Annotated in this window: 51 protein-coding genes and 1 rRNA gene (1 of these 52 only partly in view); 29 read left to right on the top strand and 23 right to left on the bottom strand. The window is 67.8% G+C overall.

Annotated elements, in window-relative coordinates; all coding sequences use genetic code 11:
• From PSQ40_RS00260 to PSQ40_RS00245, 4 genes are all read right to left on the bottom strand, one after another.
• Positions 1–1,156: the 5' portion of a methyl-accepting chemotaxis protein gene (locus PSQ40_RS00260; RefSeq protein WP_273947804.1), read on the bottom strand. It extends 620 nt beyond the left edge of the window; the window shows 1,156 of its 1,776 coding nt (coding positions 1–1,156); its start codon is at positions 1,154–1,156; the stop codon falls past the left edge of the window.
• Positions 1,157–1,329: 173 nt separating this feature from the next.
• A complete protein-coding gene (gene parC, locus PSQ40_RS00255) occupies positions 1,330–3,672 on the bottom strand; it encodes a DNA topoisomerase IV subunit A (protein WP_273947803.1) in 2,343 nt (780 codons plus the stop codon).
• Positions 3,669–4,535 (bottom strand): lytic transglycosylase domain-containing protein, encoded by an 867-nt coding sequence (locus PSQ40_RS00250; RefSeq protein ID WP_273947802.1) that lies wholly within the window; start codon positions 4,533–4,535, stop codon positions 3,669–3,671. Before PSQ40_RS00250 ends, parC begins: the two co-directional genes overlap by 4 nt.
• Positions 4,513–6,492, bottom strand: a complete 1,980-nt coding sequence (locus tag PSQ40_RS00245; protein WP_273947800.1) for a DNA topoisomerase IV subunit B — start codon at positions 6,490–6,492, stop codon at positions 4,513–4,515. Before PSQ40_RS00245 ends, PSQ40_RS00250 begins: the two co-directional genes overlap by 23 nt.
• 120 nt (positions 6,493–6,612) lie before the next feature.
• Between PSQ40_RS00245 and PSQ40_RS00240 the strand changes: the two genes are divergently transcribed.
• The 7 genes from PSQ40_RS00240 (at position 6,613) to PSQ40_RS00210 (ending at position 12,627) form a co-directional block, all read left to right on the top strand.
• Complete coding sequence (locus PSQ40_RS00240) at positions 6,613–7,830, top strand: MFS transporter (protein WP_273947798.1); 1,218 nt, start codon at positions 6,613–6,615, stop codon at positions 7,828–7,830.
• Between the two features lie 7 nt (positions 7,831–7,837).
• A complete protein-coding gene (locus tag PSQ40_RS00235) occupies positions 7,838–8,035 on the top strand; it encodes a hypothetical protein (protein WP_273948844.1) in 198 nt (65 codons plus the stop codon).
• Between the two features lie 63 nt (positions 8,036–8,098).
• The gene (locus tag PSQ40_RS00230) at positions 8,099–8,914 is read left to right on the top strand and encodes an SDR family oxidoreductase (protein ID WP_273947797.1); all 816 of its coding nucleotides are present in this window, start codon (positions 8,099–8,101) and stop codon (positions 8,912–8,914) included.
• Between the two features lie 64 nt (positions 8,915–8,978).
• Positions 8,979–9,614 (top strand): class I SAM-dependent methyltransferase, encoded by a 636-nt coding sequence (locus PSQ40_RS00225; RefSeq protein WP_409338538.1) that lies wholly within the window; start codon positions 8,979–8,981, stop codon positions 9,612–9,614.
• A gap of 56 nt (positions 9,615–9,670) precedes the next feature.
• Positions 9,671–10,567, top strand: coding sequence for a 4-hydroxy-tetrahydrodipicolinate synthase (gene dapA, locus PSQ40_RS00220; RefSeq protein WP_273947796.1), 897 nt, complete (start codon positions 9,671–9,673; stop codon positions 10,565–10,567).
• A gap of 51 nt (positions 10,568–10,618) precedes the next feature.
• The gene (gene bamC / locus PSQ40_RS00215; RefSeq protein ID WP_273947795.1) at positions 10,619–11,728 is read left to right on the top strand and encodes an outer membrane protein assembly factor BamC; all 1,110 of its coding nucleotides are present in this window, start codon (positions 10,619–10,621) and stop codon (positions 11,726–11,728) included.
• 125 nt (positions 11,729–11,853) lie between these two features.
• Positions 11,854–12,627, top strand: a complete 774-nt coding sequence (locus tag PSQ40_RS00210) for an MBL fold metallo-hydrolase (protein WP_273947794.1) — start codon at positions 11,854–11,856, stop codon at positions 12,625–12,627.
• A gap of 43 nt (positions 12,628–12,670) precedes the next feature.
• On the opposite strand, the gene PSQ40_RS00205 is transcribed toward PSQ40_RS00210, so the two are convergent.
• The 4 genes from PSQ40_RS00205 to PSQ40_RS00190 all read right to left on the bottom strand — a co-directional run bounded on the left by PSQ40_RS00205 (position 12,671) and on the right by PSQ40_RS00190 (position 15,783).
• A complete protein-coding gene (locus tag PSQ40_RS00205) occupies positions 12,671–13,453 on the bottom strand; it encodes an SOS response-associated peptidase (protein ID WP_273947793.1) in 783 nt (260 codons plus the stop codon).
• Between the two features lie 138 nt (positions 13,454–13,591).
• Positions 13,592–13,858 carry a hypothetical protein gene (locus PSQ40_RS00200; RefSeq protein WP_273947792.1) on the bottom strand — a complete coding sequence of 89 codons (267 nt, stop codon included), beginning with the start codon at positions 13,856–13,858 and terminating at the stop codon, positions 13,592–13,594.
• A 259-nt stretch (positions 13,859–14,117) separates the two neighbouring features.
• Positions 14,118–14,639 (bottom strand): hypothetical protein, encoded by a 522-nt coding sequence (locus tag PSQ40_RS00195; protein ID WP_273947791.1) that lies wholly within the window; start codon positions 14,637–14,639, stop codon positions 14,118–14,120.
• Between the two features lie 4 nt (positions 14,640–14,643).
• Complete coding sequence (locus PSQ40_RS00190; protein ID WP_273947790.1) at positions 14,644–15,783, bottom strand: cupin domain-containing protein; 1,140 nt, start codon at positions 15,781–15,783, stop codon at positions 14,644–14,646.
• A 265-nt stretch (positions 15,784–16,048) separates the two neighbouring features.
• Between PSQ40_RS00190 and PSQ40_RS00185 the strand changes: the two genes are divergently transcribed.
• Positions 16,049–16,573 carry an FKBP-type peptidyl-prolyl cis-trans isomerase gene (locus PSQ40_RS00185; protein WP_273947789.1) on the top strand — a complete coding sequence of 175 codons (525 nt, stop codon included), beginning with the start codon at positions 16,049–16,051 and terminating at the stop codon, positions 16,571–16,573.
• Positions 16,574–16,730: 157 nt separating this feature from the next.
• Here the strand turns inward: PSQ40_RS00185 and dut are convergent, their stop codons facing one another.
• From dut to PSQ40_RS00170, 3 genes are all read right to left on the bottom strand, one after another.
• Complete coding sequence (dut, locus tag PSQ40_RS00180; protein WP_273947787.1) at positions 16,731–17,177, bottom strand: dUTP diphosphatase; 447 nt, start codon at positions 17,175–17,177, stop codon at positions 16,731–16,733.
• Positions 17,178–17,198: 21 nt separating this feature from the next.
• Complete coding sequence (gene coaBC / locus PSQ40_RS00175; protein WP_273947785.1) at positions 17,199–18,410, bottom strand: bifunctional phosphopantothenoylcysteine decarboxylase/phosphopantothenate--cysteine ligase CoaBC; 1,212 nt, start codon at positions 18,408–18,410, stop codon at positions 17,199–17,201.
• A 368-nt stretch (positions 18,411–18,778) separates the two neighbouring features.
• Positions 18,779–20,302 (bottom strand): CoA-acylating methylmalonate-semialdehyde dehydrogenase, encoded by a 1,524-nt coding sequence (locus PSQ40_RS00170; RefSeq protein ID WP_273947783.1) that lies wholly within the window; start codon positions 20,300–20,302, stop codon positions 18,779–18,781.
• A 180-nt stretch (positions 20,303–20,482) separates the two neighbouring features.
• Between PSQ40_RS00170 and PSQ40_RS00165 the strand changes: the two genes are divergently transcribed.
• The 8 genes from PSQ40_RS00165 (at position 20,483) to PSQ40_RS00130 (ending at position 27,338) form a co-directional block, all read left to right on the top strand.
• Positions 20,483–21,424: a LysR family transcriptional regulator gene (locus PSQ40_RS00165; protein ID WP_273947782.1), complete on the top strand. Its 942-nt coding sequence runs from the start codon at positions 20,483–20,485 to the stop codon at positions 21,422–21,424.
• An 83-nt stretch (positions 21,425–21,507) separates the two neighbouring features.
• Positions 21,508–23,169 (top strand): CTP synthase, encoded by a 1,662-nt coding sequence (locus PSQ40_RS00160; protein ID WP_273947780.1) that lies wholly within the window; start codon positions 21,508–21,510, stop codon positions 23,167–23,169.
• Positions 23,170–23,189: 20 nt separating this feature from the next.
• Positions 23,190–24,044, top strand: a complete 855-nt coding sequence (kdsA, locus tag PSQ40_RS00155) for a 3-deoxy-8-phosphooctulonate synthase (RefSeq protein WP_273947779.1) — start codon at positions 23,190–23,192, stop codon at positions 24,042–24,044.
• On the top strand, positions 24,041–24,331 hold the full coding sequence (locus PSQ40_RS00150; protein WP_273947777.1) for a DUF1330 domain-containing protein: 291 nt from the start codon (positions 24,041–24,043) through the stop codon (positions 24,329–24,331). Before kdsA ends, PSQ40_RS00150 begins: the two co-directional genes overlap by 4 nt.
• 74 nt (positions 24,332–24,405) lie before the next feature.
• Entirely contained in the window at positions 24,406–25,689 is a 1,284-nt protein-coding gene (eno, locus tag PSQ40_RS00145; RefSeq protein ID WP_273947776.1) for a phosphopyruvate hydratase, read from the top strand.
• A gap of 17 nt (positions 25,690–25,706) precedes the next feature.
• On the top strand, positions 25,707–25,982 hold the full coding sequence (locus PSQ40_RS00140; protein WP_273947774.1) for a septum formation initiator family protein: 276 nt from the start codon (positions 25,707–25,709) through the stop codon (positions 25,980–25,982).
• Between the two features lie 35 nt (positions 25,983–26,017).
• Positions 26,018–26,650 carry a nicotinamide riboside transporter PnuC gene (pnuC, locus tag PSQ40_RS00135; protein WP_273947773.1) on the top strand — a complete coding sequence of 211 codons (633 nt, stop codon included), beginning with the start codon at positions 26,018–26,020 and terminating at the stop codon, positions 26,648–26,650.
• A complete protein-coding gene (locus PSQ40_RS00130; protein ID WP_273947772.1) occupies positions 26,643–27,338 on the top strand; it encodes an ATP-binding protein in 696 nt (231 codons plus the stop codon). The genes pnuC and PSQ40_RS00130 overlap by 8 nt, the downstream gene beginning before the upstream one ends.
• Before the next feature lie 76 nt (positions 27,339–27,414).
• Here PSQ40_RS00130 and hslO read toward each other — a convergent pair whose 3' ends face one another.
• Together hslO and PSQ40_RS00120 are read right to left on the bottom strand one after the other, a co-directional pair.
• A complete protein-coding gene (gene hslO / locus PSQ40_RS00125) occupies positions 27,415–28,404 on the bottom strand; it encodes an Hsp33 family molecular chaperone HslO (RefSeq protein ID WP_273947770.1) in 990 nt (329 codons plus the stop codon).
• 41 nt (positions 28,405–28,445) lie between these two features.
• Positions 28,446–28,970 (bottom strand): gamma carbonic anhydrase family protein, encoded by a 525-nt coding sequence (locus tag PSQ40_RS00120; protein WP_273947768.1) that lies wholly within the window; start codon positions 28,968–28,970, stop codon positions 28,446–28,448.
• 110 nt (positions 28,971–29,080) lie between these two features.
• On the opposite strand from PSQ40_RS00120, the gene PSQ40_RS00115 reads away from it, so the two are divergent.
• The 3 genes from PSQ40_RS00115 to PSQ40_RS00105 all read left to right on the top strand — a co-directional run bounded on the left by PSQ40_RS00115 (position 29,081) and on the right by PSQ40_RS00105 (position 32,615).
• Positions 29,081–29,899 carry a ferritin-like domain-containing protein gene (locus PSQ40_RS00115; RefSeq protein WP_273947767.1) on the top strand — a complete coding sequence of 273 codons (819 nt, stop codon included), beginning with the start codon at positions 29,081–29,083 and terminating at the stop codon, positions 29,897–29,899.
• A gap of 91 nt (positions 29,900–29,990) precedes the next feature.
• Positions 29,991–31,262 (top strand): EAL and HDOD domain-containing protein, encoded by a 1,272-nt coding sequence (locus PSQ40_RS00110; RefSeq protein WP_409338524.1) that lies wholly within the window; start codon positions 29,991–29,993, stop codon positions 31,260–31,262.
• Between the two features lie 63 nt (positions 31,263–31,325).
• The gene (locus PSQ40_RS00105) at positions 31,326–32,615 is read left to right on the top strand and encodes an EAL and HDOD domain-containing protein (protein ID WP_273947765.1); all 1,290 of its coding nucleotides are present in this window, start codon (positions 31,326–31,328) and stop codon (positions 32,613–32,615) included.
• Positions 32,616–32,723: 108 nt separating this feature from the next.
• Here the strand turns inward: PSQ40_RS00105 and PSQ40_RS00100 are convergent, their stop codons facing one another.
• From PSQ40_RS00100 to PSQ40_RS00090, 3 genes are all read right to left on the bottom strand, one after another.
• Positions 32,724–33,713 carry a Bug family tripartite tricarboxylate transporter substrate binding protein gene (locus PSQ40_RS00100; protein ID WP_273947764.1) on the bottom strand — a complete coding sequence of 330 codons (990 nt, stop codon included), beginning with the start codon at positions 33,711–33,713 and terminating at the stop codon, positions 32,724–32,726.
• Positions 33,714–33,756: 43 nt separating this feature from the next.
• Positions 33,757–34,650, bottom strand: coding sequence for a site-specific tyrosine recombinase XerD (gene xerD, locus PSQ40_RS00095; protein ID WP_273948807.1), 894 nt, complete (start codon positions 34,648–34,650; stop codon positions 33,757–33,759).
• A 164-nt stretch (positions 34,651–34,814) separates the two neighbouring features.
• Positions 34,815–35,777 (bottom strand): tripartite tricarboxylate transporter substrate binding protein BugE, encoded by a 963-nt coding sequence (locus PSQ40_RS00090; protein ID WP_273947763.1) that lies wholly within the window; start codon positions 35,775–35,777, stop codon positions 34,815–34,817.
• Between the two features lie 119 nt (positions 35,778–35,896).
• On the opposite strand from PSQ40_RS00090, the gene PSQ40_RS00085 reads away from it, so the two are divergent.
• The gene (locus PSQ40_RS00085; protein WP_273947762.1) at positions 35,897–36,802 is read left to right on the top strand and encodes an AEC family transporter; all 906 of its coding nucleotides are present in this window, start codon (positions 35,897–35,899) and stop codon (positions 36,800–36,802) included.
• Here PSQ40_RS00085 and queG read toward each other — a convergent pair.
• Entirely contained in the window at positions 36,768–37,886 is a 1,119-nt protein-coding gene (gene queG, locus PSQ40_RS00080) for a tRNA epoxyqueuosine(34) reductase QueG (RefSeq protein ID WP_457851490.1), read from the bottom strand. The genes PSQ40_RS00085 and queG overlap by 35 nt on opposite strands.
• On the opposite strand from queG, the gene tsaE reads away from it, so the two are divergent.
• The 3 genes from tsaE to PSQ40_RS00065 all read left to right on the top strand — a co-directional run bounded on the left by tsaE (position 37,866) and on the right by PSQ40_RS00065 (position 40,626).
• Complete coding sequence (gene tsaE / locus PSQ40_RS00075; RefSeq protein WP_409338523.1) at positions 37,866–38,450, top strand: tRNA (adenosine(37)-N6)-threonylcarbamoyltransferase complex ATPase subunit type 1 TsaE; 585 nt, start codon at positions 37,866–37,868, stop codon at positions 38,448–38,450. The genes queG and tsaE overlap by 21 nt on opposite strands.
• On the top strand, positions 38,447–40,033 hold the full coding sequence (locus tag PSQ40_RS00070; protein ID WP_409338522.1) for an N-acetylmuramoyl-L-alanine amidase: 1,587 nt from the start codon (positions 38,447–38,449) through the stop codon (positions 40,031–40,033). The genes tsaE and PSQ40_RS00070 overlap by 4 nt, the downstream gene beginning before the upstream one ends.
• A 257-nt stretch (positions 40,034–40,290) precedes the next feature.
• A complete protein-coding gene (locus PSQ40_RS00065; RefSeq protein WP_409338521.1) occupies positions 40,291–40,626 on the top strand; it encodes a glycine zipper 2TM domain-containing protein in 336 nt (111 codons plus the stop codon).
• 96 nt (positions 40,627–40,722) lie between these two features.
• On the opposite strand, the gene PSQ40_RS00060 is transcribed toward PSQ40_RS00065, so the two are convergent.
• The 3 genes from PSQ40_RS00060 to PSQ40_RS00050 all read right to left on the bottom strand — a co-directional run bounded on the left by PSQ40_RS00060 (position 40,723) and on the right by PSQ40_RS00050 (position 43,433).
• Positions 40,723–41,337 carry an aromatic-ring-hydroxylating dioxygenase subunit beta gene (locus tag PSQ40_RS00060; protein ID WP_273947759.1) on the bottom strand — a complete coding sequence of 205 codons (615 nt, stop codon included), beginning with the start codon at positions 41,335–41,337 and terminating at the stop codon, positions 40,723–40,725.
• Positions 41,334–42,671, bottom strand: a complete 1,338-nt coding sequence (locus tag PSQ40_RS00055) for an aromatic ring-hydroxylating dioxygenase subunit alpha (protein WP_273947758.1) — start codon at positions 42,669–42,671, stop codon at positions 41,334–41,336. The genes PSQ40_RS00060 and PSQ40_RS00055 overlap by 4 nt, the downstream gene beginning before the upstream one ends.
• A gap of 102 nt (positions 42,672–42,773) precedes the next feature.
• A complete protein-coding gene (locus tag PSQ40_RS00050) occupies positions 42,774–43,433 on the bottom strand; it encodes a DedA family protein (RefSeq protein ID WP_273947757.1) in 660 nt (219 codons plus the stop codon).
• Positions 43,434–43,535: 102 nt separating this feature from the next.
• Between PSQ40_RS00050 and mutL the strand changes: the two genes are divergently transcribed.
• Positions 43,536–45,506, top strand: coding sequence for a DNA mismatch repair endonuclease MutL (mutL, locus tag PSQ40_RS00045; RefSeq protein ID WP_273947756.1), 1,971 nt, complete (start codon positions 43,536–43,538; stop codon positions 45,504–45,506).
• 5 nt (positions 45,507–45,511) lie between these two features.
• Here mutL and fdxA read toward each other — a convergent pair whose 3' ends face one another.
• A complete protein-coding gene (gene fdxA, locus PSQ40_RS00040) occupies positions 45,512–45,859 on the bottom strand; it encodes a ferredoxin FdxA (protein ID WP_273947755.1) in 348 nt (115 codons plus the stop codon).
• 218 nt (positions 45,860–46,077) lie between these two features.
• Complete coding sequence (locus PSQ40_RS00035; RefSeq protein WP_273947754.1) at positions 46,078–47,478, bottom strand: serine hydrolase domain-containing protein; 1,401 nt, start codon at positions 47,476–47,478, stop codon at positions 46,078–46,080.
• A gap of 183 nt (positions 47,479–47,661) precedes the next feature.
• Between PSQ40_RS00035 and PSQ40_RS00030 the strand changes: the two genes are divergently transcribed.
• The 5 genes from PSQ40_RS00030 to PSQ40_RS00010 all read left to right on the top strand — a co-directional run bounded on the left by PSQ40_RS00030 (position 47,662) and on the right by PSQ40_RS00010 (position 54,608).
• Positions 47,662–48,903: a multidrug effflux MFS transporter gene (locus tag PSQ40_RS00030; protein ID WP_273947753.1), complete on the top strand. Its 1,242-nt coding sequence runs from the start codon at positions 47,662–47,664 to the stop codon at positions 48,901–48,903.
• A complete protein-coding gene (miaA, locus tag PSQ40_RS00025) occupies positions 48,896–49,861 on the top strand; it encodes a tRNA (adenosine(37)-N6)-dimethylallyltransferase MiaA (protein ID WP_273947752.1) in 966 nt (321 codons plus the stop codon). The genes PSQ40_RS00030 and miaA overlap by 8 nt, the downstream gene beginning before the upstream one ends.
• Positions 49,862–49,893: 32 nt before the next feature.
• The gene (locus PSQ40_RS00020; RefSeq protein ID WP_273947751.1) at positions 49,894–50,619 is read left to right on the top strand and encodes an ABC transporter ATP-binding protein; all 726 of its coding nucleotides are present in this window, start codon (positions 49,894–49,896) and stop codon (positions 50,617–50,619) included.
• Between the two features lie 125 nt (positions 50,620–50,744).
• Positions 50,745–53,291: an FtsX-like permease family protein gene (locus PSQ40_RS00015; protein WP_273947750.1), complete on the top strand. Its 2,547-nt coding sequence runs from the start codon at positions 50,745–50,747 to the stop codon at positions 53,289–53,291.
• Between the two features lie 123 nt (positions 53,292–53,414).
• Positions 53,415–54,608, top strand: coding sequence for a lipocalin-like domain-containing protein (locus PSQ40_RS00010; RefSeq protein ID WP_273947749.1), 1,194 nt, complete (start codon positions 53,415–53,417; stop codon positions 54,606–54,608).
• A 391-nt stretch (positions 54,609–54,999) separates the two neighbouring features.
• Here the strand turns inward: PSQ40_RS00010 and rrf are convergent.
• Positions 55,000–55,112: ribosomal RNA gene (rrf, locus tag PSQ40_RS00005) — 5S ribosomal RNA — on the bottom strand.
• Positions 55,113–55,302: the final 190 nt, after the last annotated feature.

Here is a 55,302-nt window from a genome sequence, read left to right as displayed (position 1 = left end):
CGGCGCGCGCGGCTTCCACCGCGGCATTCAAGGCCAGGATGTTGGTCTGGAAGGCGATGCTGTCGATCACCCCGATGATGTCGGCGATGCGCTTGCTGCTGGTGTTGATGTCCTCCATCGTGGCCACCACCTGCTGCACCACGGCACCACCACGCTCGGCCACCGACGAGGCACTGGCCGCCAGGCTGCTGGCCTGTTGGGCGCTTTGCGCGCTGTGCTGCACGGTGTGGGTCAGCGTCCCCAGGGAGGATGCGCTTTGCTGCAGATTGCTGGAGGTCTGCTCGGTGCGCATGGACAGATCGTTGTTGCCGGCCGCAATCTCCGAACTCGCCAGCGCAATGCTGTCGGTGCTTTGGCGCACCCGCGCCACGGTCTGGCCCAGCGAGTCGCTCATGGCGGCCAGGGACCGCAGCAATTCGCCGAACTCGTCGGTGCGGTCGGTGTCCACGCGGCTGCTGAGGTCGCCCTGGGCAATGCGTGCAGCCAGGCGGTTGGCTTGGCTCAGCGGCTTGACGATGCTGCGAATCAGGCCATAGGCGCCCCACAGGATGCCCAGCACGATCAGGGAGATGCAGATGGCCGCCACGCGGATGGTGAAGGCGCGCTCCTGCGCCAGGCGCTCGCGGCTTTGCACCGCCAGTTGCTCCTGCAATCTCACGAACTCGTTCAGGCTGTCGAGGTAGGTGGCCAGGGCGTTCTTGAAGTCGCCATTGACGATCACCACAGCCTCTGCGGCCTGGCCACCCTGCTTGAGCTTCTGGGCCTTCTCACGCAGGGTGATCATGGCCGTGCGGCGCTCAGCGATCTTGGCCAACTGGGTCTTCTCAGCCTCGCTCACGGCAATCGCCGCCAAGGCCTTCTGCAAGGTGCTGATCTCGGCCGTGGTGGTGGTGATGGCCCCCGACAGGGCCGCCCCGACCGCCGGATCCGAACTCAGCAGCACGGCGTAGGCGCGCACCGAATTGGCCTGTGTCAGGCCGGCCCAACGCGTGGCGTTTTCAATGCGGGTGGCAAATTCGGCCGAGGTGCGATCGCTTTCTTTCTGCACCACCGCCGAGCGGTAGGCCGAGAAACCAATCACCCCCAGCAGGGACACGATGATCAGTGTGACCGCCAGCCAGAGCTTGGTGGCCATCTTCAGTTGTTGGGTGCGCATTCATGACTCCGTCGGAACAAACAGAAAACGCCACATCACCGCCTCCGGGCAAAGGCCAAGCGTCCGCGCGTCATGCACACCGGCCGAGCCTTCCTCCTAACGACAAGCGGGCGTTTTCGGGGGACCGCATGATCATAAATCATATTTACCGGTTTTGAAATGGTAATATCAAATCACTCCACCCGCAGGATGATTTCCGGTTTGAAGCCCAGGTCCGCCGCCTTGCCCTTGCGGGCCCGCAGGCCCCGGGCGTTGTTGAGGGAGCGGATCTCCAGCGTCTCTTCACGCGGCTTGCCGCCACGCCCCGTGCCCATGAGCCGGATGCTGCGCGTGTAGGCGGCGGCCCCCGCGAGGGTGTCCTTGGGCTCCAGGTCGATCAGCAGCAGGCCCCGGCCGCCCTTCTCCATGGTCTTGAGTTCACTGATCTCAAAGGTCAGGATGCGCCCGCCCACCGACGCCACCGCCACATGGGTGGCCGGTGCCAGCGACTGGCTGCCACTGCTGTTGGCTACGTGGGAGGGCTTGCAGACGGTTTCGCCCTCGCCCAGGGTGAGGAAGGACTTGCCGCTCTTGTTGCGCGACACCAGGTTGTCGACACTGGCCAGGAAACCGTAGCCACCCGAGCCCGACAGCAGCAGCGTGGCGTTGGCCGGACCGGCGAAGTAATGCGCAGGCTGGGTGCCCGACTCCAACTCGATCAAGGTCGTGACCGGCTGGCCATCACCGCGGGCGCCGGGCAGCGCCGCGACCGGCACCGAGTAGACCCGGCCGTTGTTGCCCAGCACGATCAGGGTGTCCACGGTGCGGCATTCAAACGTGCCATACAGGCCGTCGCCCGCCTTGAAGGCAAAGCTGCCCGCCTCGTGGCCATGGCCGGTGCGCGCCCGCACCCAGCCCTTTTCGGACACCACCACGGTGACCGGTTCGTCGACCACCTTGACCTCGGCCACGGCCCGCTTCTCGGCCTGGATCAGGGTGCGGCGCGGGTCGGCAAACTGCTTGGCATCGGCTTCGATCTCCTTGACCATCAGGCGCTTGAGCGAACCGGGATTGGCCAGGATGTCTTCGAGCTTGCCTTGTTCTTCACGCAGGGACTGGAGCTCTTGCTCGATCTTGAGCGCCTCCAGCCGCGCCAGTTGGCGCAGGCGGATCTCCAGGATGTCCTCGGCCTGCCGCTCCGACAGGTTGAAGCGCGCGATCAGGGCCGCCTTGGGTTCGTCGCTGTGGCGAATGATCGCGATCACCTCGTCGATGTTGAGCAGCACCAGGTGCCGCCCCTCGAGGATGTGGATGCGGTCCAGCACCTTGTCGAGGCGGTAGCGCGAACGCCGGGTCAGCGTGGCCTGGCGGAAGGCGATCCATTCCTCGAACATCTGGCGCAGCGACTTCTGCACCGGGCGACCATCGAGGCCGATCATGGTCAGGTTGATCGGGGCCGAGGTCTCCAGGCTGGTGTGGGCCAGCAGCGTGGTGATCAACTCGGGCTGGCTGATCTTGCTGGTCTTGGGCTCGAACACCAGGCGCACCGGCGCGTCCTTGCTGGACTCGTCGCGCACCGTGTCGAGCACCGCGAGCACGGTGGCCTTGAGCTGGGTCTGCTCCTGCGACAAGGCCTTCTTGCCCGCCTTGACCTTGGGGTTGGTCAGCTCTTCGATCTCCTCGAGCACCCGCTGCGTGCTGACGCCCGGCGGCAGTTCATTGACCACCAACTGCCACTGGCCGCGCGCCAGATCTTCGATCTTCCAGCGGGCCCGCACTTTGAGCGAACCCCGGCCACTGCGGTAGGCGTCGGCGATGTCGCCCGCCGTGCTGATGATCTGGCCGCCGCCAGGGTAGTCCGGGCCCGGCACCAGGGCCAGCAGGTCGGCCTCGGGCAGTTGCGGGTTCTTGATCAGGGCCACGCAGGCATCGGCCACCTCGCGCAGGTTGTGGCTGGGGATCTCGGTGGCCAGGCCCACGGCAATGCCGCTGGCCCCGTTCAACAGGGTGAAGGGCAGGCGCGCCGGCAGTTGGGTGGGCTCCTGGGTGGAGCCGTCGTAGTTGGGGATGAAGTCGACCGTGCCTTCGTCGATCTCGTCGAGCAGCAAGCTGGTGATGCGCGACAAGCGGGCTTCGGTGTAGCGCATGGCGGCGGCACCGTCGCCATCGCGGCTGCCAAAGTTGCCCTGGCCATCGATCAGCGGGTAGCGCTGGTTGAAGTCCTGCGCCATGCGCACCAGCGCGTCGTAGGCGGCCTGGTCGCCGTGCGGGTGAAAACGACCCAGCACATCGCCCACCACCCGCGCGCTCTTGACCGGCTTGGCCGCGGTGTTGCCCGAGAAGCCCAGGCCCATGCGCGACATCGAGTACAGGATGCGGCGCTGCACCGGCTTCTGGCCGTCACAGACGTCGGGCAAGGCACGGCCCTTGACCACACTGAGGGCGTATTCGAGGTAGGCCCGCTGGGCGTAGTTGGCCAGGCTCAGGCCGTCATCGGACTCACCGGAAGAAAAATCGAGAACAGGTTGGTCGCTCATGGGTAATCAATCGCATTGCGCTCCAGGGCACTGAGCGTGGCTTGGCTCAGGCCCCGGGCATTCAGGGGTTCAATCATGTTGCCGCGGCCGGCGGCGCCGCCGGGCACGGCCGGCAATTCGACACGCACGCGCTGGTCGGTGCGGCGCTGCGCCTGCACGGTGGGCGGTGGTTTGAGCAGGCTGTAGAGCTGCGTCACGGTGCGCACGTAGTTCTGGGTCTCGCGGATGTTCGGAATCTGATGGCCCGCGCGGGTCACGGCCCCCGGGCCCGCGTTGTAGGCCGCCAGCGCCAGGTCGAGGCGACCGTTGAAGAGCCGCATCAGGTGGCGCAGGTAGCGCGTGCCGGTCTGGATGTTGATGCGCACATCGGTGAGCTTTTTCTCGACCGACTGGCGCGTGTCCCCCACCACCCCGAACTGCTCGGCGGTGGGCGGCATGACCTGCATCAGGCCCACCGCGCCGCGCGGAGACACCGCGAACTCATCAAAGCCGGACTCGGTGGCGATCATCGCCTGCAGCAATTCAAAGTCCACGCCATGGCTGTCGGCGGCCTCGCGCATGTAGAGCTTGGCGCGCTTGAACCCGGGCGACACGTCAAAGAAAGCCAGCAACTGGGGCTGCAGCGTGGGCACCTGCACCGGGCGCGGCGTGTCGGCCCGCGGAAAATCGCTGGAATCCGCGGTGCCGCGGTAAAACAGCTCGTAGCGCGCGTCCAGGGGCTCGGACGCAAAATGCGGCGTGCCCCGGGCATCCACATAGCCCCACACCTCGGCCACGGCCCAGGTCGGGGCGCAGGCCAGCAGCCCGGCGCCGAGCCCGGCGCGTGCCCAGGCGCGCAGCTCAGACGTCAATCTCAACCGCATCACCGTGCAGTTCCATCAGCTCACGGCGCGCCGCGGCTTCACCCTTGCCCATGAGCTTGGTGATCAGGCCCTCGGTGAACGCGAAGCCCTGCTCACCCAGCTGCACCGGCAACAGGCGGCGGGTGTCGGGGTTGAGGGTGGTGTCCCAGAGTTGCTCGGCGTTCATTTCGCCCAGGCCCTTGAAGCGGCTGATGGTCCAGCTGCCTTCACGCACGCCTTCCTTGCGCAGTTTGTCGAGGATGGACTGGAGTTCCCCCTCATCGAGCGCGTAGACCTTGGAGGCCGGCTTTTTGCCGCGCGCCGGGGCATCCACCCGGAACAGCGGCGGACGTGCCACATAAACATGGCCAGCCTCGATCAGCTTGGGGAAATGGCGGAAGAACAGGGTCAGCAGCAGCACCTGGATGTGCGAGCCGTCGACGTCCGCGTCCGACAGGATGCAGACCTTGCCGTAGCGCAGGCCAGACAGGTCGGGCGTGTCGTTGGGGCCATGCGGGTCGACCCCGATGGCCACCGCGATGTCGTGGATTTCGGTGTTGGCAAACAGGCGGTCACGCTCCACCTCCCAGGTGTTGAGCACCTTGCCGCGCAAGGGCAGGATGGCCTGGCATTCCTTGTCGCGGCCCATCTTGGCGCTGCCCCCGGCCGAGTCGCCCTCGACCAGGAACACCTCGTTGTGCGCGATGTCGCGGCTTTCGCAGTCGGTCAGCTTGCCGGGCAGCACGGCGACGCCCGAGCCCTTGCGCTTTTCGACCTTCTGGCCCGCACGCTGACGCGTCTGCGCGGCCTTGATGGCCAGCTCGGCGAGCTTCTTGCCGTACTCCACATGCTCGTTGAGCCACAGCTCGAGCGCCGGGCGCACAAAGTTCGACACCAGTCGCACCGCGTCGCGCGAATTCAGGCGCTCCTTGATCTGGCCCTGGAACTGCGGGTCCAGCACCTTGGCACTGAGCACGTAATTGGCGCGGGCGAACACGTCCTCGGGCAGCAGCTTGACCCCCTTGGGCAGCAGCGAATGCAGTTCGATGAAGCCCTTGACGGCGTTGAACAAACCGTCGCGCAGGCCGCTGTCGTGGGTGCCGCCGTTGCTGGTCGGGATCAGGTTGACGTAGCTTTCGCGCACCGGGGCGCCGTCCTCGGTGAAGGCCACCGCCCAGGCCGCGCCTTCGCCCTCGGCAAAGCTGTCGTGGCCCCCGTCGGCAAAGCCCTCGCCTTCAAACAGCGGGATCACCGGGTCAGCCGACAGGGTCTGCACCAGGTAGTCGCGCAGGCCGCCTTTGTAGAGCCAGTTCTGCGTGTCCCTGGTTTTCTCGTTGACCAGCGTGACCGACACGCCGGGCATCAGCACCGCCTTGCTGCGCAGCAGGTGGGTCAACTCACCCATGGGCAGCGCGGCGGATTCAAAGTACTTGGGATCGGGCCAGACGCGCACCGTCGTGCCTTGCTTGCGGTCGCCCTCCGCCGCGCCACCGCTGGCGCGGGTGGTCAGGGGTTCGATCACATCACCGGCGGCAAACACCAGGCGGGCCACCTTGCCCTCGCGGTAGGAGGTGGCTTCGAGGCGCAGCGCCAGCGCGTTGGTGACGCTGACCCCGACGCCGTGCAGGCCGCCCGAGAAGCTGTAGGCACCGCCCTTGCCCTTGTCGAACTTGCCCCCCGCGTGCAGGCGGGTGAACACCAGTTCGATCACCGGCGCGTTTTCTTCCGGGTGCAGGCCAAAAGGGATGCCGCGACCATCGTCCTCGATGCTGACCGAGCCGTCCTGGTGCAGCGTCACCTTGATCTTCTTGCCGTGCCCCGCCAGGGCCTCGTCGGCCGCGTTGTCCAGTACCTCCTGAATGATGTGCAGGGGGTTGTCAGTGCGGGTGTACATGCCCGGTCGTTGCTTGACGGGTTCAAGCCCCTTCAGAACGCGGATTGAGCCTTCGGAGTATTCGGTCGTAGGTTTGACTGCCATGGCGCGGATTGTAGTGTGAGCCCGTTCGGAAACTGGATACTTATACAGGCCTCAACGCCGTGGCGGACGTTGCAACCCGCGTGACCGGCAAAAAATGGGCAAATTGGCTACAGTCTGGTCATGAGCTCACAACCCAAAAATCTGTCCATGGCCCAGGTGCTGATCTGCGGCGCTGCCATCGTGACCTTGTCCATGGGCATCCGGCACGGCTTTGGCCTGTGGTTGCAACCCATCACGCAGGACCAGGGCTGGACCCGCCAGACCTTCGCGCTGGCGCTGGCGATCCAGAACCTGTCCTGGGGCTTCTGCGGCATTTTTGCCGGCATGCTGGCCGACCGCCTGGGCGCTTTCAAGGTGCTGATCGGCGGAGCGCTGCTGTACGGTCTGGGCCTGCTGGGCATGGCGCTCTCGAGCAGCCCGCTGACCTTTGCCTTGACCACCGGCCTGCTGATCGGGGCGGCCCAGGCGGGCACCACCTATGCGGTGATCTACGGCGTGCTGGGGCGGCAGATTGCGCCTGAAAAGCGCTCCTGGGCCATGGGCGTGGCAGCGGCCGCGGGCTCTTTTGGCCAGTTCCTGATGGTGCCGGTGGAAGGCCAGTTGATCAGCAGCCTGGGCTGGAAGGAAGCCCTGCTGGTGCTCAGCGCCATGGTGCTGCTGATCGTGCCACTGGCCTATGGGCTGCGTGAACCGGGCTTCCAGGGCAGCCAGGCCCCCAAGCGCCAGCAGACCGTGGCCCAGGCCCTGGTCGAGGCCTTCAAGTACCCGAGCTTCCAACTCCTGATGGCGGGCTACTTTGTGTGTGGCTTCCAGGTCGTGTTCATTGGCGTGCACATGCCCAGCTACCTCAAGGACCATGGCCTGTCGCCGCAGGTGGCCAGTTACGCCTTGGCGCTGATTGGCCTGTTCAATGTGTTTGGCACCTACATCGCCGGTTCGCTGGGCCAGAAGATGGCCAAGAAGAACATCCTGGCCTTCATCTACTTTGCCCGCGCGGTGGCCATCTCGATCTTCCTGCTGGTGCCCCTGTCGCCCCTCAGTGTGTATGTGTTCTCGGCCGTGATGGGGGCCTTGTGGCTGTCCACGGTGCCGCCCACCAATGCCACCATTGCGCAGATTTTCGGCGTGCAGCATTTGTCGATGCTCGGCGGCTTTGTGTTCTTCAGCCACCAGATCGGCTCCTTCATGGGCGTCTGGCTGGGGGGGGTCCTGTACGACAAGACCGGCAGCTACGACGTGGTCTGGTACCTGTCGATCGCCCTGGGCGTGTTCGCGGGCCTCGTGAACCTGCCGGTGCGCGAAGCCCCGATCCAGCGCGCCCCCCTGCCTGCGGCCTGAGGCCTCCATGCCCCACCCCGACCTGGCCCCCGCCCCGCCGAGACCGAGCGCATCGGCCACACCGGTCGGCGCTGGCCTGCGTCAGTGGGGTCTGCGCGCCGGCCTGACCCTGGTGGCGGTGCTGCTGCTGTTGGCGGTATTTGCCCTCTATGCGCAGCCCGACTTTTTACTGACACTCTCGAACCAGATTTGGGCCTGCTTCTGAGCCGGGTCGGCAAGGCGCCGGCCGGCACCGAAGCCGGCCTGCCCATTTGCGGAAGGGATGCTCATGAAAACGATGGTCGTGACCGGTGCCTCAGACGGCATCGGGGCCGAAATCGCTCGCCAGCTGGCTCGGGAACACGGCAAGGGCCTGGCGCTGGTGTTGGCCGCGCGCAGCGCCGCCAAACTCAATGAAGTGGCACTGCAGTGCGCCAGCCAGGGCTGCGACACGCTGGTGGTGCGCACCGATGTGTCCGATGAAAGCGCCTGCCGTCACCTGATCGAGGCCGCCGTGGCGCGCTTTGGTCGCCTGGACGTGCTGATCAACAACGCTGGCATGTCGGCCCACGCCCTGTTTGAAGAGGTGGCCGAGAACGACCTGCACTGGTACGAGGACCTGATGCGCATCAACTTCTGGGGCAGTGTCTGGTGCACCCACGCCGCGCTGCCCCACCTGCGCGCCACCCGCGGCAGCGTGGTGGCGGTGTCGTCGTTGGCGGGCCTGATTGGCGTGCCCGGTCGCACCGCTTACAGCGCGACCAAGTTCGCCATGACCGGGTTCTTTGAGGCCTTGCGCACCGAGCTCAAGACCTCGGGGGTCAGTGTGACCACCGCCTACCCCGGGGTGGTGGCGACCGACATCCGGCGCCACGGCTACAACGCCCAGGGCCAAGCTGCGGGCCGCAGTGGCCTGCGCGAAGACAAAGCCATGTCGGTCGAACGCTGCGCGGCCCTCATTCTGCAAGGGCTGGCACGCCGTGACCGCGACGTGGTCATGACCGCTCAAGGCAAACTCGGGCGCTGGTTGCGCCTGATTGCCCCCGGACTGGTCGAAACACTGGCCCTCAAGGCGCTGCACGACGATGTGCGTCCCGATCACTGAAACCTGGCGCACGCCCCCACTGGCCCCCTTGCCCCTGTCACCCACCTTGACCACCCCGCCCGCTTTGCATCCAGCCGCCCGGCTCCCCGAGCCGGGGGCGCCACGGACCGCCGACCCCCTCCACCCACCCCACGCCCCGGGCCCAGGCAAGCCATCGGACTGGGTTCAGCGCTGGTCGCACCTGGTTCGCCCCGGTGGGCGGGTGCTCGATGTCGCCTGCGGGACGGGCCGCCACAGCCGCTGGTTTGCCACTCGCCAGCACCCTGTGACCGGGGTGGACCGGTCGGCGGAGGCGCTGGCCGCCCTGCCCCCGGGCGTCGAGGCCGTGTGTGCCGACATCGAGGGCGGTCCCTGGCCCCTGGCGGGCCGCACCTTTGACGCGGTGGTGGTGACCCATTACCTGTGGCGCCCCTTGTTTCCGGTGCTGCTGGCCAGCCTGGCCGAGGGCGGCGTGCTCATTTACGAGACCTTCGCCCAGGGCAACGAAACCGTGGGCAAGCCGTCGCGGCCCGACTTTTTATTGCGCCCGGCGGAGTTGCTGCAGGCCTTCGCGGGCCTGGACCTGGTGGCCTACGAGGCGGGGTTTGAGGCGGCGCCCGATCGCTTTTTGCAGCGTTTGTGCGCTGTGCGGCCGCCCGGACAACCAAACAGCCTGCCCGTGCGTTACCCCTTGACGCCCCTGTCGGCGCCCCCGGGCTGAGTCACGGGAACCGGCAGCCTAGTTAGAATGCTCTTTTACCGTTTGAGACTGCGGACATGACCTCCCCAACCGGCCCTATTACAGGCAGCATCGTCGCCCTGGTGACTCCGATGCACGAAGACGGCAGCGTGGACTACCCCACCCTGCGCAAACTGATCGACTGGCACATTGCCGAAGGCACCGATTGCATCGGTGTCGTGGGCACCACCGGGGAATCGCCGACGGTCAACGTCGAGGAGCACTGCGAGATCATTCGCGTGTCCGTGGAACAGGCCGCCAAGCGCGTGCCCATCATGGCCGGCTGCGGCGCCAACTCGACGGCAGAAGCCATCGAATTGGCCAAGTTCGCCCGCGGTGTGGGTGCCGACTGCCAACTGCAGGTCGTGCCCTACTACAACAAGCCCACCCAGGAAGGCCAGTACCGCCACTTCAAGGCCATCGCCGAGGCCGTGGGTGACCTGCCGACCGTGCTGTACAACGTGCCCGGCCGATCGGTGGCCGACATGGCGCACGACACCGTGCTGCGCCTGGCCCAGGTGCCCGGCATCGTCGGCATCAAGGAAGCCACGGGCAACATCGAACGTGCCCAATGGCTGATCCGCGATGTGCCCAAGGGCTTCGCCATCTACTCGGGTGATGACCCCACCGCGGTCGCCCTGATGCTGTGCGGCGGTCAAGGCAACATCAGCGTGAGCGCCAACATCGCGCCGCGCCTGATGCACGAGCTGTGCATGGCCGCCATCGCGGGCGATGTGAAGCGGGCCATGGAGATTCAGTTCAAGCTGATGCCCGTGCACAAGAACCTGTTCGTCGAAGCCAACCCGATCCCCGTCAAGTGGGCCATGAAGCGCCTGGGTCTGTGCGGCGGTGCGATGCGCCTGCCGATGACCGAGCTGACCCCCGCCAACGAGCCCGTGGTGGAAGCAGCCCTGCGCGCCAGCGGCCTGCTCTGACCTGAACCCTTGCTGATCCGACACCCCATTCCTGCCTTGGAAGGACCCCCTGTGACCCAATTCAAACGACTGGGCCTGTGCAGCCTGTTGAGCCTGTCTGTCGTGCTGTCGGCCTGCTCGTCGCTGGACGGCGACAAGATCAACTACAAGAGCGCCACGCGCGCCCCGACCCTCGAGATCCCGCCGGACCTGACCCAGCTGTCGGGGGACACCCGTTACGCCCTGGGCAGTGGCCCGGTGTCGGCCAACAGCTACCAGGCAGCGACCACCAGCAAAAACCAGGCAGCCGGCGGCCAAACCGCCGCCAGCACGCTGGGTGATGTGCGCGTGGAACGCTCGGGCAACCAGCGTTGGCTGGTGGTCAAGCGCCCGGCCGACCAACTCTGGACCCCGGTGACCGACTTCTGGACCGAGAACGGCTTTGCCCTGACGCTCGATGACGCCAAGCTGGGCATCATGGAAACCGACTGGGCCGAGAACCGCGCCAAGCTGCCGCAAGACTGGATCCGCAACACCCTGGGCAAGGTGATCGACTCGCTGTACGACACCGGCGAACGCGACCGCTTCCGCACCCGCCTCGAACGCGGCGCCGACGGCAGCACCGAGATCTACATCAGCCACCGCGGCATGGTGGAAACCTACACCACCAACAACAAGGAAACCGCTCAAACGGCCTGGCAACCGCGCCCGAGCGACCCCGAGCTCGAAGCCGAATTCCTGCGTCGCCTGATGCTCAAGCTGGGCGGCGTGAGCCAGGAGCAAGCCCGTCAGCAAACCGCGGCGGCCCCCGTCGCAGTGCAAGCACGCGCCATCGAAGTCAACAACCTGCCGGCCGTGCAACTGGAAGACGGCTTTGACCGCGCCTGGCGCCGCGTCGGCCTGACGCTGGACCGCACGGGCTTCACCGTCGAAGACCGTGACCGCGCCAAGGGCCTGTACTTCGTGCGCTACGTGGCGCCGAACCCGGACAAGAAGGAACCCAGCCTGTTCAGCAAGATGTTCAGCAGCTCGGACAAGAACGCCGCGCCGCTGAAGTACCAGATCGCCGTTCGCAGCGCTGGCAACCAGACCACCGTGTCGGTGCTGGACGCCAACGGGGCACCAGACACCTCGGCCAATGCCCAGCGCATTGTCAAGGTGCTGGTGGAGGACCTGAAATAAAGCCCGCTGCGGACGCCGCAGAAGCGCCACTGGCGCCTCTGCCGGCGGCCGGGTGCGACGGCTCCCCGGGCAGGCCCATCGGTGGCCTGCTTTTTTTTGCCCCGACTCCGCCCTGAACCCACCCGATGCGCTTCAAGAACCTGGCCAGCGGCAGCACCGGCAACGCCACGGTCGTCGAGGCCGGCCAAGGGGCCGGTTGCCGGCGCCTGCTGGTGGACTGCGGGCTGGGACTGCGGCAGCTGACGCAGCGCCTGGCCCACGCCGGGCTGCAGGCCAGCGACCTGCACGGCCTGTTCATCACCCACGAACACTCGGACCACATCGGCTGTGCGCTGGGCTTTTCAGCCCGCCACAGCCTGCCGGTCTGGATGAGCGAAGGCACCTGGCTGGCGCTGGGGGAACCTGACCTGGGTGACCGCCTGCGCCTGGCGCGCGATCAGGTGCCGATCGATTTCGGGCCCATGGCCCTGCACCCCTTCACCGTCCCGCACGATGCGCGTGAACCCCTGCAGCTGCGCTGCGAGGACGGCGTGGTGCGGCTCGGTCTGCTGACCGACCTGGGCCATGTGAGCCCGCATGTGCTCCAGCAGCTCGCGGGTTGCCATGCGCTGCTGATGGAGGCCAACCACGATGCAGACCTGCTCAGCCAGTCGCGCTACCCGCCCTTCCTCAAGCGCCGCATCAGTGGCCCTTGGGGCCACCTCGAAAACAACAGCACCGCACAGGCCCTGCGCCAGCTGCAGCACCCGGGTCTGCGCCAGGTGGTGGCGGCGCACCTGAGCGAACAGAACAACCAGCCCGCGCTGGTGCAACAACGGCTGGGCGAGGCGCTGGGCTGGCCGCCCGAGCAGGTGGGCATCGCCAGCCCGGTCACCGGGACCGACTGGATCAGCGTCTGAACGCCGCACCGGGTCGCCCCGCGCCCCGCCCACCCGGCACCGCTCACTTGCCCTTTTGCACCGGATTGGCCAGCAACCAGTTGGCGGGGTACGCGCGCATGAACTCACGCGCCTTGTCAGGCGGGGCGGTCAACCAAGCCTCATACGCGCCCTCATTGAGGATGGCAGGCATGCGCTTTTCAGTGCCCGGGTGTTGGTAGCGGTGCATCAAGGCATGGCTGTTGGCATTGACGGTGAGCAGGGTGAAGCTGGTGATGGGCTCGCCGCCCGGCCCGTTCCATTGCGCCCACAGGCCGGCCACCCCCATGGGCTTGCCGTCGACGCGGGCGATGCGCGTGGACACCGCCTGACCACTGCGCAGGTCGTCCTCGAAAAAAGCCATCATCGGCACAATGCAGCGCTGCGCGTTGAGCCAAGCCTCGCGGAAGTTGTTCGAGGTGCTGACCGTCTCGGACCGCGCATTGACGAGCTTGGGCGAACGCAAACGCGCATCCGATGCCGACTTGACCCAGGACGGCACCAGACCAAACTGCCCCAAGCGCAGCACCCGCCCACCCGACGGGGGCTGCGCTTCGCCCGCCGCCCCGGCCAGTGAGGGCGCGGCGGCGGACGTGACCACGGGGTCGCCTGCCGCCGGGGTGACTGGATCCCCCGCCCGAGGCGCTGAGGGGTCAGCCGCCGCGGCGACCGCAGGCAGCTCACGGCAGATGAAGGCCCCCACCATTCGGGGGCGCAGGGTGCGTGGCAAGCCCTGCTCGGGGGCCGGCACACCGAAGGCCAGCGGAAAAAGATCGGCAGCGTGAACGCTCTCAAATTGGACTGTCATGCCCGGCATGCTAGCGCAGCGGGCCGCCCGCCCCGGCCCTGCACCACCCAGGGCCCCCGAAAGACCTGAGCGGGGCTGATGCAGCGCCCCAAAACAAAAAGCCACCCGAAGGTGGCTTCTCATGCGATCGCGAAGAAATTACTTCTTGGCAGCAGCGTCTTCAGCAGCCTTCTTGGCGGCGTCAGCAGCAGCGTCAGCGGCCGGAGCAGCAGCCGGAGCCGGAGCGGTGGTGGCGGTGCCAGCGTCAGCGGCGGGGGCAGCAGCGGGAGCGGCCGGCGCTTCAGCGGCGGGAGCCGGAGCAGCAGCGGGAGCCGGTGCGGGAGCAGCAGCGGGTTCTTCCTTCTTGCCGCAGGCGGCGAGGGCGGCAGCGGCAATCAGGGTTGCCAAAACGAGCGATTTCTTCATGTCAAGTTTCCTTGTTGGATAGAGAGAATTCCGGTTGCCGAACGGTCCAAGCCGAACTGCCCGGCTGAGCGAGCGCTGTACGAATGCCGCGCAAATTTCACTCAACTGCAAATTATAGGAGGTATTCGTCAATCCCAACAAACACTGACAGGCGGACAAAACCCGATGATGTGTGTCAAATTTGTAAAGAATTGAAGAACTTTTAAGTGCACTTTTGCATGATTAGAGTCAAAAGCTGACCGCTTGGTCTGGAATGACGTCAAAGCCCGAGCACAGAAGCAGGGAATGCCGGCGAACCGCGACGCCACCAGGTGTCCAAGGTTTCACGCAGCTGCACCCGGCGTTCGGGCTGCACCGAACACACCCCCGTGCTGCGCTGCAAATCCAGGCGCTGCATCATCCAGGCAGGGCTCCACAGCGCGCTGGGCAGGTCGCCCGGGTCGGCCCGGCGGCAGGCCCGGGCCTCGATCAGGTGGTCCCAGGTGCGCCGCCATTGGACAAATCGCGCGTGGCGGCGTTGCACCTCGTCGTAATGGCAGGCCAGCAGCCACAGGCGACGCCCTCCCCGCGACCAGGCCTGCAGCGACTCGGCCACCACGCGCTCCCCGAGCGGCCAGTCTTCAAACGTCGCATCGCACCAGACCATCTCCTGCCAGCCCAGGCGGGCGGCTTCGGCCAATGCCCATCGCAGGCGGTCGGCAAAGGCCTCGCGGCCTTCAAAGCGCCCTTGCAGCGCCTCGGGCGGCCAGTCGGCGCCAGTGGGGGGCAGGACCGGGGTCATGGCGTCACACCTGAGGCGGGATGGGGTGCAGCCAACCGGCCTGGCACCATTCCAACAGCAATTCACGCGCGCCCGCACTGAGGCGGGCCACGTCCTTGCCACCCAACACGCGCAGGCTGGCCAGTTGGCGCATCAGCGTGGCGTCGCGGCCAGCGGCCCGGAAGCCCTCGCCGTTGATGAACACATGGCGCTCGTCGTGCAACATGCGGGTGCGGCGGTCCAGGCGCACGCCCTGGGTCAGGACCGGTGCTGCGCCGTCCTCCTGGCTGTCAAACCAGACCTGGGCCTTGGGCTCGGTCAGGTACTCACCAATCACGCGGGCCAGTGCATCGGGGTCGTTCAGGACCCGTTGCAGGGCGTCGGCCGCGAACAGGTGCAGGTCCTCAGGGATGGCGGCGGGGTCGGCCACCGCGGGCTGGGTCGGGTCGCGGTAGAGGCCGTCACCGGCCAGGTCCTCGGCGTCCTCGGCCAGGCGCTGCAGCACCTCGCGCGCCAGTTCGTCGCGCTTGGGCGAGCGAAAGCCAATCGAGTAGGTCATGCACTCGTCTTCAGCGATGCCATCGTGGGCGTAGCGCGGCGGCAGGTACAGCATGTCGCCGGGCTCGAGCACAAACTCTTCTTCGGGCTCGAAATGCGCCAGCACCTTGAGCGGTGTGTCGTCGCGCAGGCTCAGGTCCTTTTGGCGACCGATGCGCCAGCGGCGGCGGCCATGGGCCTGCAGCAGGAACACGTCGTAGCTGTCAAAGTGCGGGCCCACGCCGCCCCCGGGGGTGGCGTAGCTGATCATCAGATCGTCCAGGCGCGCGTCAGGCACAAAGCGGAAGCCTTGCATCAGGTGGTGCACGGCTTCGTCGTGCAGGTCCACCCCTTGCACCAGCAGGGTCCAGTCGGGCTGGCTCAGCGGCGGCAGGCTGCGGCGTGGCAGCGGCCCCGAGCGCACAGCCCAGCCCGGCTGGGTGTTGCGCACCAGGCGCGACTCCACCGCCTCGCTGGCGGCCAGCTCAAACAACTCGCCGCGCTCGAGCAGGGGCTGGAAGCCCGGCACCGCCTGGCGCACCAGCAACGGCTTTTTCTGCCAATGGCGTTTCATGAATTGCTGGGGCGTCAGGCCGCCCAGCAAGGTGAGGGGTTGGTGAATGTCCATGGCAGAAAGGGGCCCGGGTGAGCGGGCGACTGATCGAATGGTGCCGATTTTCCTACGGAACGGCCGCCGCCCCCTGTGACGCGGCGCAAGAAAACCCGGCGCCAGGGCCCAGCCCACCCCAGCGCCAGGCCACGGGCTCGCATACACTCGGGCCCTCAAGACCTGCCGCCTGCCCGGTGCCCCACCGCGGCAGCGGGCCCCGCGCCCGGATGGGCCCCCGGCCCCTACCCAACCAATCATCACCGCATCTACGAAGGCGGACGCCATGGAAATCACTGAACAATGCGTGGTCGCACTGACCTGGACCCTGACCGATACCCTGGGCGAAGAGCTCGATGTGCTGGACGAGCCGGTCGACTTTCTGGTCGGCGGCGATGACCTGCTGAAGAAAATCGAAGAAGTGCTGCAAGGCCACGAGGCCGGCGCCAAGGTCAAGCTGCAGATCGAACCCGAAGAAGGCTTCGGCGAGTACAACGAACAACTGATCTTCCTGGAACCGCGTGGCCTGTTCCCGGCCGAACTCGAGGAAGGCATGACCTTCGAAGGCAGCGCCCTGCCCGCCGGCTGCCACCCGGACGCCCCGCGCGATGCGCTCTACACGGTGACCGAGATCTACCCCGAGCACGTGGTGCTGGATGGCAACCACCCGCTGTCGGGCATCGCGATTCGCCTGCACCTGCAGGTGCACGCGGTGCGCGAAGCGACCGAAGAAGAGATCGGTCGCGGCACGGCCGGCACCGGCTTCTTCCGCATCCAGCCCATGGCCCCGGGCAACGACCAGCTGCACTGAAGCCCCCGCGGTCGACACCGCCCACGCCGCATGAAAAAGCCCGCTGACGTCACCGTCGGCGGGCTTTTGTGTTGGTGGGTCTGCACCGCGGGCCCGCTGGGTCCGGGCTGGGTCCGGGCTGGGGCCCCTCAGCGCGCCAAAGCGCGTCCGCCCTGCTTCAGGCCTGGCCCGTGGAGCCGTAACCGCCCTCGCCCCGTTGCGTCGGGGCAAATTCGCTCACCACGTTGAAGCTCGCCTGCACCACTGGCACGATGACCAGTTGGGCAATGCGCTCGAGTGGCTCGATGGTGTAGGGCACGGGGCTGCGGTTCCAGGCGCTGACCATCAGCTGGCCCTGGTAGTCGCTGTCGATCAGGCCGACCAGGTTGCCCAGCACGATCCCGTGCTTGTGGCCCAGGCCCGAGCGCGGCAGGATCATGGCGGCGTAGCCGGGGTCCTGGAGGTACATGGCGATGCCGGTCGGCACCAGCTGCCAGGCGTTGGGCGCCAGCGTCAGCGGCTCGCTCAGGCAGGCGCGCAGGTCGAGGCCGGCGCTGCCCGGGGTGGCATAGGCGGGCAGTTGGTCCGCCAGGCGCGGGTCGAGGATCTTGACGTCGATGTTCATGCGTGAAAAAACAAGAAAAGGTCAGCCCGCCATGCGGCGAGCGATGTCGGCCACCAGTTGGCGGGCCAGGTTGAGCTTGGAAGCACGGGGCAACTCGTGCACCCCGGCCTCGTCCACCAGCAGCAGCTGATTGTCGTCTTGCCCGAACGCGGCCGGGCCGATGTTGCCCACCAGCAGCGGCACGCCCTTGCGCGCGCGTTTGGCCTGGGCGTGGGCCACCAGGTCATGGCTTTCGGCGGCAAAGCCGACACAGAACAGGTCGCCGCGCTGCGCGCGTTCGCTCTGGGCCACGGCGTGCAGGATGTCGGGGTTCTCGACAAAGCTCAGCTGCGGGGTCTGGCCCGAGCCGTCTTTCTTGATCTTCTGGTCGCTGGCCGAGGCGGGGCGCCAGTCGGCCACGGCCGCGGTGGCGATGAACACATCGGCGCTCTGGGCCGCGGGCTCACAAGCCGCCAGCATGTCGCGCGCCGACACCACATTGAGGCGGCGCACGCCACGTGGCGTGGGCAGGTGCACCGGACCGGCCACCAGGGTGACGTCGGCCCCCGCCTCGCGGGCGGCGCGGGCGATCGCAAAGCCCATCTTGCCCGAGGAGTGGTTGGTGATGCCGCGCACCGGGTCGATGGCCTCGAACGTGGGGCCCGCGGTCACCAGCACACGGCGGCCGCGCAGGGATTTGGGCTGGAAGAAGGCAATCACCTCCTCACAGATCTCCAGCGCCTCCAGCATGCGCCCGTCGCCGGTCTCACCACAGGCCTGGTCGCCCCGGGCCACGCCCAGCAACACGGCGCCGTCGGCCTGCAACTGCGTCAGGTTGCGCTGGGTGGCCGGGTGGGCCCACATCTCGCGGTTCATGGCCGGCGCCACCAGCAGCGGCACGCGCTCGATCGGTCGTGCCAGGCACAGCAGGCTCAACAGCTCATCGGCCCGCCCCTGCACCAGGCGGGCGATGAAGTCCGCGCTGCAGGGCGCCAGCACGATGGCGTCGGCCTCGCGGCTGAGATTGATGTGCGGCATGTTGTTGCCCTCACGGGCGTCCCACTGCGAGCTGTAAACCGGTCGGCCCGACAGCGCCTGCATGGTGACGGGGGTGATGAACTGGGCGGCGGCCTCGGTCATCACCACCTGCACCGTGGCGCCCTGGCGGATCAGCTCACGGCACAGTTCGGCCGACTTGAAGCAGGCCACACCGCCGGTGAGGCCCAAAACAATGTGTTTTCCCTGGAGGTCCATGGTGACGAAAGCCCTGCTGGAGCAGGCCCGGTTGGCAAAGAATGCGGCAATGTAGCAGACCCCCGGGCCTGCTCGGCGCCCGCGCACCGTGGGGTCGTCACCTGCGGGAAAGCCGCCCGCAGCAAAAAAACGCCCGACCGGCCCGCCCACCCCGCGGCAGCGCGGGGGGCAGACCTGCCGTGCGGTCCGCGGCCCCCGAAGGGGCCTGGGGTGGCCAGGCGGTGCTGGCTTGGCGGTGCTGAGCCGTGGCCGCCCCCGGGACACGCCGTTGCGTCGCCTTGTCGCACGGCTGTACCGCTGGCGGCTTGGCGCCTCGTCTGAAGCGCCCATCGCCAGCGGGCGGGGTCGGGTTCGCGGTTCTTGGTTTTTTATTTGGCCGTGGGCATCACAAACTCGGCGCCCTTGCCGATGCTCTCGGGCCAGCGCTGCATGACGCTCTTTTGCTTGGTGTAGAAGCGCACGCCCTCTTCGCCGTAGGCGTGCATGTCGCCGAACAGGCTCTTCTTCCAGCCACCAAAACCGTGCCAGGCCATGGGCACCGGGATCGGCACGTTGATGCCGACCATGCCGACCTGGATGCGGCGGCTGAACTCGCGCGCCACATTGCCGTCGCGGGTGAAGCAGGAGACGCCGTTGCCGAACTCGTGGTCATTGATCAGTTGTACCGCGGTGGCAAAGTCAGGCACGCGCACGCAGGACAGCACGGGGCCAAAGATCTCTTCCTTGTAGATCTTCATTTCAGGCGTGACGTGGTCGAACAGCGTGCCACCCAGCCAGAAGCCCTGGTCACAACCGGGGCCGGCGGTCTTGCCGTCAAAGCCGCGGCCGTCGAGCAGCAGCTGGGCGCCCTCTTGCACACCGGCCTCGATGTAGCCGCTGATGCGGGCGTGGGCGGCACCGGTGACGATCGGGCCCATCTCGGCGGCCAGGTTCATGCCGTCGAGCACCTTGAGGCTCTTGGCACGCTCCAGCAGCTTGGGCACCACCTTGTCGGCCACATCGCCGACCAGCACGGCCACGCTGATGGCCATGCAACGCTCGCCGGCCGAGCCGTAGCCCGCGCCGATCAGGGCGTCGACCACCTGGTCGATGTCGGCGTCGGGCATCACCACCATGTGGTTCTTGGCGCCGCCCAGGGCCTGCACGCGCTTGCCGTGGCGGGCCCCGGTCTCATAGATGTAGTTGGCGATCGGGGTCGAGCCGACGAAGGACACGGCCTTGACGTCGGGGTGCACCAACAGCGCGTCGACCGCTTCCTTGTCGCCCTGCACGACGTTGAACACACCGTCCGGCAGGCCGGCCTGCTTCAACAGGTCGGCCATGAACAGGCTGGCGCTGGGGTCGGTGGGGCTGGGCTTGAGCACAAAGGTGTTGCCCGCCGCGATGGCCACCGGGAACATCCACATCGGCACCATGACCGGGAAGTTGAACGGCGTGATGCCGGCCACCACGCCCAGCGGCTGGCGCATCGTCCAGTTGTCGATGCCGGTGGAGACCTGTTCGGTGTAGTCGCCCTTGAGCAGCTGCGGGATGCCGCAGGCGAACTCGATGATGTCGATGCCGCGCGACACCTCGCCCTGCGCATCGGTGAACACCTTGCCATGCTCCAGCGTGATCATGCGCGCCAGCGTGTCCTTGTGCTGGTTGACCAGCTCCAGGAACTTGAACATCACCCGGCCACGGCGGATCGGCGGGGTGTCGGCCCAGGCCGGGAACGCCGCTTGCGCCGCGGCCACCGCCGCATCGACATCGGCCACGCTGCCCAGCCACACCTGGCGGCTCACCTCGCCCGTGGCGGGGTTGTAAACCGGCTGGCGACGGGTGCTGACACCGGCGGTGACGGCGCCCTGGATGTAGTGGCCGACGTCGGCGCTGGAAGGGGTTTGGCTCATGCTGCCTCTGCAAGAAAAGGATGAAGAAAAATGACCGCCCCCCGGGGGCCCTTCGCCAGGCCGTGAAGGGCCGGCCAAGCAAGACACCGAAGCGGGTGAGGCCCAAGTCTAGGCAGGGCCTCCCGGCCTGCCTAGGCTGCCACGCTGAACTTATTGTTCAATTTGATGAACAATCAAGCCATGGACACCCCCCTTAACCACACCCTCTGGGGCCACCTGCACTGGCTGGTGGTGCTGGCCCAGCAAGGCAGCTACACCGCAGCGGCCCGGCGCCTGGGCGTCAGCAAGGCCGCGGTCAGCCAGCGCATCTCCGAACTGGAGCGCCTGGCCGGCGTGCCCCTGGTGCAACGCACCACGCGCAGCGTGCGCCTGACCGAGGCCGGTCAGCGCCTGGTGGACGACACGCGCGCTCCCTTCGATGCCATTGCCCACAGTTTTGCCAGCGTGCGCGACCTGGCCGGTACGCCCCGCGGCCGGCTGCGCGTGACCGCCCCGGTGGCCTTGTCACGGCAACAGTTGGTGCCGCGACTGGCGGACTTTCTGCGCCAATACCCCGAGGTGCGGCTGGAGCTGGAGCTGTCAGACCGCTTCGCCTCGCTGGCCATGGAGGGGCTGGACCTGGCCATCCGCCACAGCGATCAGGTGCCCGACACCCATGTGGCCTGGCGCTTGTGCGACACCCGCTCGGTGCTGGTGGCCAGCCCGGGCTACCTGGCTCAGCGCGGTCAGCCCGACAGCCCCCAGGCGCTGGCGCAACACGACTGCCTGCACTACCCGCGCAGCGGCGACACGCCCACCTGGACCTTTGAGCGCGGCACGGAGCGGCTGACCATCCCGGTGCGCGGCCCGCTGGCCGCCAACAACAGCGAAGCGCTGCGCGACGCGGCCCTGGCCGATCTGGGCATTGCGCTGCTGCCGGACTTCAGCGCCCAGGCCAGCCTGCGCAGCGGCCAGCTGCAACAGGTGCTGCCCGAGTGGGCCAACGTCGGTCCTTTTGCGCGCCAGCTGTATGCGATTCGCCCGTACTCGGCCCATGTGCCGCTGGCCGTGACCGCACTGGTGCAGCACCTGCGACAATCGCTGGCTGGCGGTTTTGATTTGCACCCGCTGCAACCGCCCTGAATTTCGACGCCGCCGCTGCCTGGGCAGCGGCACCTTTATAATCTCCGTTTACCACCTCCCGGGACCCCTGCTCCCGACCCGACATGACCAAATTCGTCTTCGTCACCGGCGGTGTGGTGTCTTCCCTGGGCAAGGGAATCGCCTCAGCCTCCCTTGCCGCGATTCTCGAATCGCGGGGCCTCAAAGTCACCCTCATCAAGCTGGACCCGTACATCAACGTTGATCCGGGCACGATGTCGCCGTTCCAGCACGGCGAGGTTTTCGTGACCGATGACGGCGCTGAAACCGACCTCGACCTCGGCCACTACGAGCGTTTCATTGAAACGCGCATGAACAAGGCCAACAACTTCACCACCGGCCGGATCTACCAATCCGTGCTCGAAAAAGAGCGCCGTGGTGACTACCTGGGCAAGACCGTGCAGGTCATCCCCCACATCACCAACGAGATCCAGGAATACGTCAAGCGCGGTGCCGCGTTTGGCACCCCTGACGCGGTGGATGTGGCGATCGTCGAGATCGGCGGCACTGTGGGTGACATCGAGTCCCTGCCCTTCCTCGAGGCTGCGCGCCAGATGAGCCTGCGCCTGGGCCCCAACAACACCGCCTTTGTCCACCTGACCTACGTGCCCTGGATCGCTGCGGCCGGCGAACTCAAGACCAAGCCGACCCAGCACACGGTGCAAAAGCTGCGTGAGATCGGCATTCAGGCCGACGCCCTGCTGTGCCGGGCTGACCGCCGCATCCCCGATGACGAGCGCGCCAAGATCTCGCTGTTCACCAACGTGCCCGAGTGGGGCGTGATCTCCATGTGGGACGTGAACACCATCTACAAGGTGCCCCGCATGCTGCACGAGCAAGGCCTGGACGGCCTGATCTGCGACAAGCTGCGCCTGAACACCCCGCCGACCAGCCTCAAGCGCTGGGACGACCTGGTGTTCGAGACCGAAAACCCCAAGGGCCAGGTCACCATCGCCATGGTCGGCAAGTACGTCGACCTGTCGGACAGCTACAAGTCGCTCAACGAAGCGCTGCGCCACGCCGGCATGAAGAACCACGTCGCGGTCAAGATCGAGTACATCGACTCCGAGACCATCGAACCCGAGAACGTCAAGCGCCTGGGCCAGTACGACGCCATCCTGGTGCCCGGCGGTTTCGGCAAGCGCGGTGTCGAAGGCAAGATCTGCGCGGCCCAGTTCGCCCGGGAAACCAAGGTGCCCTACCTCGGCATCTGCCTGGGCATGCAAGTGGCCACCATCGAGTACGCGCGCCATGTGGCCGGCCTGAAGGACGCCAACAGCACCGAGTTCGAACCCGAAGGTCCGAACCCCGTGATCGCGCTGATCACCGAGTGGAAAGACGCCGACGGCACCATCAAGAAGCGCGACGAGAACTCCGACCTGGGCGGCACCATGCGCCTGGGGGCTCAGAGCTCGGACGTGTCCCCGGGCACGCTGGCGCACCAGATCTACGGCGACGTGGTGACCGAGCGTCACCGCCACCGCTATGAAGCCAACGTCAACTACCTCGACCAGTTGCGCCAGGCCGGCCTGGTGATCTCGGCGCTGACGCAGCGTGAGCAGCTGACGGAAATCGTCGAACTGCCGCAAAGCGTGCACCCCTGGTACATGGGCGTGCAGTTCCACCCCGAGTTCAAGTCGACGCCGTGGGACGGTCACCCGCTGTTCAACGCCTTCATCAAAGCCGCGGTGGAACACCAAGCCGCCGGCCAAACCCACAAGGCCTGAGCGCCACAGGAGACCCAAGCATGAAACTCTGCGGCTTTGACATCGGTCTGGACCACCGCTTCTTTCTGATCGCCGGACCTTGCGTGGTCGAGTCTGAACAGCTGCAGATGGACACGGCGGGTACCCTGAAGGAAATCACCCAGAGCCTGGGCATTCCCTTCATCTTCAAGAGCAGCTACGACAAGGCCAACCGCTCCTCGGGCACCAGCTTCCGGGGCCCGGGCATGGAGCGCGGCCTGGAGATCCTGGCCAAGGTCAAGAAGACCCTCGAAGTGCCCATCCTCACCGATGTGCACAGCGAAGCCGAGATCGCCCAGGTGGCCTCGGTAGTCGACGTGCTGCAGACACCGGCGTTCCTGTGCCGCCAGACCGACTTCATCCGGGCCGTGGCCCAGTCGGGCAAGCCGGTGAACATCAAGAAGGGCCAGTTCCTGGCCCCGCACGACATGAAGAACGTCATCGACAAGGCCCGCGCCGCCGCCCGTGACGCCGGCCTGCCCGAGGACAGCTTCATGGCCTGCGAGCGCGGCGCCAGCTTTGGCTACAACAACCTGGTCAGCGACATGCGCAGCCTGGCCATCCTGCGTGAAACCGGTGCGCCGGTGGTGTTTGACGCCACCCACAGCGTGCAGCTGCCCGGCGGCCAGGGCACCAGCTCGGGGGGCCAGCGCGAGATGGTGCCGGTGCTGTCGCGCGCCGCCGTGGCCGTGGGCGTGGCAGGCCTGTTCATGGAAACCCACCCCAACCCGAGCCAGGCGCTCAGCGACGGCCCCAACGCCGTGCCGCTCAAGCACATGAAAGCCTTGCTCGAAACCCTGGTCGCGCTCGACAGCGTGACCAAGAAGACCGGCTTCCTCGAGGACCATTTCGAATGAGCAGCGCCTACATCATCGCCAACGTCACGGTGACCAACCCCACGCAGTACGAGGAGTACCGCAAGTGGTCCACCGCCGCCATGCAGGCCTACCAGGCTGAGGTGTGCGTGCGCGGCGGCCGGGTCGAGGTACTGGAAGGCGACTGGGCGCCCGAGCGCCTGGTGATCCTGAAATTTGCCGACGTGGCCGCGGCGCGGGTCTTTTATGATTCGCCCGAGTACGGCCGGGCCCGGGCCGCGCGCGAAGGCGCGGCCATCATGCGCATGGTGGTGGTCGAAGGGGTCTGAACCTCAGGCTCAGACCCTGGCCGCCGGGGCCCACCCGCCCATCTGTTTTTTGTGTTTGTATTGAAAGAAGAAACATGAGTGCAATCGTAGACATCGTAGGCCGTGAAGTGCTGGACAGCCGCGGCAACCCCACCGTCGAGTGCGACGTGCTGCTCGAATCAGGCGTCATGGGCCGCGCCGCTGTGCCCTCGGGTGCCTCCACCGGCAGCCGTGAAGCCATCGAACTGCGCGACGGCGACAAGAGCCGCTACCTGGGCAAGGGCGTGCTGCGCGCCGTGGAGAACATCAACACCGAAATCTCCGAAGCCGTGCTGGGCCTGGACGCGTCCGAGCAAGCCTTCCTGGACAAGACCCTGATCGACCTCGACGGCACCGAAAACAAGAGCCGCCTGGGCGCCAACGCGATGCTGGCCGTGTCGATGGCTGTGGCCCGTGCCGCCGCCGAAGAATCGGGCCTGCCCCTGTACCGCTACTTCGGCGGCATGGGCGGCATGCAACTGCCGGTGCCGATGATGAACGTCATCAACGGTGGCGCGCACGCCAACAACAACCTCGACCTGCAAGAGCTGATGATCATCCCGGTCGGTGCCCCCACCTTCCGTGAAGCCGTCCGCTACGGCGCCGAAGTGTTCCACGCCCTCAAGAAGATCATCCACGACAAGGGCATGAGCACCGCCGTGGGCGACGAAGGCGGCTTTGCCCCCAGCGTGGCCAGCCATGAGGCCGCCATCCAGCTGATCCTCGAAGCCATCGACAAGGCTGGTTTCGTGGCCGGCGAGCAAATCGCCCTGGGCCTGGACTGCGCCGCCAGCGAGTTCTACAAGGACGGCAAGTACCACCTCGAAGGCGAAGGCCTGGTGCTGTCGGCCGAAGAGTGGACCAACATCCTGGCCACCTGGTGCGACAAGTACCCGATCATCAGCATCGAAGACGGCATGGCCGAAGGCGACTGGGACGGCTGGAAGCACCTGACCGAGCGCCTGGGCAAGCAAGTCCAGATCGTGGGTGACGACCTGTTCGTGACCAACACCAAGATCCTCAAAGAAGGCATCGACAAGGGCATCGCCAACTCGATCCTGATCAAGATCAACCAGATCGGCACCCTGACCGAGACCTTCGAAGCCATCGAGATGGCCAAGACGGCCGGCTACACCGCCGTGATCAGCCACCGTTCGGGCGAGACCGAAGACTCGACCATCGCCGACATCGCCGTGGGCACCAACGCCGGCCAGATCAAGACCGGTTCGATGAGCCGCAGTGACCGCATCGCCAAGTACAACCAACTGCTGCGCATCGAAGAAGACCTGGGTGACGTCGCCCGCTACCCGGGCCGTGCGGCCTTCTACAACCTGCGCTGAGCGCAGCGGGTTTGACCATGGGTGTGCGCCTGCTCCCCGTGCTTTTGCTGGCCCTGCTGGGCCTGCTGCATGCCCAGCTCTGGCTGGGCCGCGGCAGCATTCCCAATGTCGCGGGCCTGCAGCAAAAGATTGACGAGCAGAAAGCCCGCAACGCCGCGGCGCAACGTGTCAACGACCAACTGGCCTCCGAGGTCAACGACCTCAAGGAAGGCCTGGCCATGGTCGAAGAACGCTCCCGCATCGAGCTGGGCATGGTCAAGCCCAACGAGATCTTCGTCCAGATCACCAAGTGAGTCCTGCGGTCCCGGCCGCAGACTCCACCCCTCCCATGGACGCCCTGTTCACCACCGCGTTTGAACTCTGGGGCACCCCGACCAGCTGGACCGAGGTGCTGGCCTTTGCGTTGGCGCTCGCCATGGTCGTCTGCAACATCCGACAAATTCATTGGGGCTGGCCCCTGGCCATCCTCAGCTCCCTGCTCTACCTGCTGGTGTTCTGGCGCAGCCGCCTTTATGGCGACGCGGTGCTGCAGCTGTTCTTTGCCGCCCTGGCAGGCTGGGGCTGGACCCAGTGGCTCAAGGGCCAGGGCCGCCGCAGCGAGCAAGAGGCGCCCTTGCGCGTCACCGCGCTGAGCGCCCGCGGGCGGCGGTGGACGGTGCTGGCCTGCGCCAGCCTGTGGCCGCTGACAGGCTGGTTCCTGCTCACCTTCACCGACACCGATGTGCCCTGGTGGGACGCCTTCCCGACCGCCGCCAGCCTGGTGGGCCAGGTGCTGCTGGGCCGCAAACACCCCGAAAACTGGCTCATCTGGCTGGCCGTCAATGTGGTGAGCATGGGCCTGTTCGCCTACAAGGGCCTGTGGCTGACCACGGTGCTGTACGGCCTGTTCACCGTCCTCAGTGTGGTGGGCTGGCGCGCCTGGCGCCAGGATCAGCAGGCACCCCAAGGCCAACATGCCTGAGCTGCCCCACGTCATCTGCCTGCTCGGCGCCGAGAGCACCGGCAAGACCGCCCTGACCGAATCCCTGGCCCGGGTGCTGCGCGACTGCGGACTGGACTGTGCCGTGGTGCCCGAAACCCTGCGCCAATGGTGCGACCAACACGGCCGCACCCCGCGCCCCGACGAGCAAGCCGGGATCGCCGACACGCAAAGCCAGCGCATCGCGGACGCCGCGCGCCAGCACACGGTGGTGCTGGCCGACACCTCGGCCCTGATGACCGCGGTCTACAGCGACTTTTTGTTCGCTGACCGCAGCCTGTATGCACCCGCCAGCCAGGCCCAGGCGCGCTATGGCCTGACCCTGCTGACCGGGCTCGACCTGCCCTGGGTCGCGGATGGTCTGCAGCGCGATGGCCCACAGGTGCGCGAACCGGTCGACGCCCTGCTGCGCCAGGCCCTGCAAGCCCAGCGCCTGCCCTACAAGGTGGTGTACGGCCAGGGCGCCGAGCGCGGCCACAACGCGCTCAGTGCGCTGGTCGGCCAGCCCTGGCTGCAGGCCTTGCCGCAGGCCGCCGCGCTCCACGAGCGCCTGCGCCAGCAGCGTGACGAAGCCAAGCTCAACAAGCCCTGGCAATGCGAGCATTGCAGCGACGGCGGCTGCGAACACAAGCTGTTCACCGGTCTGCTGGGCGCCCGCAGCGCCGCATGAAAAACGCCCCGCAAGCGGGGCGTCTCAGCCGCCATCAGGTGGCGCTGGCAGCGACCAGCGCCGGGCGGTCAAGCCTTCATTGCACGGTCTTGATGCCATCCACCAGGTGCTCGCCCTGGGTGAAGATGCTGGCGGCATCGACCGCGTCGTAGCGGTACTGCTGACCACAGAACTCGCAAGCCACCTCGATCTGGCCTTGCTCGGCCAACACGCTTTCGGCCTCTTCAGCACCAAAGCCGCGCAGCATCTGGCTGACGCGTTCGCGGCTGCAGCGGCAGGCGAAGCGCGGTGCGGTTTCGCCCTGCAGGGGCTCGAAGCGCGACACCTTCTCCTCCCAGAACAGGCGGCGCAGGATGGTGTCCACATCGAGCGTGAGCAGCTCTTCGCGCTTCAGGCTGGAGGCCAGCAAGGCGATGCGGTTGTAGTGCTCGTTGAGGCCGATTTCGTCTTCGTTGGCGGCCGAGCGCAGGCTGCCCGCGAGGTTGCCCTCCCCTTCAAGCGGCAGGCGCTGGATCAGCAGACCCGCGGCGACCTTGTCGTCGGCGGCCAGCACCAGGCAGGTGTCGAGCTGTTCGCTTTGCAGCATGTAGTGCTCGAGCACCGAGCTGAGCTTCTCCAGCTTCTCACCCTGGTCGCCAAACAGCGGCACCACGCCTTGGTAGGGCTGCTGACCGGGGAACTTGTCCTTGGGGTCGAGCGTGATGGCGCAGCGGCCACCGTTGCCCAGGTTGACCATCTCGCTGAGGCTTGCGCCGTCACGGACTTCACCGGCCAGGGTGGCCGTGGCCCGCAGGCTGAGGTCGGGCTGCACCTCGGTGACCGCCACCTTGACGGGGCCATCGCCAAAAATCTGCAGCACCAACGCGCCGTTGAACTTGATGTTCGACTGCATCAGCACGCCGGCCGCGGCCATCTCGCCCAGCAGCTCACGCACCTGCACCGGGTAGGCCCCGGTCTGGGTGTTGGCGGCACGGCGGGCCAGGATCTCCGTCCAGGCGTCGGTCAGACGCACGATCATGCCGCGCACGGGCAGGCCATCAAAAATAAACTTGTGAAGTTCAGACACGCAAAATTCCTGAAAAACGCAGCCGCTCCAAGCCCCCTGGCTCAGTCGATGCGGCGCAGGCCCGCCTTGAAGCGGCGGGCGTTGTCAATGTAATGCTTCGCGCTTTGGCGAAGCCCCTCGATCTGCTCCGGGCTGAGCTGGCGCACCACCTTGGCCGGGCTGCCCAGGATCATCGAGCCGTCCGGGAACTCTTTGCCCTCGGTGACCAGCGAACCCGCCCCCACCAGGCAGTTCTTGCCAATGCGGGCCCCGTTCAACACCACGGCGCCGATGCCGATCAGCGACTCGTCCCCGATGGTGCAGCCGTGCAGCATGACCTGGTGGCCCACCGTCACATGGCGCCCCACCACCAGGGGCTTGCCGTGGTCGGCGTGCAGCACGCTGGCGTCCTGGATGTTGGACCCCTCGCCGATCGAGATCGACTCGGTGTCGCCACGCACCACCGTGCCAAACCAGACGCTGGCGTCGGCCCCCAGACTCACCTGCCCCATCACCTGGGCGCTGTCGGCCACCCAGGCCGATTCAGCCACTTGCGGCGCCACGCCATCCAACTCATACACAGCCATGCTTGTCTCCAAAAATCCCATGTTAGGGGTGGCGGCCCCTTTATCAAGCCGAGGTCAGGACCGACCCAGGTCAAGGCTTCATCCACCCAGTGCAACCTAGAATTGTAGAGATGGAGCTCCGTCAACGTGCACTGCAGGTCTTGTGCCTCACCGATCCCGCGCAAAAAGCCGCGGCCACCGTCGAACTACACACGCAATTCGAGCAACTGACGCTCGACACCGAGCGCGGCCCGGTGCTGCCGCCCGGCCAGTGCTTGCCTGGTCACCCCGAGCGCCCGCCGCTGGTCAAGCACACCAGCGTCGTGAAACGCTCACCCAGCACCCTCGAGGGCCGGGCCGCCCTGCTGCACTCGATTGCCCACATCGAATTCAACGCCATCAACCTCGCGCTGGACGCGGTCTGGCGCTTTGACGGCCTGCCCCGCGACTACTACGCCGACTGGCTGCGGGTGGCACGCGAGGAGGCCTACCACTTCACCCTGCTGCGCGAGCACCTGCAGCGCATGCCGCACCTGGGCCAGCCCTGGGACTATGGCGACTTCCCGGCCCACCAGGGCCTGTGGTCGATGTGCGAGCGCACGGCCGGCGATGTCCTGGCCCGCATGGCCCTGGTGCCGCGCACGCTGGAGGCCCGCGGCCTGGACGCCACCCCGCTGATCCAGGCCAAGCTGCGCCAGATCGGCAGTCCCGACGCCCTGGAGGCGGTCGCGGTGCTCGACATCATCCTGCGCGACGAAGTGGGCCATGTGGCGATCGGCAACCACTGGTACCGCTGGCTGTGCGAGCGCGCCGGCCTGGACCCGACCGCCCATTACCCGGTGCTGACGCAGCGCTACGAGGCGCCGCGCATGAAGCCACCCTTCAACGAAAACGCGCGTCGCCGTGCAGGATTCACGGAAGTGGAGATGGCGTGGCTCAAAAACGGTTAAGGGATTGAAAAGCCGTTGACAGCGCAGGGAACAATCCGGTGCCGTCCACCGTTCGTCCCTAAAATACGGCCAAAGAAAGAAACGCCACGCCATGAATGTCCCCCCGATCGCCGCGCCAGCCCCTTCCCGCAACGCTGGAGCGGAAAAAGGTGCGCCCATGATCGCGCGTCAGCCCATTGTGGATGCCGGACACCAAGTCGTCGGCTACGAGCTGTTTGACCGCAGCCAGGCCCAAGGCGACCACACCGCCGCCTCCGACGTCTCCCTGGTCTTCAACGCCCTGTCCCACGTCGGTGACGAGGACCTGTTCGGCAAACTGTTCCTGTTCGTCAACTGCACCCACGCCAGCCTGGCGGGGGGCCACCTCGACCTGGTCAACCCCGAGCGGGTGGTGCTGGAGATCCCGGCGGTGGAGCACGCCTCCAGCCAGGACATCGAACACCGCCTGCCCATCCTCGCGCAGCTGCGCCAGCGCGGCTTCCGACTGGCCTTTGGTCAGTTCGTGCTGGAGCCGGCCTATGCCCTGTGGCGCCCGCTCGCCAGCTTCGTCAAGCTCGACCTGAGCCTGCTCGCCAACAGCCAGCTCAAAGAAGTCATCAAGGCCGCGCGCCGCAGCACCGACGCGGCGCTGATCGCCGAGAAGGTGGAGACCGCCGAACAGTACGACCGCGTGTCCAGCCTGGGCGTGCAGCTGTTCCAGGGCTACTGGTTTGCCAAGCCCACGCTGGTCAAGACCCGCCTGGTCAGCCCGTCGCAGGCGCACATCATTCAGCTCATCAACCTGGTGCGCAACCAAGCCAGCACCGATGAGATCGAGGACGTGCTCAAAAAGGACGCCGGCCTGGCCTTCAACCTGCTGCGCCTGATCAACTCGGCCGGCTTTGGCTACGCCCGCGAGGTGACCTCGTTCCGCCAGGCCGTCATGCTGCTGGGCCTGAAGAAACTGTTCCGCTGGGCGGCCCTGCTGTTGACGGCCACCAAGTCCAGTGCCGACCAGGCCACCATCGGCAACATGGCCGTGGTGCGCGGTCGCCTGATGGAGCTGCTGGCCACCGAAGTCATGACACCCGAGGACGCTGACAACGCGTTTGTGGTGGGCATCTTCTCCCTGCTCGACGTGATGCTGGGCGTGCCCATGGCCCAGGCGGTGGAGATGCTGGCCTTGCCGCCCACCGTGATGGAAGTGCTGATCCACCAAACCGGCCCCTATGCGCCGCTGCTCGACCTGGCCAGTGCCTGCGAGTTGGGCGATGAAGGCCGCTTCAATGCCGCCTGCCAGGCGCTCAAGCTGACCAGCCAGCAAGCCAACTGGGCCCACCTGCAGGCCCTGGCCTGGGCGGACCAGATGGTGACCCAGGCCTGAGGCCGGTGCCGGCCCCTCGAACCCCATAAAAACAGCGTCAACGCACTTCAGGAAGGTCCCACCATGAGCTCCCATTCGGAACACCCCCTGGCCGAAACAGCGCCCGCCCCCCTCGCGGAAGGCGCTGAGCAGCACCTGGACACCGAGAACGCGGCCGTCATCGCGCGCCAACCCATCGTGGACGAGCACCGTGCGGTGTTTGGCTACGAGCTGTTTGACCGTTCCACGCGCGCCACGGCCCACACCGCGGCCAGCGACGCGGCGCTGCTGTTCAACGCCCTGTCCTATGCCGGCACCGAAGCCCTGGTGGGCAAGAAGACCGTCTTCATCAACTGCACCCACGACAGTCTGGCCGGCGGCCACCTGGAGCTGATCAGCCCCGAAAAGGTGGTACTCGAAGTGCCCCCGATGCCGACCGACGACGTGGCCTTGATCGAGGAGCGGGCCGTTGTGCTGGGCGCCCTGAAGGAACGTGGCTTTCGCCTCGCGTTTCCGCACCAGATGCTGCGCCGCGCCTACGCGTCCTGGCTGCCGCTGGCCTCGTTCATCAAGATCGAAATGAACACCCTGCGGCCCGACCTGGCCGAGCCGCTGATCAAGTTCGCGCGCGCCAACACGCGCGCCGAGATGATTGCCGAGAAGGTCGAGACCGGCGAGCAGTTCGAGCGCATGAGCGCGCTGGGGGTCAAGCTGTTCCAGGGCTTCTGGTTCGCCAAGCCCTCGCTGGTGCAGGCCAAGACCATCCGGCCGTCCCAGGCCACGATCATCCAGCTGATCAACTTGGTGCGCAAACAAGCCGACGCGGGCGAGATCGAAAGCCTGCTCAAGAAGGACCCGACACTGTCCTTCAACCTGCTGCGCTTCATCAACTCGGCCGGTTTTGGCCTGCAGGTGGAGATCACCTCGTTCCGCCACGCCGTGATGATGCTGGGCATGAAGAAGCTGTTCCGTTGGGCCGCGCTGCTGCTGACCACGTCCAAGGAAGGTGCACCACCTGCGGTGGGCAGCACCGCGGTGGTGCGGGGTCGCCTGATGGAACTGCTGGCCGCCGAACTGCTGCCCGCCGAGGAATGCGACAACGCCTTCATCGTTGGCGTGTTCTCGCTGCTTGACACCATGCTGGGCATCTCGCTGGACAAGGCGCTGGACACCGTGTCCCTGCCCCAGAACGTGGTCGATGCCCTGCTGCACAAGACCGGCATGTTCTGGCCTTTCCTCGAGCTGACCATCGCTTGCGAGACCGGTGACGATGCGGTGTTCGCCCGCGTCGCGACCGAGCTGCACCTGTCCAACCGCCAGGTCAACTGGGCCCACCTGCAAGCGCTGGACTGGGCCGAATCGCTCAACGACTGAGCGTGGTCGACGGGCCCCATTTTGGTGCCATCACGGCGGTGGCGCGCACCAAACGGAGGCCCAAGCCAGTGCGCCCCACGGCGCTGGCTTGTCCTCCCGACCAGCCCCTCAATCCGGCTTGATGCCTGCGGCGCGGATGATGCGCGCGTTGGCCTCGGACTCCTGCGCCACCAGGCGGGCAAAGTCAGCCGGCTTGCCACCAGCCGGCTGGTTGTCGGCCGCCAGCAGGCGCTGACGCACCTCGGGCTTGGCGAGCACCCGGTTGACCTCCAAGTTGACGCGATCGACCACCGCGCTCGGGGTGCGCGCTGGCGCCACCAGACCAAACTGCGAGGCCAGGTTGGCCGCGGCAAAGCCCAGTTCCTGCAGCGTGGGCACCTTGGGCAGCGCCTCCAGGCGCTGCGCACTGCCAACCGCCAAGGGGTGCAGGCGCCCCGAGGCGATGTGCTGCAACACCGCCGCGCTGGCGTTGGTGGACAGCACCTCGAACTGACCGCTGAGCGCGTCGGTCATCTGCTGCCCGCCGCCCTTGTAGGGCACATGGGTGATGTCCACCTGGGCCGCGGCCTTGAGTTGCTCGAGCATGATGTGGCCCAGCGACGCCTGGCCCGCCGTGGCCCAGCGCCAGCGGCCCGGTTGCTGGCGTGCCTGCGCCAGCAGGGTCGGCAGGTCACGCACCGGCGTGGCCGAGGTGGCCAGCAACAGCACCGGCGAGCTCATCACCTGCACCACCGGCACCAGGTCCAGCAAGGGGTCGTAAGGCAGGCGCCCCAGGTGCGGGCTGAGGGTCAAGGGGCTGATGGCACTGAAGCCCAGGGTGTAGCCGTCGGGCGCTGATTTGGCCACGGCGTCCATCGCGATGGCCCCACTGGCGCCAGCTTTGTTGTCGATCAGCACCGACACGCCCAGCGCCGGCTGCAGGTGCTCGGCCAGCAAGCGGGCCACGGCATCGCTGACGCCCCCGGGCGGGTAGGCCACCAGGATGCGCACCGGGCGGCTGGGCCAGGGCGGGACGCTGGGGCTTTGCGCCCAGGAGGGTCCCCAGCCCAGGGCCAGGGGCGCGGCGGTCAAGAGGCGGCGGCGAGACAACAGGTGCATGAACTTCCTTCAAGTCAAAGTGACAACGGCCCAGCCAAAGGGCTCAACCGCGCGGGTGGTGCGCCGCGTGCAACTGACGCAGCCGCTCACGCGCAACATGGGTGTAGATGGTGGTGGTCGAAATGTCCGCGTGGCCCAGCAAAAGCTGCACCGAACGCAGGTCCGCCCCGTGGTTCAACAGGTGGGTGGCAAAGGCGTGGCGCAGCGTGTGGGGTGACAAGGGCGCATGGATGTGGGCCAACTGCGCGTTCTTGCGCACGATGACCCAGAACATGACCCGCGTCATGCGCTGGCCGCGTTGGGTGACGAACAGGTCGTCCGAGCTTTGCCCACCGAGGATCTGGGCCCGGGCCTGGCCGAGGTAGCGGGTCAGCCAGTCGCGCGCCACCTCGCCAAACGGCACCAAACGCTCCTTGTCGCCCTTGCCCATGACCTTGAGCACGCCTTCCTTCAAGCCCAGCTCAAACAGGCGCAGGCCAACGAGTTCGGACACCCGCAGGCCACTGGCATACATCAGCTCCAGCATCGCGCGGTCGCGCAGGCCCAGGGCGGTGCTGGTGTCGGGGGCCGCGAGCAAGGCCTCGACCTGGGCCTCACTGAGGGTCTTGGGCACGCGCAGTGGCTGACGGGCCGCGAGCAGGCGCAGGGTCGGGTCGGCGCTGACCCGGCGCTCCCGCAGCGCCCAATGGAAGTAGCGCCGCAACACCGTCAAGCGGCGGTTCGAGGTGCTGGCCCGTGTGCTGGCGTGCCGCTCGTCAAAGTACTGGCGCAACTGCGCTTCGGCGGTCTGGTCAAGGGCCAGGCCCTGCGGCGCCAGCCAGCCCGCATACAAGCTCAGGTCCTTGCGGTAGGCCGCGAGGGTGTTGCGGGCCAGGCCGTCCTCCAGCCACAAGGCATCGATGAAGGCATCGATCGCCTCCTGGCTGGCGGGCAGCAGCGGGACCGCACTCGGGGCAGCGGCCTTGGCGGCAGAGGCAGGGGTGGGGGAGGCAGGACGCGGCATCAGACCCGCACTATGCCACGGCCTGAGGCGCACGCTGCAGATGAAAAAAGCCCGGCCAGGGCCGGGCTTGTCTGGGCATCAGCCGTGGGCCGAAGCACTCAGTCCAGGGTCAGCTTCTGCTGGGTCACGACCCGCTTGTAGGTGTCGAACTCGGCCTTGATCTGCTCGCTGAACTGCTCAGGGCTGTTGCCCACAATGAAGGAGCCGGTGTCTTCGATGCGCTTGCGCACTGCCGGGTCTTCGAGGGCCTTGCGCACGCCGGCGTTGACCTTGTCGATGACTTCCTTGGGCAGGCCTTTGGGGCCGTAGATGCCGTAGTAGGCCATGCGGTTCACGGGCTCAAGGCCCACTTCCTTGAAGGTCGGCACGTTCGGCAGCGAGGGGATGCGCTGGGGCGCGGCCACCACGATCGGCACCAGGCGGTTCTCACGCAGGAACGGCATGGCCGACGGCAGGTTGTCAAAAATCATCGGCACCTGACCTGCGACCGTGTCGTTCAGGGCCGGGCCGGCACCGCGGTAGGGGATGTGGGTGATGAACAGACCCGCGAGGTTCTTGTACAGCTCCATCTGCAGGTGGCCAATGCCGCCCGTGCCCGACGACGAGTACGAGTACTTGCCGGGCGATTTCTTGACCTCGGCCACAAAGCCCTTGTAGTCCTTGGCCGGGAAGCTGGGGTGCACCGCAATGATGTTGGGCGTGGCCGCCACATTGATGATGGGCGAGAAGTCGGTCAGCGGGTTGTAGGCGATCTTGGGGTTGATGGCCGGGTTAGCCGCCGTGGTCGACACGGTGGCCACGCCCAGGCTGTAGCCATCAGGCACGGCGCGCGCGGTTTCGGTCGCGCCCACCACACCGCCGCCACCGGCCTTGTTGACCACCACCACCGGTTGGCCCAGGGCCTTGCTCAAGGGGTCGGCAATGGTGCGGGCAATGATGTCCGTGGTGCCGCCGGGGGCGAACGGCACCACCAGTTGGATGGGCTTGTTGGGGTAGCTTTGGGCGAAGGTGGCGCTGGTCAGCGCGCTGAGCATGAGTGCAGTCCAGGTGCGGCGGTGCATTGTTTATCTCCTTGAGAACCGTAATTCAGTGCGAGATCGTAACGGCTTCTGCGAGGCGTCAGCATGTGTTTCTCCACTACGGGCAAACCCGAGCGCGCCCCGGCTGTTATTCTTGCCCGGTGAACTACGCCCAACTGCTTTTTCCTGACTTCTCGCTCATTCTTTGCGGGTTTCTGCTGTGCCGATACACCGCCTTGAACCGCACGGTCTGGCAGCAGGTTGAGAGCCTGGTGTACTTCTTTTTGTTCCCGGTGCTGTTGTTTCAGTCGATCGTGCGCAGCCCGCTCAACCTCGATGCCGCGTCGGGCTTGTTGATGGCCGGCGTGCTGATGGGACTGGCGGGCATTGCGCTGTCGTATGGCCTGCCCTGGTTGCCCTGGTTGGGGCGCCGCATGCGCGGGCGGGAACACCCGGCCAGCGTGCAAGTGGCGTTTCGCTTCAACTCCTTCATCGCACTGGCCATCACCGACCGGCTTGCAGGCCCGCAGGGCATGCTGCTGATCGCGGTGCTGATTGGCGTGTGCGTGCCGATCTTCAACATCGCCGCCGTGTGGCCGATGGCGCGCCACGCGCAGCGCGGCTTCCTGGGTGAGGTGTTGCGCAACCCGCTGGTGCTGGCCACGGCCAGCGGCCTGGTGGCCAACCTGGCGGGCTTCAGCCTGCCGGTGTGGCTGGAGCCCACGGTGTCGCGCATCGGATCGGCCTCACTGGCCCTGGGCCTGATGGCCGCAGGCGCCGGCATGGAACTGGGCCAGTTGGCCCGCGCCAAAACCCTGGCGGGCGCGGTGCTCGGCATCCGGCACCTGGTGCTGCCCCTGCTGGCCTGGTGCCTGGCGCGTGCGTTTCAGCTGGATTCGGTGCAGACCACGGTGCTGCTGGCGTTCTCGGCGCTGCCCACGGCCTCGACCTGCTATGTGCTGGCCGCCCGCATGGGCTACAACGGCGCCTATGTGGCGGGCCTGGTGACGCTGTCCACCCTGCTGGGCATGGTCAGCCTGCCGTTTGCGCTGGGGGTGTTGCGCTAGGACCTGCCGCGAGCGCCCAGTCCAGGTGCTCCTGCATCCAGTCCGAGGCACCGTTGCGCAGGGCCTGCAGCGCCACGCGCAGGGCCTGCGCCTCGCCCGCCGGCAGGCGCCCTGCCCGCAAGGCATTGCCCGCCGCCACGCTGAGGTTGCGCTGCCAACGCGCGTGACCGATGCGCCGAATCGGCCCGCCCTCGGTGTGGCGCAGGAACTCGGCCTCCGACCACGCCAGCAAGGTGAGCAGGCTGGCCCCCGACAGGCCCGCACGCTCGTCAAAGTCGGGCAGCGCCGAGCGTTGCGCGTATTTGTTCCACGGACACGCCAGCTGGCAGTCGTCGCAGCCGTAGATGCGGTTGCCCATCAGCGGCCGCAAGGCCAACGGGATCGGCCCGTCGTGCTCGATGGTCAGGTAGGAAATGCAGCGCCGCGCGTCCAGGCGGTAAGGCGCCACGATGGCCTGGGTGGGGCAGGCGGTGAGGCAGGCGCTGCATTGGCCGCAGTGGGCCGACACCGGGGCGGTGGGGGGCAGCGCGAGGTCGAGGTAGATCTCGCCCAGGAAGAACAGGGAGCCCCCCTCGCGGTTCAGCAACAAGGTGTGCTTGCCGCGCCAGCCCTGGCCGCTGCGCTGGGCCAGCTCGACCTCCAGCACCGGCGCCGAATCGGTGAACACCCGGTGGCCCAACGGGCCCACCTCGGCGGCCAGGCGATCGGCGAGTTTTTGCAATCGGCTGCGCAGGACCTTGTGATAATCACGCCCCCGGGCATAGACCGACACCACCCCCTCTTGCGGCCGCTGATGGCGGGCCCATTCCAGCGCCACCCAGTCCGACGGGCTGTGGGCGGGTCGATAATCCATGCGCGCCGTGAGCACGCTCACGGTGCCGGGCAGCAACTCGGCCGGTCGGGCCCGCTTCAAACCGTGGCTGGCCATGTAAGCCATGCTGCCGTGGAACCCGGCGGCCAGCCAAGCCTCCAAGCCTGGCTCGGCGCTGCTCAGGTCGACGCCGGCCACGCCAATTTGGGAAAATCCGAGCTCCAAGGCCCAAGCCTGGAGACGGGAAACGAGTTGACTGCTGTTGATGTGCACCCTGGAATTGTAGGAAGCCCCACCACCATGCCCCACCCGACGCCTGCCGAGCTGATCCGCTGGACCTGCGAGGCCGACACCGCCGCCTTCGCCCAACGCCTGGCCGCCTTGCCTGGGGTGCGCAACGCCTTCATTGAACTGCACGGTGACCTGGGGGCCGGCAAGACCACCCTGGTGCGCCACCTGCTGCGCGCGCTGGGCGTGAGCGGGCGCATCAAGAGCCCCACCTACGCGGTGGTGGAACCCCACCAGGTGGGCCAGGGCGACAACGCACTGCGCATCTGGCACTTTGACTTCTACCGCTTCAACGACCCACGCGAATGGGAGGACGCAGGCTTCCGCGACCTGTTTGCCAGCCCTGGGCTGAAGCTGGCCGAATGGCCCGAGAAAGCCGCGGGCGTGCTGCCCGTGGCCGACCTGGTGCTGACCCTGACACTGGACGAAGGACAGGCCCCCGACGCGCCCCCGTCCGACGACCTTGAGCTGCCCCCGGCCCCGCGCCAGGTCCACCTGAGCGCGGGCACCCCGCTGGGCCACGGTTTGCTGGAGGCCCTGCGCGCATGAGCCGCCCCCGCCACCTGCCCGACAGCGCGCCGATGCCCCCCCTGCTCCCAGCCTCGCCCCCGTCCGGGATGAGCCGGCGCCAATGGCTGCGCGCCAGCAGCCTGGTGCTGAGCCTGGGGCTCAGCGAGCTGGCCTGGGGCGCCACCATCGTGGCGGTGCGGATCTGGCCCGCGCCCGAGTACAGCCGCGTGACCATCGAGTCCGACGGCGCGCTGACCGCCAAGCACACCTTTGTCGCCAACCCGCCGCGGCTGGCGGTCGACCTGGAGGGCATCGAGCTCAACCCGGCCCTGCGCGAGCTGGTGGCCAAGGTCAAAGCCGATGACCCCTTCATCAGCGGCATCCGGGTCGGCCAGTACGCGCCCGGCGTGGTGCGCCTGGTGATCGACCTCAAGCAGCCCGCCCTGCCCCAGGTGTTCAGCCTGCCCCCGGTGGCGGCCTACCAGCACCGCCTGGTGTTTGACCTGTACCCCACGGTCGAGGTCGACCCGCTGGAGGCCTTGATCGCGGAGCGCCTGCAGGACAACAAGGCGGGGGCCGCGGCCCCGCGTCCACTGCCGGCACCGGCGGTGGTGGCAGGCGCCCCTGCCGCGCCCCCCGCCCCCGCCGCCCCCGCGGGTGATCCGCTCGGGGAGCTGATCGCGCAGCGCCAACCCCATCGCCCGGGCGCGGCCACGCCTGCCCCCGCCCCAGCACCGGCCGGGGGCAGCGCAGCCGTTGGCGGGCCCGCGCTGCGCCCCAGCCCGGCGCTGAGCCCGGGCCACCCCACACCGCCGCCCCCCAGCGCCAGCGCCACGGCCCCCGCCGCGCCCCCGGCGCCGGCGGGCGGTGGCACGCCCGCCCAGGGCCAAGGCATCACCGACCGCCTGATCATTATCGCGCTCGACCCCGGGCACGGGGGTGAAGACCCCGGCGCCACCGGACCGGCGGGCACGCGCGAAAAAGACGTGGTGCTGAGCATCGCGCACCGGCTGCGCGAGCGCATCAACCGCACCACCGTGAACGGCAGCCCGATGCGGGCCTACATGACGCGCGACGCCGACTTCTTTGTGCCCCTGCATGTGCGGGTGGACAAGGCCCGCCGCGTGCAGGCCGACCTGTTTGTCAGCATCCACGCGGACGCCTTCATCACCCCCACCGCGCGCGGCGCGAGCGTGTTCGCACTGAGCCAGAGCGGCGCGTCCAGTTCGGCCGCACGCTGGATGGCCGACAAAGAAAACAAGGCCGACCAGGTGGGCGGGCTCAATGTGCGCGTGCAGGACGTGACCGTGCAACGGGCCCTGCTGGACATGAGCACCACGGCCCAAATCAACGACAGCCTCAAACTGGGCAGCGCCTTACTCAACGAGATCGGCTCAGTGGGCCGGCTGCACAAGCCCAAGGTCGAGCAGGCGGGTTTCGCCGTGCTCAAGGCGCCCGACATCCCCAGCGTGCTGGTGGAGACGGCGTTCATCAGCAACCCCGAAGAAGAAGCGCGCCTGCGCAGCCCCGAGTACCAGGACCAACTGGCCGATGCGGTGATGCGCGGCATCCAGCGCTATTTCTCCCGCAACCCGCCACTGGCCCGCAACCGCAGCACCTGAAGCGCCGGCACCGCATGGCCCGGGCGATGGCCCCGCTTCGACAGCAGTGCAGTGCACTGCACGGCACCGCTCGTTGCGGTGCGACGCCGTGCGGTGCACACATTTGGTAGCAACTGAAACACGCACGAGAGGCCAGGGCGGTCTATTCTCGATACCGACAAACGGTTGGTTGTGTCGACTGAACGCGTCATCCGGACGCGGTTCTCCCCGGGCCTCGCCCGGTCAACCACCGGTTTGTGCTTTTGAGGAGATTCAACATGAGCCCATCGATCCATTCCCCCTGTGCCGCCAACCCCTCGGCCTCCTGCGCCGTCCGGGGCGACACCGCTGGCACGGGTCGCCCCCATGCCCCCCCCCCCGCCCCCCGGAGCGGCCTGGCGCGCAGCGCCAGCGTGCTCGCGGTGCTGGCCCTGAGCCTGACGCTGGGTGCCTGCGCCTCGCGTCCGACCCACCAGCAATTGGGCACCGCGGCCGGCGCCGTGGTGGGGGGTGCCACGGGCAGCGTGCTGTTCGGCAGCACCTTGGGCACGGTGGCCGGGGCCGCCGCCGGGGCCGTGGTCGGCAACGAACTGAGCCGCAAGCCGCGTCGCTGATGGGCGCCACCGCGCCCCCCAGGACCCCAGGCCGCTCGCTTCAGGCCTGCAGCCTGCGCGGTCCGGCGGGCGTGATCCCGGGGCTGGCTCCGGCCCTCAGAGCGGATAGATCAGCGAGTTCAGCACCGTGTCGCCATCCACAATGCAGCGTCGGCTTTGCAACCTCAAGCCCTCGCCCGTGGCGACAAACTCGTCGAGGTAGCGCCCCACGCTGTAGACCTCGCTCACCTGGCTGGGCCGGTTGCGGAACACCGCAAATGCCGTCTCGGCGCGCACCACGGCCTGTTGTTCGGCCGGGGCGTCAGGTTGCGGCAGCGTCAGGCGTGCCGGTGACAGCACATGGCGCATGGTGTAGGGCGCGTGGTAGATGGTCTGCGTGATGCCGTAGACGCGATCGCGCAACATGCCCTGCCCTTCGAGCGCCAGCAGGGCCAGCGGCCATTGGCGCTCGAAGTTCTCACGCGATTGCACCTGGTAGAAGCCTTGGGGCACAAAGAAGTCGGGCCATTGCTCGAACTGCTTCTGGTCCAGCACCGCAGCGTAGGCCACGTTGAACTGGTCGACCGACCACTGCCAGGCTTGCTGACTGGCGCTGGGCCAGCCGATCTGCGGCGCCCGCGCGGTTGGGGCGGTTGGGGCGGTTGGGGCGGTTGGAGCGGTCGCAGAGGTGGATGCGGCCACCAGGGGCGCGCCGGGGACGGGGGTGCTCATGCCGGGTCCATCGCTTTCTGCCAATAGGCGTAGAGGCTGCGGATCAAGGTTTCGGTGACCATGTGCTCGGTCATCTCGGTGCCCGTGCCACCGAGTTCGCACAGGGTGGTGGCATCGCGGGGGCCCTGCTCGAAGCCCTGCTGGCTGAACTCGATCACCTCGCCATCGTCGGCGCTGACATACCCTGCGGGCCCGAACAAGTTGGCCTGCCGCAGGCGGCGCTGGGTCATCTCGGGGCTGTCGTCGGCAAAGCCGAAATGGGTCCAGACAAAGTCAAATTCGCCCGGGCCCCGCGGCACGATGTGGCGGGTCGACAGCGAGTTGACCTGCTGCTGCACGATCAAACCCGGGAACAGGGTCATCATGGTCACCGTCGGCGTGATGGTCTGACCCGGGTGGGCCGGGTCGGGCACCGTCCACCAGGGCTCGGTCACCACATCGAGCAGGCGCGGATCGGCCAGGCTCATGTTGGCCTTGAACGAGCTCACCCCCTCGGTCACCGCGGCCTGGCCGCCCTCGTTGCGGCGCGACACCATGACCGCGTGGCGCCCGTGCGCGTCCATCACCATGCGGGACTTCTGGTCGGCGCGCCAAAGCCCGAAGGTGACAAACCAGGTGTGCAGCAGACCCGGGTGGTACGGGTCCTTGATGTTCTCCATCATCAGCTTCCAGTTGCCCGGAATGCGCTGCCGGTTGTAGCCCAGCAGGGTCAGCTTGGCCTGCCCCTCGGGGCGCAGGAACAGGCGGTCCAGCCAGGGCATGATCTGGGGACCCAGGTAGTCCTCCAGCGGCGCCACGCTGTCGCTGAAGGTGGCAAACACCAGGCCATGCAGGACGGCCACGCGCAGGCGGGTCAGGCCGTGCTGCCGCAGGTCAAAGCCTTCGGGCATGCCGCCGTGGACGCAGTCGCCGTCGCGCACGCCGTCTTTGAACGGCAGGCCCACCAGGTCGCCATTGAGCTTGTAGGTCCACTGGTGGTAGGGGCACACAAAGCTGCGCACGCGGCCATGGGGCGCCTGGCAAAAGCGCACGCCCCGGTGGGCGCAGCGGTTCTCCACCACGCGCAGCCCAGGGTCGCGCCCGCGGTCGGCGGGGGCCACCCGGTCACGCACCAGGATCACCTGGCGCTCGCCGACCCAGCTCAGGCGGTAGTCACCGGGCTGGGGCACCTCGGCTTCCAGGCCCACGTAGTTCCAGTGCTCGCCGTAGAACAGGCGTTGCAGCTCGCGCTCGTGCAACTGGGCGTCGGTGTAGAGGCGAAAGGGAACGCGGCTGGAGCCCGGTCCAGTCCACTCGAAAGGCGGGGCCGCCGACGGCCCACAGGCTGCGCTCATGTGTCTCGCTCCTGGTCATCAAGAAGGCTGAGCACAAATACTAAGCCCACTGATGATCAGTGGGCTAGTGCAGATTTACCCTGAGGGAGCGGCGGCGGCGGGTCAGCCCTGGGCGCGGGCGGCAGCGCCCGAGCGGCGGCTGCGCCAGGCGGCCCACAGCGCGGGCAGGCCGGGCAGGATGATCATGGCCCAGATGATCTTTTCGAAATGCTGGCGCACCCAGGGCAGGTTGCCGAACAGGTAGCCGATGGTGCACACGCCCAGCACCCAGATCAGCGCGCCCGCCACGTTGTAGGCCGTGAAGCGGCTGCGCGTCATCTCGGCCACACCGGCCACAAACGGCGCAAACGTACGAATGAACGGCATGAAACGCGCCGCGATGATGGTGATGCCCCCCCAACGCTCGTAAAACGCATGGGCCTGGTTGAAGGCCTGCTTGTTGAAGAAGCGGGAGTTCTCCCACTGGAAGACGCGGGGGCCGAAGAAGCGCCCGATCTGGTAGTTGCACTGGTCACCCAGGATGGCCGCCACGATCAGGATGGCGCAGGCCAACGGCAGGTTCAGCAGACCGGCGCCTCCCATGGCGCCCACGATGAAAAGCAGCGAGTCACCGGGCAGGAAGGGCATCACCACCAGGCCCGTCTCGACAAAGACAATGGCAAACAGCAGCGCATAGACCCAGACACCGTGGTTCTGGACAAAGTATTCGAGGTGCTTGTCGACGTGCACGATGAAGTCGATCAGGACGGCAATGATTTCCATGGGGCTCCTTTTGGGCGACCGATTATGACGTCAGCCGATGCCCACCGCGTGACATGCCCCCGCGCGGCACCGGGCTGAGCGCGCGGCCTCTAAAATCCGAGGGTGAACGACCTCCAGACTGCCCCAGCCCGCCGCCCCATCCGGGAGCTACCCGACGAACTCATCAGCCAGATCGCTGCCGGCGAGGTGGTCGAGCGCCCTGCCTCGGTGGTGCGTGAGTTGGTGGACAACGCGCTGGACGCCGGCGCCCGGCAGATCACACTGCGCCTGCTGGCCGGGGGCGTGCGCCTGATCTCGGTCGAAGACGACGGCATCGGCATCCCCCACGACGAACTGCCGGTGGCCCTCAAGCGCCACGCCACCAGCAAGATCCAGAGCCTCAACGACCTCGAGTCGGTGGGCACCATGGGCTTTCGGGGCGAGGCGCTGGCCGCCATCGCCTCGGTGTCCGAGATGGCGGTGCTGTCGCGCCCCGAGGGCCAGGCCACGGCCTTCATGCTGGACGCCCGCACCGGCGAGATCAAACCGGCCGCCCGCGCCACGGGCACCACGGTGGAGGTGAAGGAGCTGTTTTTCTCGACCCCGGCCCGGCGCAAGTTCCTCAAATCCGATGCCACCGAACTGGCCCACTGCGTGGAATCGGTGCGCCGCCACGCGCTGGCCCGGCCCGATGTGGGCTTTGCCATCTGGCACGAGGGCAAACTGGTCGAGCAATGGCGCGCCTGCCATGGCCCCGAAGCCCACGACCGGCGCCTGGCCGATGTGCTGGGGGAGGACTTTTTGAGCCAGTCGGTGGCCGTCCACTACAACGTCGGCCCGGTGCGGGTGAGCGGCCGTGCCGGTGTGCCGGACGCCGCACGCTCGCGCGCGGACCACCAGTTTTGCTATGTCAACGGCCGCTACGTGCGCGACAAGGTGCTGACCCACGCCGCCCGCAGCGCCTACGAGGACATCCTGCATGGCCACCGCCAGCCGATTTACGCGCTGACGGTGGAGATCGACCCCACCCGGGTCGACGTCAACGTGCACCCGACCAAGATCGAGGTGCGCTTTCGCGAAAGCCGCGAGGTGCACCAGGCCGTGCGCTACGCGGTCGAGAACGCCTTGGCCGCGCCACGGGCTGCCCTGGCAGCGGCCGCCGCGGAAGCCGCGGCCCAGGGCCCCGACGGCAGCACCGCGGCGCAGGCCCAACCGGGTCTGACCCTGAACCCGTCGCCAGGCCCGGGCCCTGCCGCCTTCAACGCGCACTGGACCCAGGCCGGCATGGGCTTTGGCCAAGAGCCGGTGGGCCACCGCGTCAGCGACCTCGGGGCCCTGTGGCAACCCGGTGTTCCCGGCGCCAACGAGGCGGGACTGGCGCCGCAGGCCTTTGGCCAGGCCCGCGGCGGCGCTTGGGGCCCAGCGCCGGCCACGTCGGCCCCGCCGCTGTTCAACCAGGCCAGCCTGCCGCCGGTGCCGGCCCCCGTGGGCCTGCCGCCCACGCAGGACAACTGGCCCCTGGGCCGCGCGATCGCGCAGTTGCAGGGGGTCTACATCCTGGCCGAGAACGCCCATGGCCTGGTGATCGTCGACATGCATGCGGCCCACGAACGCATCGTGTATGAGCGGCTCAAATCGCAGATCGACGTCGCGCCGCTGTCGAGCCAGCCCCTGCTGATCCCCGCCACCTTCGCGGCCACCCCGCAAGAGGTGGCCACGGCCGAAGAATGCGCCGACACGCTGGCCACGCTGGGCCTGGAGGTCGTGCACTTCTCGCCCAAGACGCTGGCGGTGCGGGCCGTCCCCAGCACGCTGGCCCAGGGTGATGCGGTCGAGTTGGCGCGCAGTGTGCTCGCCGAACTGGGCCAGCACGATGCCAGCACGGTGGTGCAGCGCGCGCGCAACGAGCTGCTGGCCACCATGGCCTGCCACGGTGCCGTGCGCGCCAACCGCCGCCTGACGCTCGATGAAATGAACGCACTGCTGCGCCAGATGGAAGAAACCGAGCGATCCGACCAGTGCAACCACGGTCGCCCGACCTGGCGCCAGCTCACGCTGCGCGAGCTCGACAGCCTGTTCCTGCGCGGGCGCTGACGCGCTCAGGCCGCCTCGGCCACGCCCCGTTGCAGCAGGTGCCGCTTGTGGGGGACCTCGGCCCAACGCGCGTGCTCGGGCATCGGGGCCGCACGCTGGCGGATGGGCGTCCAGCCCGGGGCCTTGGCCAACTCGGCGTTCAAGGCCACAAACGCGGCCTGCTCGGGTGGCACCTCGGCGGCATTGACGATGGCCTGCACCGGGCACTGGGGCACACAGACCGAGCAGTCGATGCAACCGTCGGGGTCGATCACCAGAAAATTGGGGCCCGCCACAAAACAGTCCATCGGGCACACCTCCACGCAGTCGGTGTAGCGGCACTGGATGCAGGCCTCGGTCACGATGAAAGGCATGGGCCCTCCCGCGACAACCCCGACGGCCTAACCCGGCGTCGGTCACGGCCCTGGCTGGCCCGGCCTCTCTGACACACCACTGCGCTTCCCTTTCGGACACCCGTCCCTGATCGCACCGCCCGGATGGCGGCGCGGCGGGATTGTGCCCGGGCTTTGCAAACCAGTGCTGAACCCAGGGCTTCGGGCGGGCCGCTGCCGCCCCGGGCCCGGGGCCGCGGTCAGCGCACGGCTTGGGCCAGTGCGGCCCAGGCCTTGAGCGTGGTGGCGTGGGTGAAAGCGGCCCCGGCCACCGGGTGGGACGACAGCTTGATCACCACCATCTGGGCCGCCGGGTTGATGTGGATGAACTGCCCGTGCACGCCGGCGGCCTCGTAAGCCCCGTCGGCGTTGTGCAGCACCCACCACTGGTTGCGGTAGCTGTAGCCGGGCCGCGCGGCTTGCAGGCCACCGGCCTTGAACTTGTCGCGGTCGCCCCCGCGCGCGGTGTCTTCAATCACCGCCGCGTCAAAGATTTTTTGCCCATTGAAACGCCCGCCCAGGCGCAGCATCTCGCCGACCCGCGCCAGGTCGCGCGCCGTGGCGTTGAGCCCCGCGCCCTGCAGCGGCGTGCCGACGCGGTCGACCATCACATAGGCGTCTTCCTCCATGCCGAGCTTTTGCCAGATCTGCTGGCTCATGAGGTCGGCCCAGTGGCGCCCGGTGACACGCGACACGATCCAGCCCAGCACCTCGGAATGCACGGTGCGGTAGGTGAAGACCTGGTCGTGCTCACCGTCCTTGGGCAGGGTCTTGAGGAAGTCATAGACCGTGTTCGCCCCCTGGTAGGCGGGCGGCCGCGGCAGCAAGCCGCTGGCCCAGGCGTAGCCAAAGATCTCGCTGCTGGGGTCGGTGTAGTTCTCGCGGAAACGCACCGCGCCCGTCATGTCCATGACCTCGCGCACCTTCATGTCGGCCCAGGCCGAGCCGGCCAGTTCAGGCACGTAGCGGGTGACGAGCGCCTGGGGGTCCAGGCGACCCTCATGGGCCAATTGCGCCGCCATCAGACCAGTGAAGGATTTGGTGACCGAAAACAGCAGGTGCGGCGTGCTGGGCTGCAGGCTGTTGTCGTAACGCTCGTAGACCAGCCGGCCCTGGTGAAGCACCAGCAAAGCGTCGGTGTAGGTGCTGCGGGCCCATTCGTCGACGGTGATCTTCTGGCCCTGCGCGTCCTCGAACTGCAAGCCGCCCAGGGGCTTGGGCGCCGCAGGCAAGGGCGACGCCGGGGCCGGGCCGCGGCGGATGTTGCGCGTCGGCTGCAACTCGCGCAGGTGTTGCACCACCCAGCGCAGCTGGGGGTACTTGTAGGCATTGCTCTGGTCGATGCGCTGCTCGCCCTCGGGCGGGAAGGTGCTCATGTAGCCCAGGCGCTCCAGTTGCACACTGTCCGGCGGGGGCAAGGCCGGCGCCTGGGCTGCGGCTGGCAGGCCCAACACCGACAGCAGCAGGCCCAGGGCCTGGCCCCAGCGGCGGCCCCCGGTGCCCTGCCCACCGGCATGGGATCGGGGAGTTGGTGCGGCCAGAGCGCAAGCCGCGGCGGGCAGGCCGACCAGGCGGCTGGAACGGGGAACAGAAAGGGGCATGGGGGTCTCCGGTGGGGTGATCACCTCAAAGGTGGCTGGACACCCTTCGTGCCCGCTCCGGCAGCGTACGCGAAGGCGGCCTCTGGCGACAGCGCGGGCATCCCCTGAGTGACACCCCTCGCTGAGCCCCGGCACCGGCCGTCTGGCCGTCTGACCCGGTGGCTTTCTGATACGCTCGATTGGATGTCTGCCTCCCCCTCCACCCCGACCGCGGCCCTGAATGCGATGCCGCGGATGTCCCCGGGCCTGGTGGTGCTGGTGTTGTCCCTGCTGCTGGGCCTGCAACCGATCACCACCGACCTGTACCTGCCCGCCCTGCCTGCCATGAAGGAAGGCTTTGGCGCCACCATGACCCAGGCGCAACTGACCCTCAGTGCGCTGCTGCTGGCGTTTGGTTGCTCCCAACTGGTCTGGGGTCCGCTGTCAGACCGTTTTGGTCGACGCCCGATCTTGCTGACCGGCATGGTGGCCTACACCGTGGCGGCGATTGGTTGCGCCCTGACCCAGTCGATGGAGGCCCTGATCTTCTGGCGCTGCGTCCAGGGGGCCGCGATGGGCGCCGGCGTGATGGGCGCCCGCGCCATCGTGCGCGACCTCTACGCGCCGGCCGAAGGGGCCCGCGTCATGTCCAAGGGCCTGTCGGGTCTGGGCGTGTTTGCCTGCCTCAGCGCGCCCTTGGGCGGCTTGCTGTCCAACCACCTGGGCTGGCGCGCCGCGATGCTGGCGCTGGCCGTGTTCGGCGGTGTCACGCTGGCGGTGCTGGCCTGGCGCTTCCAGGAAAGCCTGGGCCAACGCAACCCGCGAGCGCTGCAACCCGCCACCCTGGGCCGCACCTGGGCGCAGATCCTGCGCCACCCGACCTTTGTGGCGTTTTCAGTGCTGACGGCGGCGTCCTACGGCGGGCTGTTCACCTTTCTGGCGTCGTCGTCGTTTGTGTTCATCCAGGTGCTGGGCCTGGGCAAGACGGCCTACGGGCTCATCATGTGCTCGATGTCGTTTGCCTATTTTGTGGGCACCTTCATCTGCCGCTGGATGCTGCCCCGCTTTGGCGTGCGGCGCAGCGTCGCCCTGGCGGGCGGCCTGACCCTGCTGGGGGGCAGCCTGATGGGGGTGCTGTCCCTGCTGGGCTGGCACAACGGCTGGGCCATCATGTTGCCGTACTACCTGTTCATGCTAGCCCACGGCGTGCACCAGCCCTGCGGCCAAAGCGGGGCGGTGGGCCCCTTCCCGCACGCCGCCGGCGCCGCCTCGGCGTTGAATGGTTTTGGCATGATGCTGATTGCCTTCGCCATCGGCGCCTGGCTGGGCCACCGGCTTGACGGCACGGTGTACCCGCTGACGCTGGGCATTTGGTTCTGGAGCGCCTGCATCGCCCTGACCGCGTGGACCCTGGTGCAAAAGCACGGGGAGCCCGCCCATGCCTGACAGCGCCGCCCTGCCCTGCCTGGCCCTGGCCGGCCCCACCGCCTCGGGCAAGACCGCCGCCGCGCTGGCCCTGGCCGAACGGCACCGCATCGAGATCATCAGCGTGGACTCGGCCCTGGTGTACCGCGGCATGGATGTGGGCACCGCCAAACCCAGCGCCGCCGAACTGGCCCAGGTGCCCCACCACCTGATCGACATCCGCGACCCGCTGCAGGCCTACAGCGCGGCCGAGTTCGTGCGCGATGTGCAGGCCCTGTTGCCCGACATCCGCGCCCGCGGCGCCCAGCCTGTGCTGGTCGGCGGCACCATGCTGTACTTCAAGGCCCTGATGGAAGGCCTGGACCCGATGCCGGCGGCGCAGCCCGCCTTGCGCGCCGCCCTCGAGGCCGAAGCCGCCGAACGCGGCTGGCCGGCGCTGCACGCCGAGCTGAGCCAGGTCGACCCTGACACCGCGGCCCGACTGGCCCCGCATGATGCGCAGCGCATCCAGCGCGCGCTCGAGGTGTACCGCGCCACCGGCCAGACCCTGAGCCACTTCCACGCCGGCCGGGCGGGCCGCGCCGAACCGGGCCTGCCACTGGTGCTGCTGAGCCTCGAACCCGCACAGCGCAGCTGGCTGCACGAGCGCATTGGCCGCCGCTTTCACGAGATGCTGGCGCAAGGCCTGATCGACGAGGTGCAGCGCCTGCGCGCCCGCGGCGATTTGCACGCCGACCTGCCGTCCATGCGCTGCGTCGGCTACCGCCAGGCCTGGGAGGCCCTGGCAGGCACGTTGCCGATGGCTGAGCTGGCCGACCGCGGCATCTTTGCCACCCGGCAGCTGGCCAAACGCCAGCTGACCTGGCTGCGCAGCATGCCGCAACGCCGCGTCATCGCCGCCGACGCGCCCGACGCGCTGAACCAGGTGCTGGCCCAGGCCGAGTCGGTGCTGGCCAGCCCGCCGGGCCAACCAAGCTGACCTGACCTCCGCCCCTTTTGGACGCCGCCGCCATGCCAAACCCCTCCGCCCCAGCGCCCGCGCCCCAGCCGTCCGACGACGCCGCCGTCGTCGTGCGGGATTTGGCCAAGCATTACGCAGCGCAGGCGGTGTTTCAGAACGTGAACTTCGAGGTCGCCCGCGGCGAGTTTGTGGCCATCGTCGGGGACTCCGGGGTGGGCAAGTCCACCCTGCTGAATTGCCTGGCCGGACTCGATCAATGGGACCAGGGCCAGATCCGCGTGCACGGCACCGACCTCGCCACGCTGGACGCCAACGCACGGGCCCTGTGGCGGCGTGCCCAGGTGGGGTTTGTGTTCCAGGCCTTCCATGTCTTGCCCCACCTCGACGTGGCACAGAACGTGGCGTTGCCCCTGATGCTGCTGGGCCAGCACGGCGACGCCGCGCAGGCCCGGGTGCAGCAGCTGCTGGACACCGTGGGCCTGAGCGGTCTGGGTGCCCGGCTGCCGCAGCAGCTCAGTGGTGGCCAGTTGCAGCGCGTGGCACTGGCCCGCGCCCTGGTGCACCGCCCGGGCCTGCTGCTGGCCGATGAGCCCACCGGCAACCTGGACCCGGACACCGCCAGCCGCATCCTCGATGTGCTGCAAAAGCAAAGCCGTGAACAAGGCGCCGCCCTGGTGCTGGTGACCCACTCCGAAGCCGCGGCGGCGCGTGCGGACCGGGTGCTGCGCCTGCGGGCCGAAGGCATGGTGGGGGCGGCCACGACCGCCCCCACCTGAGCGCCTGGCAGGCCCCGAGCAGGGCCTGAAACAGCGCACCTGGCCGGATCGCCGCCCCCCCACCAGAGCCTTTCCGCCAAAGCCCCTCACCGCCCAAGCCCACCGCTGCTGTGCACAATCGCCCGATGCCCTCCCGATCGCCACTGTGGGGTTTGCTCACCACCTTTTCCTGGCAGGAATTCCGCCACCACCCCTGGCGCTCGGCCGCCGCCTTGGCCGCCGTCATGCTGGGGGTGGCGCTGGCGTTCTCGGTCCACCTGATCAACGCCTCGGCGCTGGACGAGTTTGCCCAGGCCACCCGCTCGGTCAGCGGCCAGGCCGACCTGATCCTGCGCGCGCGCCAGGGCCGGTTTGACGAGTCGCTCTACACCACGGTGGCACGCCACGAGGGCAGTGCTGAAGCCTCGCCCCTGCTGGAGATCAACACCTTGCTGCTGCGCGCGGAGGGCCAGGCGCCCGTGCCCCTGCGCGTGATCGGCCTCGATGCCTTGCGCGTGGCCTCGCTGTCGCCCGAACTGCTGCCGCTGGCGGATGCGGGCACGGACCGCCTCGCCTGGCTGCAGGACGGCCAGGTGTTTCTGAACCCGGCGGCGCAAGCAGCCCTGGGCCGTGCAAGCCAGGTGCGCCTGAAAACCCCTTCGGGTGAGGCCACCCTGCAACGCGCGGGTCGCGTGGCCGCCTCGGGCAGCCCCTTGGCGGTGATGGACATCGCCGTGGCGCAAGACCTGTTTGACGCCGGGGGCCAGTTGAGCCGCATCGATGTGCGCCTGACCGCCGGCACCGACCGCGCCCCCTACCTGGCCTCGCTGGCCCTGCCACCCCAGGTGCTGGCCAGCGAGCCCGCAGACGCGGCCCAGCGCGTGCAACAACTGAGCCGCGCCTACCGGGTCAACCTCACGGTGCTGGCCCTGGTGGCCTTGTTCACAGGGGGCTTTTTGGTGTTCTCGGTGCTGTCCTTGAGCGTGGCGCGCCGCACCCGGCAACTGGCCTTGCTGGGGGTGCTGGGGCTGAAGCCGCGCGAAGTGGCACGCCTGGTGCTGGCCGAATCGCTGGCCCTGGGCACGGTGGGCAGCCTGCTGGGCCTGGCCCTGGGCACCGGCCTGGCGGCGCTGGCCCTGCGGTGGCTGGGCGGCGACCTGGGCGGCGGCTATTTTGCGGGCGCATCACCGCCGCTGCAGTGGCACCCGGGGGTGGCGGCAGGCTATGGCCTGCTGGGCATGGCGGCGGCCGTGCTGGGGGGTTGGTGGCCCGCCCAGGCGGCAGCGGCGCTGGCCCCCGCGCAAGCCCTCAAGGGCCTTGGGCAGGCCAGCGCGGTGGGGCGCCAGGGCGGCGCCGGCCTGGCTTTGATGGCCTTGGCCGGAGGCCTGGCCTTGTTGCCCCCCTGGCAAGGCATGCCGCTGGGGGCTTACCTGTCGGTGGCCTTGCTGCTGCTGGGGGGCATCGTGCTGCTGCCAGGCCTGATGGCCTGGGCCTATGGGCCGTTGGCGGGGCGTTTGCAGCGCCACCTGCTGCCCTTGCTGGCGGTCGAGCGGGCCCGCCGCGTCAACGGCAGTGCGGCGTCGGCGCTCAGCGGCGTGGTGGCCAGTCTGAGCCTGGCGGTGGCACTGACCGTGATGGTCAGCAGCTTCCGGCATTCGGTGATTGACTGGCTGGACCAGGTGCTGCCCGCGCCCCTCTACCTGCGCGCCGCCGGCGGCGGCCAGGCGAGCGACGTCGCCACCCTGAGCCCGGCGCAGCTCAACGGCCTGGCGGCGCTGCCCCGGGTCGCCCAGGTGAGCGGCTTGCGTTCGCGCCCGCTGCAACTGCGTGCCGACCAACCCCCGGTGACCCTGATCGCCCGCCCACTGGACGCCCGGGCCAGCCAGCTGCCCTTGCTGGGCCCGAGCCTTGGCGTGCCCCCAGGGCAGATCGCCGTCTACATCAGTGGGGCCGTGCGTGACCTGTACGGCGTGTCACTGGGCAGCCCCTGGCCCGCCTTGTCGGACGCCTTCCCCCGGTCGGCGGGGGCGGGCGGCGAAGCGCCGGTGTTTTGGGTTGCCGGGGTCTGGCGCGATTACGCCCGTCAGTTTGGCAGCGTGGTGATGGACCTCGGGGCCTACCAGACCTGGACGGGGGACACCCAGTTCAATGACGTGGGCCTGTGGCTCAGCGCGCCCGAGCACGAGGCCGAGGTGGTGGCCGCGCTCAAGGCCCTGCCCGGACCGGCCCTGGAGGTCAGCTCGTCGGCCGAGATCCGACGCAACTCCCTGCACATCTTTGACCGCAGTTTTGCCGTCACCTACTGGCTGCAAGCGGTGGCGATTGGCATCGGCCTGTTCGGTGTGGCCGCTAACTTCAGCGCGCAAGTGCTGGCACGCCGCAAAGAATTTGGCTTGCTGGCCCACCTGGGGCTGACACGCCGCCAGATCCTCAGCGTGGTCGCCGGCGAAGGCCTGGTCTGGACCAGTCTCGGCGCCGTCGCTGGCTTGGGCCTGGGGCTTGCGGTGTCGGTGCTACTGGTCAAGGTGGTCAACCCCCAAAGCTTCCACTGGAGCATGGACCTGCACTTGCCCTGGCTGCGCCTGCTGCTCTTGTGCCTGGCCACCGTGGCAGCAGGCACCCTGACCGCGTGGTTCAGCGGGCGCGCTGCGGTGGGCCAAGAGGCCGTGATGGCCGTGCGCGAGGATTGGTGAGCCCATTGGGCTGACCCCAATTGGATGACCCCATTCGACCCGCGCAGGCCATGTCAGACGCACACGACACCGATGCCGCCAACCCGCCCCACGGCTGACCAGCGACCGATCGCCCCCTCCACCATGACCCACCCTCCCCTGCTCCGGCCTTCCACTGAACGGCGCCAGTTCCTGCGCCAGACCCTGGCCGCCAGCCCGGCGCTGGCCCTGGCATGCCAGCCCAGCGCCTGGGCCCAAGGGGGTTCAGAGACCGCCGGTGTCGCCCCCCCCAAGGCGCCGACAGCGCCACGCAACGCGGTGCTGCCCCTGCGCTTTCCGCGCGACTTTGGCAGCCATCCGGAGCAGGCCATCGAGTGGTGGTACATCACCGGCAACGCGGCCGCGGGTGAGCGGCTGTTTGGCTTTCAGCTCACATTCTTCCGTGCCAAGGTGCGCGGCAACGAGCGCCTGCGGTCGGCTTTTGCAGCGCACCAGCTGATCCTCGGCCATGCGGCACTGACCGACTTGCAGGGCCAACGCCTCTGGCACGAACAGCGCAGCGCCCGCCAGGGCCTGGGACTGAGCCAGGCCGCTGAAGACGACACCAACCTGTTGCTGCACCCCTGGACCCTGAAGCGCCAGACCATGCCCAGCGGGTCCCGCTACGAGGCCCGCTTGCGCAGTGCCCATTTCAGCCTCTTGCTGGACTTCCAAGCCACCCAGCCCGTGCTGCTGCAAGGCCAGCAAGGCTGGTCACAAAAAGGCCCGGCCGCGGCCCAGTTCAGCCACTACTACAGCGAGCCACAGATGGCGGTGACAGGCGAATTGGTGCTGGAGGGACGACGCTACCGCTTGAACACCCCAAGCAGCGATCTCAGCCAGCCCGGTCGTGCCTGGCTGGACCACGAATGGAGCGATCAGCTGATGTCGGGCGAGGCACAAGGCTGGGACTGGCTGGGCATGAACTTGTTCGATGGCACCGCCTTGATGGCCTTTCGCATGCGCCACAAAGACGGCAGCACCCAATGGGATGCGTCCACCTGGCGCGGCCCCGACGGGCGAACCCACAGCGCCCCGCGCGGCAGCACCCACTGGGTGCCGGGCGCCCGCTGGCGCAGCCCGCGAACCCAGGCCGACTACCCCATCGAGTGGACGCTGACCTGCCCCCTCGGTGAATTTCGGGTCAAGGCCCTGCTGGCCGACCAGGAGCTGGACAGCCGGCATTCCACCGGCAATGTGTATTGGGAAGGTCTTAGCGAGCTGTACGACCTGCAAGGCCGCTGCGTCGGGCGCGGGTACGTCGAACTCACTGGGTATGCGGAAATGCTTCGCCTGTAGTGGGGTTGTGATGGTGCCAGGCGCGCGATGCCAAGGGGCAGGAGCGTGATGCCGGCGGTCAGCCAGAGGGTGCGGGGCCAGAAACAGCCCACGCCCGGCTGGAAAGGATGCTCAAACCCAGCCGCGCGCCAAGCCGCGCCTTCAAAAACAGCGCCTTCGGGCGCTGTTTTTGTTGGTGGGTGGAGGTGGTGGAGGGCGTGTGTTGAAGTGGCGAGGCGGAGGCCAGCGGCTGGGGCAGAGCTGGCCTGAGCAGAGGTGGTGATGGCGCAGGCCATGGCTCGATGGCCCATCGCTGCAAGCGCTCCACGGCCCAGGGTGCAGGAGTGGGTATCAGACCCCCAAAGACAAAACCCCCGCCCAATGAAGGGAGGGGGTTTTGAGGGCTGTAATAGCCTGACGATGACCTACTTTCACACGGGAACCCGCACTATCATCGGCGCTGAGTCGTTTCACTGTCCTGTTCGGGATGGGAAGGAGTGGTACCAACTCGCTATGGTCATCAGGCGTAACTTGTTGCTAGGCAGTTCATCGAACTACCCGGCGAATTCATAGAGTTTGGAATCAGATTTTATCTTTTTGACTGCGTCTACTTGGCATAACCAGCTCTGATCCTGAAGATCAAAGTTATAGGGTCAAGCCTCACGAGCAATTAGTATCAGTTAGCTTAACGCATTACTGCGCTTCCACACCTGAC

Origin of the sequence: Curvibacter cyanobacteriorum (genome assembly GCF_028649475.1) — a bacterium.
GTDB lineage: Bacteria > Pseudomonadota > Gammaproteobacteria > Burkholderiales > Burkholderiaceae_C > Curvibacter > Curvibacter cyanobacteriorum.
Note: the sequence above shows the minus strand (reverse complement) of the source record. Positions and strands in the feature narration are given on the sequence as shown.

Excerpts from the sequence above, each read along its gene's own strand:
- PSQ40_RS00020 (WP_273947751.1), top strand. The coding sequence starts at position 49,894 with ATGCCAAACCCCTCCGCCCCAGCGCCCGCGCCCCAGCCGTCCGACGAC.
- eno (WP_273947776.1), top strand. The coding sequence starts at position 24,406 with ATGAGTGCAATCGTAGACATCGTAGGCCGTGAAGTGCTGGACAGCCGC.
- PSQ40_RS00060 (WP_273947759.1), bottom strand. The coding sequence starts at position 41,337 with ATGAGCACCCCCGTCCCCGGCGCGCCCCTGGTGGCCGCATCCACCTCT.
- PSQ40_RS00185 (WP_273947789.1), top strand. The coding sequence starts at position 16,049 with ATGGAAATCACTGAACAATGCGTGGTCGCACTGACCTGGACCCTGACC.
- PSQ40_RS00200 (WP_273947792.1), bottom strand. The coding sequence starts at position 13,858 with ATGAAGAAATCGCTCGTTTTGGCAACCCTGATTGCCGCTGCCGCCCTC.
- miaA (WP_273947752.1), top strand. The coding sequence starts at position 48,896 with ATGCCTGACAGCGCCGCCCTGCCCTGCCTGGCCCTGGCCGGCCCCACC.
- PSQ40_RS00105 (WP_273947765.1), top strand. The coding sequence starts at position 31,326 with ATGAGCTCCCATTCGGAACACCCCCTGGCCGAAACAGCGCCCGCCCCC.
- PSQ40_RS00160 (WP_273947780.1), top strand. The coding sequence starts at position 21,508 with ATGACCAAATTCGTCTTCGTCACCGGCGGTGTGGTGTCTTCCCTGGGC.
- PSQ40_RS00230 (WP_273947797.1), top strand. The coding sequence starts at position 8,099 with ATGAAAACGATGGTCGTGACCGGTGCCTCAGACGGCATCGGGGCCGAA.
- PSQ40_RS00190 (WP_273947790.1), bottom strand. The coding sequence starts at position 15,783 with ATGGACATTCACCAACCCCTCACCTTGCTGGGCGGCCTGACGCCCCAG.
- PSQ40_RS00130 (WP_273947772.1), top strand. The coding sequence starts at position 26,643 with ATGCCTGAGCTGCCCCACGTCATCTGCCTGCTCGGCGCCGAGAGCACC.
- PSQ40_RS00170 (WP_273947783.1), bottom strand. The coding sequence starts at position 20,302 with ATGAGCCAAACCCCTTCCAGCGCCGACGTCGGCCACTACATCCAGGGC.
- PSQ40_RS00235 (WP_273948844.1), top strand. The coding sequence starts at position 7,838 with ATGCCCCACCCCGACCTGGCCCCCGCCCCGCCGAGACCGAGCGCATCG.
- fdxA (WP_273947755.1), bottom strand. The coding sequence starts at position 45,859 with ATGCCTTTCATCGTGACCGAGGCCTGCATCCAGTGCCGCTACACCGAC.
- parC (WP_273947803.1), bottom strand. The coding sequence starts at position 3,672 with ATGAGCGACCAACCTGTTCTCGATTTTTCTTCCGGTGAGTCCGATGAC.
- PSQ40_RS00195 (WP_273947791.1), bottom strand. The coding sequence starts at position 14,639 with ATGACCCCGGTCCTGCCCCCCACTGGCGCCGACTGGCCGCCCGAGGCG.
- PSQ40_RS00120 (WP_273947768.1), bottom strand. The coding sequence starts at position 28,970 with ATGGCTGTGTATGAGTTGGATGGCGTGGCGCCGCAAGTGGCTGAATCG.
- PSQ40_RS00100 (WP_273947764.1), bottom strand. The coding sequence starts at position 33,713 with ATGCACCTGTTGTCTCGCCGCCGCCTCTTGACCGCCGCGCCCCTGGCC.
- PSQ40_RS00250 (WP_273947802.1), bottom strand. The coding sequence starts at position 4,535 with ATGCGGTTGAGATTGACGTCTGAGCTGCGCGCCTGGGCACGCGCCGGG.
- PSQ40_RS00035 (WP_273947754.1), bottom strand. The coding sequence starts at position 47,478 with ATGCCCCTTTCTGTTCCCCGTTCCAGCCGCCTGGTCGGCCTGCCCGCC.
- PSQ40_RS00245 (WP_273947800.1), bottom strand. The coding sequence starts at position 6,492 with ATGGCAGTCAAACCTACGACCGAATACTCCGAAGGCTCAATCCGCGTT.
- dut (WP_273947787.1), bottom strand. The coding sequence starts at position 17,177 with ATGAACATCGACGTCAAGATCCTCGACCCGCGCCTGGCGGACCAACTG.
- PSQ40_RS00010 (WP_273947749.1), top strand. The coding sequence starts at position 53,415 with ATGACCCACCCTCCCCTGCTCCGGCCTTCCACTGAACGGCGCCAGTTC.
- PSQ40_RS00165 (WP_273947782.1), top strand. The coding sequence starts at position 20,483 with ATGGACACCCCCCTTAACCACACCCTCTGGGGCCACCTGCACTGGCTG.
- PSQ40_RS00140 (WP_273947774.1), top strand. The coding sequence starts at position 25,707 with ATGGGTGTGCGCCTGCTCCCCGTGCTTTTGCTGGCCCTGCTGGGCCTG.
- PSQ40_RS00210 (WP_273947794.1), top strand. The coding sequence starts at position 11,854 with ATGCGCTTCAAGAACCTGGCCAGCGGCAGCACCGGCAACGCCACGGTC.
- dapA (WP_273947796.1), top strand. The coding sequence starts at position 9,671 with ATGACCTCCCCAACCGGCCCTATTACAGGCAGCATCGTCGCCCTGGTG.
- PSQ40_RS00115 (WP_273947767.1), top strand. The coding sequence starts at position 29,081 with ATGGAGCTCCGTCAACGTGCACTGCAGGTCTTGTGCCTCACCGATCCC.
- PSQ40_RS00015 (WP_273947750.1), top strand. The coding sequence starts at position 50,745 with ATGCCCTCCCGATCGCCACTGTGGGGTTTGCTCACCACCTTTTCCTGG.
- PSQ40_RS00205 (WP_273947793.1), bottom strand. The coding sequence starts at position 13,453 with ATGACAGTCCAATTTGAGAGCGTTCACGCTGCCGATCTTTTTCCGCTG.
- PSQ40_RS00240 (WP_273947798.1), top strand. The coding sequence starts at position 6,613 with ATGAGCTCACAACCCAAAAATCTGTCCATGGCCCAGGTGCTGATCTGC.
- PSQ40_RS00065 (WP_409338521.1), top strand. The coding sequence starts at position 40,291 with ATGAGCCCATCGATCCATTCCCCCTGTGCCGCCAACCCCTCGGCCTCC.
- PSQ40_RS00090 (WP_273947763.1), bottom strand. The coding sequence starts at position 35,777 with ATGCACCGCCGCACCTGGACTGCACTCATGCTCAGCGCGCTGACCAGC.
- PSQ40_RS00150 (WP_273947777.1), top strand. The coding sequence starts at position 24,041 with ATGAGCAGCGCCTACATCATCGCCAACGTCACGGTGACCAACCCCACG.
- PSQ40_RS00070 (WP_409338522.1), top strand. The coding sequence starts at position 38,447 with ATGAGCCGCCCCCGCCACCTGCCCGACAGCGCGCCGATGCCCCCCCTG.
- kdsA (WP_273947779.1), top strand. The coding sequence starts at position 23,190 with ATGAAACTCTGCGGCTTTGACATCGGTCTGGACCACCGCTTCTTTCTG.
- coaBC (WP_273947785.1), bottom strand. The coding sequence starts at position 18,410 with ATGGACCTCCAGGGAAAACACATTGTTTTGGGCCTCACCGGCGGTGTG.
- PSQ40_RS00110 (WP_409338524.1), top strand. The coding sequence starts at position 29,991 with ATGAATGTCCCCCCGATCGCCGCGCCAGCCCCTTCCCGCAACGCTGGA.
- PSQ40_RS00030 (WP_273947753.1), top strand. The coding sequence starts at position 47,662 with ATGTCTGCCTCCCCCTCCACCCCGACCGCGGCCCTGAATGCGATGCCG.
- PSQ40_RS00050 (WP_273947757.1), bottom strand. The coding sequence starts at position 43,433 with ATGGAAATCATTGCCGTCCTGATCGACTTCATCGTGCACGTCGACAAG.
- PSQ40_RS00055 (WP_273947758.1), bottom strand. The coding sequence starts at position 42,671 with ATGAGCGCAGCCTGTGGGCCGTCGGCGGCCCCGCCTTTCGAGTGGACT.
- pnuC (WP_273947773.1), top strand. The coding sequence starts at position 26,018 with ATGGACGCCCTGTTCACCACCGCGTTTGAACTCTGGGGCACCCCGACC.